General features: G+C 47.5%; 51 protein-coding genes and 1 CRISPR repeat array. Of the genes, 35 read left to right on the forward strand and 16 right to left on the reverse strand.

Features of this window, described 5'->3' with window-relative positions; translation table 11 throughout:
- Window positions 1-76: 76 nt before the first annotated feature.
- From GZ78_RS21490 to GZ78_RS21500, 3 genes are all read right to left on the reverse strand, one after another.
- A complete protein-coding gene (locus GZ78_RS21490) occupies window positions 77-1,660 on the reverse strand; it encodes a WD40 repeat domain-containing protein (protein WP_034840788.1) in 1,584 nt (527 codons plus the stop codon).
- 353 nt (window positions 1,661-2,013) lie between these two features.
- Complete coding sequence (locus GZ78_RS21495; protein ID WP_034840790.1) at window positions 2,014-3,267, reverse strand: NupC/NupG family nucleoside CNT transporter; 1,254 nt, start codon at window positions 3,265-3,267, stop codon at window positions 2,014-2,016.
- A 520-nt stretch (window positions 3,268-3,787) separates the two neighbouring features.
- Window positions 3,788-6,085, reverse strand: coding sequence for a hypothetical protein (locus GZ78_RS21500; RefSeq protein ID WP_034840791.1), 2,298 nt, complete (start codon window positions 6,083-6,085; stop codon window positions 3,788-3,790).
- A 118-nt stretch (window positions 6,086-6,203) separates the two neighbouring features.
- Here GZ78_RS21500 and GZ78_RS21505 point away from each other — a divergent pair, with 118 nt between their 5' ends.
- From GZ78_RS21505 to GZ78_RS28510, 8 genes are all read left to right on the forward strand, one after another.
- The gene (locus GZ78_RS21505; RefSeq protein WP_051786425.1) at window positions 6,204-8,645 is read left to right on the forward strand and encodes an ATP-dependent helicase; all 2,442 of its coding nucleotides are present in this window, start codon (window positions 6,204-6,206) and stop codon (window positions 8,643-8,645) included.
- Between the two features lie 228 nt (window positions 8,646-8,873).
- On the forward strand, window positions 8,874-9,950 hold the full coding sequence (locus tag GZ78_RS21510) for an extracellular solute-binding protein (RefSeq protein ID WP_034841113.1): 1,077 nt from the start codon (window positions 8,874-8,876) through the stop codon (window positions 9,948-9,950).
- Between the two features lie 123 nt (window positions 9,951-10,073).
- A complete protein-coding gene (gene napF, locus GZ78_RS21515) occupies window positions 10,074-10,604 on the forward strand; it encodes a ferredoxin-type protein NapF (RefSeq protein ID WP_034840795.1) in 531 nt (176 codons plus the stop codon).
- Window positions 10,591-10,911 (forward strand): chaperone NapD, encoded by a 321-nt coding sequence (locus GZ78_RS21520; RefSeq protein WP_161787459.1) that lies wholly within the window; start codon window positions 10,591-10,593, stop codon window positions 10,909-10,911. Before napF ends, GZ78_RS21520 begins: the two co-directional genes overlap by 14 nt.
- Before the next feature lie 93 nt (window positions 10,912-11,004).
- The gene (gene napA / locus GZ78_RS21525) at window positions 11,005-13,491 is read left to right on the forward strand and encodes a nitrate reductase catalytic subunit NapA (RefSeq protein ID WP_034840801.1); all 2,487 of its coding nucleotides are present in this window, start codon (window positions 11,005-11,007) and stop codon (window positions 13,489-13,491) included.
- 8 nt (window positions 13,492-13,499) lie between these two features.
- Window positions 13,500-13,982 (forward strand): nitrate reductase cytochrome c-type subunit, encoded by a 483-nt coding sequence (locus GZ78_RS21530; RefSeq protein ID WP_034840804.1) that lies wholly within the window; start codon window positions 13,500-13,502, stop codon window positions 13,980-13,982.
- Window positions 13,979-14,575 (forward strand): NapC/NirT family cytochrome c, encoded by a 597-nt coding sequence (locus GZ78_RS21535; protein ID WP_034840806.1) that lies wholly within the window; start codon window positions 13,979-13,981, stop codon window positions 14,573-14,575. Before GZ78_RS21530 ends, GZ78_RS21535 begins: the two co-directional genes overlap by 4 nt.
- Window positions 14,576-14,736: 161 nt before the next feature.
- Window positions 14,737-14,883, forward strand: coding sequence for a TIGR02808 family protein (locus tag GZ78_RS28510; protein WP_081869983.1), 147 nt, complete (start codon window positions 14,737-14,739; stop codon window positions 14,881-14,883).
- A gap of 16 nt (window positions 14,884-14,899) precedes the next feature.
- On the opposite strand, the gene GZ78_RS21540 is transcribed toward GZ78_RS28510, so the two are convergent.
- A complete protein-coding gene (locus GZ78_RS21540; RefSeq protein ID WP_236631645.1) occupies window positions 14,900-17,323 on the reverse strand; it encodes a DNA polymerase II in 2,424 nt (807 codons plus the stop codon).
- Between the two features lie 313 nt (window positions 17,324-17,636).
- Between GZ78_RS21540 and hmgA the strand changes: the two genes are divergently transcribed.
- The 3 genes from hmgA to maiA all read left to right on the forward strand — a co-directional run bounded on the left by hmgA (window position 17,637) and on the right by maiA (window position 21,084).
- On the forward strand, window positions 17,637-18,950 hold the full coding sequence (gene hmgA, locus GZ78_RS21545) for a homogentisate 1,2-dioxygenase (protein WP_034840811.1): 1,314 nt from the start codon (window positions 17,637-17,639) through the stop codon (window positions 18,948-18,950).
- Between the two features lie 171 nt (window positions 18,951-19,121).
- On the forward strand, window positions 19,122-20,450 hold the full coding sequence (gene fahA, locus GZ78_RS21550) for a fumarylacetoacetase (protein WP_034840814.1): 1,329 nt from the start codon (window positions 19,122-19,124) through the stop codon (window positions 20,448-20,450).
- Window positions 20,451-20,454: 4 nt separating this feature from the next.
- Window positions 20,455-21,084, forward strand: coding sequence for a maleylacetoacetate isomerase (gene maiA / locus GZ78_RS21555; protein ID WP_034840816.1), 630 nt, complete (start codon window positions 20,455-20,457; stop codon window positions 21,082-21,084).
- 27 nt (window positions 21,085-21,111) lie between these two features.
- Here maiA and GZ78_RS21560 read toward each other — a convergent pair whose 3' ends face one another.
- Entirely contained in the window at window positions 21,112-21,489 is a 378-nt protein-coding gene (locus GZ78_RS21560; protein ID WP_034841116.1) for a VOC family protein, read from the reverse strand.
- A 161-nt stretch (window positions 21,490-21,650) separates the two neighbouring features.
- Here GZ78_RS21560 and GZ78_RS21565 point away from each other — a divergent pair, with 161 nt between their 5' ends.
- Window positions 21,651-22,319 carry a nitroreductase family protein gene (locus GZ78_RS21565; RefSeq protein ID WP_034840817.1) on the forward strand — a complete coding sequence of 223 codons (669 nt, stop codon included), beginning with the start codon at window positions 21,651-21,653 and terminating at the stop codon, window positions 22,317-22,319.
- A gap of 65 nt (window positions 22,320-22,384) precedes the next feature.
- Here GZ78_RS21565 and GZ78_RS21570 read toward each other — a convergent pair whose 3' ends face one another.
- The 6 genes from GZ78_RS21570 to pseB all read right to left on the reverse strand — a co-directional run bounded on the left by GZ78_RS21570 (window position 22,385) and on the right by pseB (window position 28,534).
- Window positions 22,385-22,852, reverse strand: coding sequence for an ASCH domain-containing protein (locus GZ78_RS21570; RefSeq protein ID WP_034840819.1), 468 nt, complete (start codon window positions 22,850-22,852; stop codon window positions 22,385-22,387).
- Window positions 22,853-22,887: 35 nt separating this feature from the next.
- Window positions 22,888-23,787 (reverse strand): DapH/DapD/GlmU-related protein, encoded by a 900-nt coding sequence (locus GZ78_RS21575; protein ID WP_034840821.1) that lies wholly within the window; start codon window positions 23,785-23,787, stop codon window positions 22,888-22,890.
- Between the two features lie 315 nt (window positions 23,788-24,102).
- A complete protein-coding gene (locus GZ78_RS21580; RefSeq protein WP_051786426.1) occupies window positions 24,103-25,044 on the reverse strand; it encodes a DUF4124 domain-containing protein in 942 nt (313 codons plus the stop codon).
- A gap of 103 nt (window positions 25,045-25,147) precedes the next feature.
- Window positions 25,148-26,122, reverse strand: coding sequence for an alpha/beta hydrolase (locus GZ78_RS21585; protein WP_034840824.1), 975 nt, complete (start codon window positions 26,120-26,122; stop codon window positions 25,148-25,150).
- A gap of 247 nt (window positions 26,123-26,369) precedes the next feature.
- Window positions 26,370-27,530, reverse strand: coding sequence for a UDP-4-amino-4,6-dideoxy-N-acetyl-beta-L-altrosamine transaminase (gene pseC / locus GZ78_RS21590; RefSeq protein ID WP_034840828.1), 1,161 nt, complete (start codon window positions 27,528-27,530; stop codon window positions 26,370-26,372).
- Window positions 27,527-28,534, reverse strand: a complete 1,008-nt coding sequence (gene pseB / locus GZ78_RS21595; protein WP_034840831.1) for a UDP-N-acetylglucosamine 4,6-dehydratase (inverting) — start codon at window positions 28,532-28,534, stop codon at window positions 27,527-27,529. The genes pseC and pseB overlap by 4 nt, the downstream gene beginning before the upstream one ends.
- A gap of 217 nt (window positions 28,535-28,751) precedes the next feature.
- On the opposite strand from pseB, the gene GZ78_RS21600 reads away from it, so the two are divergent.
- Genes GZ78_RS21600 through GZ78_RS21615 form a run of 4 tightly spaced genes read left to right on the forward strand, consistent with a single transcriptional unit; the run spans window position 28,752 to window position 31,835 of the window.
- Window positions 28,752-29,282 carry a hypothetical protein gene (locus tag GZ78_RS21600; protein ID WP_034840834.1) on the forward strand — a complete coding sequence of 177 codons (531 nt, stop codon included), beginning with the start codon at window positions 28,752-28,754 and terminating at the stop codon, window positions 29,280-29,282.
- Window positions 29,279-29,746, forward strand: a complete 468-nt coding sequence (locus GZ78_RS21605) for a hypothetical protein (protein ID WP_034840836.1) — start codon at window positions 29,279-29,281, stop codon at window positions 29,744-29,746. The genes GZ78_RS21600 and GZ78_RS21605 overlap by 4 nt, the downstream gene beginning before the upstream one ends.
- Complete coding sequence (locus GZ78_RS21610) at window positions 29,743-31,359, forward strand: hypothetical protein (RefSeq protein WP_034840839.1); 1,617 nt, start codon at window positions 29,743-29,745, stop codon at window positions 31,357-31,359. Before GZ78_RS21605 ends, GZ78_RS21610 begins: the two co-directional genes overlap by 4 nt.
- Before the next feature lie 11 nt (window positions 31,360-31,370).
- Complete coding sequence (locus tag GZ78_RS21615; protein ID WP_034840841.1) at window positions 31,371-31,835, forward strand: CesT family type III secretion system chaperone; 465 nt, start codon at window positions 31,371-31,373, stop codon at window positions 31,833-31,835.
- Window positions 31,836-31,839: 4 nt separating this feature from the next.
- Here the strand turns inward: GZ78_RS21615 and GZ78_RS21620 are convergent, their stop codons facing one another.
- Entirely contained in the window at window positions 31,840-32,337 is a 498-nt protein-coding gene (locus GZ78_RS21620) for a peroxiredoxin family protein (protein WP_034840843.1), read from the reverse strand.
- A 325-nt stretch (window positions 32,338-32,662) separates the two neighbouring features.
- Here GZ78_RS21620 and GZ78_RS21625 point away from each other — a divergent pair, with 325 nt between their 5' ends.
- Window positions 32,663-32,890, forward strand: coding sequence for a hypothetical protein (locus tag GZ78_RS21625; RefSeq protein ID WP_034840844.1), 228 nt, complete (start codon window positions 32,663-32,665; stop codon window positions 32,888-32,890).
- A 36-nt stretch (window positions 32,891-32,926) separates the two neighbouring features.
- Window positions 32,927-33,907, forward strand: a complete 981-nt coding sequence (locus tag GZ78_RS21630; protein WP_051786427.1) for a DUF6976 family protein — start codon at window positions 32,927-32,929, stop codon at window positions 33,905-33,907.
- A gap of 33 nt (window positions 33,908-33,940) precedes the next feature.
- On the opposite strand, the gene GZ78_RS21635 is transcribed toward GZ78_RS21630, so the two are convergent.
- From GZ78_RS21635 to GZ78_RS21645, 3 genes are all read right to left on the reverse strand, one after another.
- A complete protein-coding gene (locus GZ78_RS21635; RefSeq protein ID WP_034840851.1) occupies window positions 33,941-34,507 on the reverse strand; it encodes a hypothetical protein in 567 nt (188 codons plus the stop codon).
- A 571-nt stretch (window positions 34,508-35,078) separates the two neighbouring features.
- Window positions 35,079-35,636, reverse strand: coding sequence for a SecY-interacting protein (syd, locus tag GZ78_RS21640; RefSeq protein ID WP_034840854.1), 558 nt, complete (start codon window positions 35,634-35,636; stop codon window positions 35,079-35,081).
- 208 nt (window positions 35,637-35,844) lie between these two features.
- Window positions 35,845-36,165, reverse strand: coding sequence for a YHS domain-containing (seleno)protein (locus GZ78_RS21645; RefSeq protein ID WP_152558877.1), 321 nt, complete (start codon window positions 36,163-36,165; stop codon window positions 35,845-35,847).
- A 185-nt stretch (window positions 36,166-36,350) separates the two neighbouring features.
- On the opposite strand from GZ78_RS21645, the gene GZ78_RS21650 reads away from it, so the two are divergent.
- From GZ78_RS21650 to GZ78_RS21660, 3 genes are read left to right on the forward strand one after another with little or no spacing between them, the layout of a single operon-like run.
- Complete coding sequence (locus GZ78_RS21650) at window positions 36,351-38,519, forward strand: efflux RND transporter permease subunit (protein WP_034840858.1); 2,169 nt, start codon at window positions 36,351-36,353, stop codon at window positions 38,517-38,519.
- A 9-nt stretch (window positions 38,520-38,528) separates the two neighbouring features.
- Window positions 38,529-39,242, forward strand: a complete 714-nt coding sequence (locus GZ78_RS21655) for a hypothetical protein (protein WP_152558878.1) — start codon at window positions 38,529-38,531, stop codon at window positions 39,240-39,242.
- Window positions 39,239-40,309: a 3-oxoacyl-[acyl-carrier-protein] synthase III C-terminal domain-containing protein gene (locus GZ78_RS21660; RefSeq protein WP_034840864.1), complete on the forward strand. Its 1,071-nt coding sequence runs from the start codon at window positions 39,239-39,241 to the stop codon at window positions 40,307-40,309. The genes GZ78_RS21655 and GZ78_RS21660 overlap by 4 nt, the downstream gene beginning before the upstream one ends.
- Before the next feature lies 1 nt (window position 40,310).
- On the opposite strand, the gene pspF is transcribed toward GZ78_RS21660, so the two are convergent.
- Complete coding sequence (pspF, locus tag GZ78_RS21665; RefSeq protein WP_034840867.1) at window positions 40,311-41,387, reverse strand: phage shock protein operon transcriptional activator; 1,077 nt, start codon at window positions 41,385-41,387, stop codon at window positions 40,311-40,313.
- A 237-nt stretch (window positions 41,388-41,624) separates the two neighbouring features.
- Here pspF and GZ78_RS21670 point away from each other — a divergent pair, with 237 nt between their 5' ends.
- The 14 genes from GZ78_RS21670 to GZ78_RS21740 all read left to right on the forward strand — a co-directional run bounded on the left by GZ78_RS21670 (window position 41,625) and on the right by GZ78_RS21740 (window position 50,440).
- Window positions 41,625-41,867 carry a hypothetical protein gene (locus GZ78_RS21670; RefSeq protein WP_034840870.1) on the forward strand — a complete coding sequence of 81 codons (243 nt, stop codon included), beginning with the start codon at window positions 41,625-41,627 and terminating at the stop codon, window positions 41,865-41,867.
- A 28-nt stretch (window positions 41,868-41,895) separates the two neighbouring features.
- The gene (locus GZ78_RS21675; RefSeq protein WP_034841121.1) at window positions 41,896-42,564 is read left to right on the forward strand and encodes a PspA/IM30 family protein; all 669 of its coding nucleotides are present in this window, start codon (window positions 41,896-41,898) and stop codon (window positions 42,562-42,564) included.
- A 139-nt stretch (window positions 42,565-42,703) separates the two neighbouring features.
- On the forward strand, window positions 42,704-42,940 hold the full coding sequence (gene pspB / locus GZ78_RS21680) for an envelope stress response membrane protein PspB (protein ID WP_051786430.1): 237 nt from the start codon (window positions 42,704-42,706) through the stop codon (window positions 42,938-42,940).
- Window positions 42,937-43,437 (forward strand): PspC domain-containing protein, encoded by a 501-nt coding sequence (locus tag GZ78_RS21685; protein ID WP_034840873.1) that lies wholly within the window; start codon window positions 42,937-42,939, stop codon window positions 43,435-43,437. The genes pspB and GZ78_RS21685 overlap by 4 nt, the downstream gene beginning before the upstream one ends.
- A gap of 94 nt (window positions 43,438-43,531) precedes the next feature.
- Window positions 43,532-43,903 carry a DUF3192 domain-containing protein gene (locus GZ78_RS21690; protein WP_034840876.1) on the forward strand — a complete coding sequence of 124 codons (372 nt, stop codon included), beginning with the start codon at window positions 43,532-43,534 and terminating at the stop codon, window positions 43,901-43,903.
- Window positions 43,904-44,129: 226 nt separating this feature from the next.
- A complete protein-coding gene (locus GZ78_RS21695) occupies window positions 44,130-44,522 on the forward strand; it encodes a VOC family protein (RefSeq protein WP_034840878.1) in 393 nt (130 codons plus the stop codon).
- 63 nt (window positions 44,523-44,585) lie between these two features.
- Window positions 44,586-45,245, forward strand: a complete 660-nt coding sequence (locus GZ78_RS21700; protein ID WP_051786431.1) for an HAD family hydrolase — start codon at window positions 44,586-44,588, stop codon at window positions 45,243-45,245.
- A 424-nt stretch (window positions 45,246-45,669) separates the two neighbouring features.
- Window positions 45,670-46,452: a hypothetical protein gene (locus tag GZ78_RS21705; RefSeq protein WP_236631646.1), complete on the forward strand. Its 783-nt coding sequence runs from the start codon at window positions 45,670-45,672 to the stop codon at window positions 46,450-46,452.
- A 117-nt stretch (window positions 46,453-46,569) separates the two neighbouring features.
- Window positions 46,570-47,337: a hypothetical protein gene (locus tag GZ78_RS21710; protein ID WP_034840881.1), complete on the forward strand. Its 768-nt coding sequence runs from the start codon at window positions 46,570-46,572 to the stop codon at window positions 47,335-47,337.
- 106 nt (window positions 47,338-47,443) lie between these two features.
- A complete protein-coding gene (locus tag GZ78_RS21715) occupies window positions 47,444-47,725 on the forward strand; it encodes a MazG nucleotide pyrophosphohydrolase domain-containing protein (protein WP_034840884.1) in 282 nt (93 codons plus the stop codon).
- Between the two features lie 70 nt (window positions 47,726-47,795).
- Window positions 47,796-48,239, forward strand: coding sequence for a hypothetical protein (locus tag GZ78_RS21720; protein ID WP_034840887.1), 444 nt, complete (start codon window positions 47,796-47,798; stop codon window positions 48,237-48,239).
- 53 nt (window positions 48,240-48,292) lie between these two features.
- Window positions 48,293-48,874, forward strand: a complete 582-nt coding sequence (locus tag GZ78_RS21725; RefSeq protein WP_034840890.1) for a pyridoxamine 5'-phosphate oxidase family protein — start codon at window positions 48,293-48,295, stop codon at window positions 48,872-48,874.
- A gap of 187 nt (window positions 48,875-49,061) precedes the next feature.
- On the forward strand, window positions 49,062-49,460 hold the full coding sequence (locus tag GZ78_RS21730) for an MAPEG family protein (protein WP_034840892.1): 399 nt from the start codon (window positions 49,062-49,064) through the stop codon (window positions 49,458-49,460).
- A 533-nt stretch (window positions 49,461-49,993) separates the two neighbouring features.
- Complete coding sequence (locus GZ78_RS21740; RefSeq protein ID WP_152558880.1) at window positions 49,994-50,440, forward strand: hypothetical protein; 447 nt, start codon at window positions 49,994-49,996, stop codon at window positions 50,438-50,440.
- A gap of 559 nt (window positions 50,441-50,999) precedes the next feature.
- Window positions 51,000-53,043: a CRISPR direct-repeat array (repeat unit 29 nt; unit sequence CGGTTCATCCCTGCGGGCGCAGGGAACAC).

The raw sequence follows: 53,043 nt of genomic DNA on the forward strand, positions 1-53,043 counted from the left end.
CAACCGGTCGGTTGGTCAAATGTATAGATGTCCCTTATATTTTGCTAACCGCTGCTGTTAAGCAGTAAAAATAGCTTCAGGCTTTTTCAACAACCCGCTTTGGTTTGATGAGTTTCAGGTAAATAACAATAACTGCTGTGGTCAGGGTGGCAATAATCACCCCACTGGGCAGCACGACACCCAATATCGCCCCGAGGTTGCTTCCGGTTTCCTGATCTTCGTCAGTCGTTATGACGGGCGGCATCATGGTGGCAGACGCCTCCATAAAGCTTGAGGCCGGTACCGTCAGAAAGGTAAGAGAAGGACTTGGTGAAGTAACAGCAGGGCTCGGTGAAGTGGGCTGATTGTCGTCTATAGCTGCAGAAGAGCTGACAACCACCATCGTTACCGTCAAGGTTGGCTGCAAAGTTGACTGTTCGGTAAAAGTGAACTCAGGCCGCATGGTGGCAGACGCCTCCATAAAACTTGAGGCCGGTACCGTCAGAAAGGTAAGAGAAGGGCTTGGTGAGGTGAGCCGATCGTCACCCATAGTCGCGGTTGCCTGTTCGGTTAAAGAAATTTCAGGCAGCCTCCCCAGAGAATAGAATTCAATGTCGTTCTGGTCGTTGCCTACCGCCAGCCAGGTGCCATTGGGGTGAAAGGCGAGAGAATACACCTCACTCATATTGTTTGCCATTGTCAGGGTATCGAGCCGGGTCTGGTTTGCGGCCTCATACAGGTGAACCCTGGGGCCTTCGGCCACCACATAATGTTCACCTCCGGGGTGGTACAAGACAACGTCTACGTCCGCATCAAATGTCATGTTTTGAATCAGGGTAAAATGACCTTCAGCCTCCCTGAGCCAGAGGCGTGCCAGATTATCCCGACCGCCAGAGAGCAGTCGTTCGCCATCGGGGCTGAAGCTAAGGCTAAGTACTTCATCATTGTGCGCTTTCATTTCAACGTAGCTGATGTCACTGAGGTTGGTGAGGTTATGCACTCGAATCTCGCCAGATCGATCACCCGAAGCCAGCCATGCACCCTGACTGCCCAGCGTATTCACTGCCTCGGGGAATTCACCCGGCAGTGGTAAAACGTCATTTTTGTTCTCCGGGTTAATCAGTGACAGTAGTCCTGCATGACCGTATGCCAGCCAAGCATCCTCCAGGATGAAGGTGGTTGCGAAAAGAGATGTTTCCTCTGTAGCTTTGTCGTATAGATAGGTATACCTGACGGGGGACGCCTTATAGGAGAAAATCAAGCCGCCGATAGTATACGCTATAAAGCCTCCCCCCGAAGATGTGCTCACATCGAGTATGGCACCTTGAAAAATATTGTCATGTCCAAGACTATTAATGCTTTTCTGGGTAAGGGAAAGCGCACTGCTATTGAAGCGCTGAACAAACACTTGCGGATCAACAGAATTGGTTGGTTTTGAAACCCCTACCAAAATCAATTCAGAACCGTCCGGTTTAAAATGGAGAGTCAGAACCTTAATTGGCGATAAATAAGTTCTGTTTTCTTCATCAATCTCCATCAACTCAGTGGAATTGAGCCTTATCACTGGGCCGGGAATAAACCCTACTTTTTCAGGGTTGCCACTGCCCTCGGTTGCCCCGTGGCTTATGCTGGCCAGAACGCTCAGCATCAGACCCATCAGGCCGGCTAGTTTTGTAATCATTATTAATGCTCCATGACTGTTCAGTGCTATGTGTAAACCATAGAACTGTTATAGAAAGGAACTCATTCTAGTTCAAACTCATCATGGAACACGTTGCCTGTTGCATAAGCACCAGATAATGAACATAAACCCAGCCTTGTACGTCCGGAAGTGCCATCTCGTGCCGCTTAAACGGCATGGGCAAGCTATCGTTTTATCGTCACAACCGTTTTATCGTCACAACCTTCAATGACAGCTGAATCAGGCTAAACACTCATGCAGCGGTATTGAAGGGGGAATACAGAAGAAAACTGCAGAATCAGATATGAGGAGCTGGATAAATCGGCCATGACCGACTCATCCAGAGACTGGTATCAGAAAACCAGGAATAGACCAGCGATGGTTGCACTCATCAGATTAGAAAGTGTACCTGCGGCGACCGCTTTCAGACCAAAACGAGCAATGTCATGACGACGATTAGGCGCCATGGAACCCAGACCACCCAGCAGGATAGCAATGGACGAAATGTTAGCAAAACCACACAGGGCAAACGTCAGAATTGCCTGAGAGCGGTCAGACAGCATTGCTACACCCGCTTTGGCTGCAGCTTCAGGATCGATATAAGTAGCCAGATTAGAGAAAGCCACAAATTCGTTGACGATGACTTTCTGACCCAGGAAGCTACCTGCAGTCATGGCTTCAGACCAAGGTACACCGATCACGTAAGCCAGTGGAGAGAAGACATAACCAAGAATCAACTCAATGGTCACGTCAGGGTAACCAACCCAGGCACCAGCCCAGCCCAGAATACCATTAGCCATGGCGATCAGGGAGATGAAAGCCAGTAGCATGGCACCAATCATAGCGGCCAGTTTAAGACCACTGGCAGCACCACCAGCAGCCGCATCAAAGACGTTTGCAGGCTTATCTTCAGCAGACTCTTCAATCGCTTCTAAATCATCATTCGGAGTATCGGTTTCAGGCTTGATGATTTTTGCCATCAGCAGTCCACCGGGTGCAGCCATAAAGCTGGCAGCAATGAGGTACTTCAGCTCAACACCCATGCTGGCGTAACCCACCATAACCGCACCAGCCACAGAAGCCAGACCACCCACCATGACGGCAAACAGTTCAGATTGAGTCATACGACCAATAAATGGACGAACCAACAGAGGTGCTTCAGTCTGGCCAACAAAGACATTGGCAGCAGCAGAGAGGGACTCTGTACGGCTGGTGCCCAGTACTTTGTGCAGAGCGCCACCGAACAGCTTGATCACAATCTGCATAATACCCAGGTAGTACAAAACGGCTACCAGAGAAGCAAAGAAGATAATAACGGGCAGAACATGAACGGCGAAGATAAAGCCCAGTTTGAAGTTGGCTATGTCACCAAAAATGAAACCAATACCGTTGGAAGCATATTCCATAATGGCGTTAACGCCATTGGTAATCCCTTCAAGAACATATTGTCCAGCAGGGAAATACAGAACAAATGCACCGATACCGGCTTGAATGGCAAAGGCTCCACCGACCGTTCGTAATTTTATCGCTTTGCGATTATCCGATAATAGAATTGCGATACCGAGTAGGACAGCTATTCCTACCAAGCTTATAAGCACGTGTTGCATGGGAATGATCACCTAAAAACAGATTCGCGGGGCATTATACTTATATCCATTGGCTTTTACAGAAAGTAATTACCGAATAAAAGTATAATAATGACACACCCTATACATGAATCCAGAGCGTCTACTTTATTCCAAAAAACTAAGAACGCAGACTTAAATTGTATGACCCTCTGACACTATGATAACGACTTATTATTAAAGCATGTTTTCCAGAATTTTTTTCTCGTCATTTAAATTTTTATTCGGTATGACCCGTAGAAAAGGAAGCTTTCTTGTTTAAAAAGCTAATTTCAGCCAAGCTTTTTCCTATCCTTTAATTGCAATAACTTATTCTCTCTCGATTACACAAGCCATCCAATAAAAAGAATAAGAAACTACAAATAGTGAATTAATAGTGAATTAATAGTGAATTTTTATTTATTAAGACACTGCTCGTATAGCAGAAAAAAACCAGTCATTCACTAAGGATGACCTTGTCCTGAAAAGCATCCACTCATTTGACATTATTTATGACGGCGGGTTACTGAGATGTTTTATTGTCACTTCTTTCATGCAGCTCTTTTTTAAACTCCGTTGGCTCCCCTGTAATCCCACCGTTGAACCAATGATTCACCAGAACCCACTTGGCATTTGTCAGAGGCTTTTTAATAGCGCCCAGAAACCATTCGTTCGCTGCCGGATATTTTTTGCCAAACAGATCGAGGTTCCGGTCATTGGCAGCAAACCTGAAGTATTCTCCCACATACCCCCATTCATCCTCCGAAAAGGCTTCTCCCCCCTGACCAGCCAACCATTCATTGATCGCTTCCAGTGACTCTAAGTTAAGTACCCAGGCAGGTGCGTCGTCATCCTTGCCAACGGACTTTTTCATCCGTTTCGCTGCCGGAGGAACCCGTGAAAGATCAGCGTCTTGAATGGAATTAGCCATGTAGTCTTTTTTCTCATCAACAACATCAACAACATCAACACCCCGTTTCCTGGCCAGACGCATGCAGCCATGGCTCTCTTCCATCATGCAGCCATGGCTCTCTTCCATGATGTGTTCATACTTGGCGAAATACTCCAGCCTCTTGGCCGTTGTACCCACATTCACGATCGTCGTTCCTCCGCCTGGTTTCTCTACCTCAGGAGCTTCATACTTCCAGAGATATTCTCTGAGTGTCTCCCCACTTTTATTAACCGGGGTATTGAGCTGCTCATCACTCAACACAGGCTCTTTAGGCCCCGTTGGGAATAAACGACCATGAAACATTTTGAGCAGCCCCGCAGGCATGCCCTGAAAGGCTACTGAGCCCCCTGCAGTTTCAGGTTCAGCAAACGTTGCGACACCCTGCTCCATTTTTTCCTCAGAACCCTTTGTATCGCTCTGATGCAGAGCCAATAACCACTGAACCATTTCCTGTGGATGCTTCCTGAAATAGTTCATGGCTTTCATGGCAAACACACCGCAACTGGCAAAGTCTTTTTGAAACACAACGTTCGGGTAATAAATGATCAATGCCTTGTCCGAATGAAGTTTTTGCATCATCGCCGACACCTGAGCCCTGATCCGCTTACTGGTAGTATTGCCTGTACCTTCGGTTTCATGCAGATATAAAAACACTTCCGAGTCGGTCACATGACAAAATACGGCAATGACATGACAGGAATTCCAGCGTTCAAAGAAAAAGTGATAGGTGTAGTCTGTATGAGTGGAAAAAGCAGATTCATCGGAGTCATCATTCCCCATTTCAGCCTGCCCGGCTTGCAACACCGCTCTTGTCTGTGCTTTCTGATCCAGTGCTGAAATTTTTTTTGTTGTGTTGTCAGACAGCACGTAGTCCCAGGGGATCGGTTGAAAAAGGCTGTCGTCAGAATACTGCTGCTGGTGCTCTTTAAACTTCTTTTCATAGAGCGTTTTCATGATGGTTTGATTCAAAAAAAACTCACCATCATCCGGTACCTTAAGCAGTTCGTCATTTTTACTAACCACCAGCGGCCCCGACAACCTGAGCAAAGGATTAGGGTTTATGGACTCTCCACACTTAACCATCTTGTGTCTTACATGCCACTGGCCATTCCTTTTGACATAAACCGCACACTCTTGTGGACTCAAAATCAGATTGTTGAGCGTCTTCGAAGCCCCTCGTTCCCTGGCTATCGGATTCAAAGAAACATTTGGGGCCAATAGCTGTTTCGCCCTGAGCCTGGCTTTCTTGGCCGCAGGCCCTGGAAAGTCATCATTGTCCTCTGGCTCGTCATCATCCAGAACCGGAGCATCCCGATCATAGAAAACCATGATCTCTTTCCCTTCTGGAATGGACCTTAATGAAGGCAACTTGATTTGAATCGTATCAAACGTCTTCTTGGGATCAGGGTCGCAGAGAAAAACATCCATAACCGCAATATCGTCAGTCAACGGCTCCAATTTGAGGCTGCCCCCCTTTTGGCAATAAAAAGCTTTGCCTATTTCCTCATAGGGCATCTTAAGGTCTCGAAATACCCTGATACCCTCAATGATATCCTGACAGTCACGCAGGTCGGTCAAATCATCTTCAAAAGATCGAAATCTGGCAATTTTCCAACTTCTCTGCTCACTTTCTGAATTCAGGGTTTTAGACACATACGGGGTCATAGAGATTTTTCTGACATCGTCCCGGAGTGCAATAGACAAACATTTTCGGCAGGAATTGACTTCATAGCCATGACGCATGACAACTTGCTGACAAACAGGGTCTTTGCGCCTGATTTTAAGGCGATCGGAAATGGTCTCCTCTCCAGACTTGGAGGGATCAGGGGGCTTGACTGGAAAGACTACATTCAGACCGGTGGTGTACATGGTGTCATTCCTTGATAATGGCTGCATACTGCACTATTGCATTGTTAGGACTCCCGATGTCCGAAAAAGTTCCCGCTCCCTTCTGTGAGAGAGCCTCCATCACAGGAAATTCTCTGATATGATGGAAGCTTGTCTGATCGATCTCCATTGGCGCTTTGATTGTATGGAACTCACTGGCCCTCAACAGAGGGTAACCCAGCATGTAAATGGACATGCCCTGTGTATAGCCGTAGCCGGTTCAGGTAAAACGACTACCCTCGCCTTTCTGATCAATGAATTGCTGACTCAGGGGATTGCCCCTCGCCGCATCATGGTCATGATGTTCAACAAATCCGCGCAGCTGGATTTTACCCGACAGCTGAGAAAGCGCTGCCAACAATGGCCTGTTCTGCCTGAAGTCCGAACCTATCACTCCACTGGGTTGAGGTTACTGAAATCGCTTGAAGAGTGGGGCCTCAGGTCTGTATACGACCATAGACCACTGTCAGATAAAGAGATCGAACTGAAAGTTCGGGAACTGTTACTGACGTTAGCTCCCGACCTGCTACAGGACCGTATAAAAGCAGACAGTGCCCGATACATAGAAATCGCTACTGGTTTTATTGATAACGTCAAAGCCAGCCTGGACACACCGTCTTCAGTTCTGGAGCGTTCAGACTACCCTGATCATTTTCGATTTCTGGTTGAACTCTTCGATGCCTTCGAACAGTGGCGTCATCTGCATCGCAGAATCACCTTCACAGATATGCTCTACGATACTGTCTGCCTGATCGATGCACACCCGGAAGTAGTACCACGTATTACCAACAAAATGGATCGAATCATTGTTGATGAATACCAGGACACCTCCACTCTGCAGCACAGACTCACCCGAATCATCGCGGGGGAGAGGTCCAAAGTCATCGCAGTAGGTGACCCCGATCAGACAATATATGAGTTTGCCGGTGCCAATATTCATAACATTCTCCAGCATTTCGAAGTCGATTATGCCGATACCGATGCTGTTCATGAACTGACACTGCCCCATACTTTCCGCTATGGCCATGAAATAGCCATGGCAGCCAGTCACCTGATCAGTCGGAATAAAGACAGAAAGGATGTGATTTGCATTGCTCATCCGGACAACCCGGACTCGAGCATTATTCTTTCTCAGGGTGCAGGAGAAGACACAGAACGGGTGCTTGCCACCATCAAACAACACATATCCGAATCTAACGGCCAGCTGGCGGTTTTATTGCGCGTCTGGGCGCAATCGGTTCCTCTGGAATTGAGGTTGCTGGCCAGTGGCCTGTCTTACCAGTGCGACGGCCCCTCCCTGTTCGACCGCCCTGAAATTTCAGCCTTGATTGCAGCTCTTAGATTAGCCTCGGGTGAACTCCAGCAGCTCAATGTGACAGCCCGAGCCGAAGTATTGACCTCTCTTTTTACTCTTCCTCATCTTGGCGTTAAGTCTGCACTGGTTCAACAACTGGTCACCCACTTACAGGAACACGAACAACATTGGGGAAAAGAGCTTGGCCAGCATGTCAGTCAGTTAGCCGGGATAGGCGACTATCAGCGGCAGAAGCTATACGACAGAGCCGAAACACTGTTCTCACTGGAGAAAACAGCCGGCCAGGAACCTGCAGCCACAATTCTCCAGCGCTACATTCAGCGCACTGAACTCAGGGAGAGCCTGCAATCCATGAGCCTCAATGATCAGAGAACAGAAGAACAACTTCTGGCTATTGATGGTTTTCTCAGTTATCTGAAAAAAATGAACCTGTCTGTCAGTGACAGCTGCCTGCATCTGGATGACTTGAGCTCTAAACAAAGGCTGCAGTCCAGAAGATTCAGACAACAGGCTAACAAACCATCGGAACAGATTATTATCAGCTCTTGCCACAAAGCCAAGGGGCTCGAATGGCCCACCGTACTGATTCCCGGACTCACATCAAAATACTGGCCCTTTAAGCGTGAAGATGACCTGATACAGAGCAACAGTGAAGATCTGGAGGCAGAGCGCAGGCTGCTGTACGTTGCCATGACGCGAGCCAGAGAAAAACTTTACCTGTTCAGCGGCAACGGCTCTCTCGTCCCTAAAAACAGAAACTGGACAGAGAATGACTCTCAGCAAATCAGTCTGTTTCTGAAAGAAATGCAGATACCTCACGTCAAATCAGTTTGCCAGTCACTCAAACAAAATTCTGAGGATGAATTAATCAGTCAGCTGACCAAAACGGGCCTGACCAGGCCGGCGCGTCGTTATCTTCAATCGATTCAACCTGAAACAGCAGCCAGGCTTGAGGGTATCCCTTCAATGACCGAAATCAGTCGATCACGCCCTGCCGCCTCACCGCACAGCCCAGCGTATCTCTCGGCACGGCAGAATATTCTTCGCAGGGACGTGCTGGAAGAGGCTCCCTGGCAGGTCAACAGAAGGCTTAATCACAGCATTTTTGGTCAAGGCAAAGTCATCGAAGTGAATGACACCAACTTTGTCATCCTCTTTGACAAGCAGCATGGTGTAAAGAGGTTTGCCCGGAATGAACAGGTTCTGCACCTGTTTGAACTTCTATGAACTCTTCCCCAACCGGCTAATAGGCAAGAAATGTGACAACCCGATTAAAGCATTGACCTTATTTTCAAAATCGTGCAATCTCAGGCCAATACCCTGCTCGTTTTTTCTGCCTGGGAGGCTGACCGAGAATAGCCTCCTAGACCGAGAATAGCCTCCTACAGGGTAAATAAAGGTGAAATCAGCCTCAGGCTGAATAATAAAAATAAAAAAACACCGATGGGGGTCGCCATGCCTGCACTCACCAGTATTTCCAGTCAGATCATTCTCATGATTTTGCTGAGCTTCATTATGCTTAGTAAAGTCAGAGCCCAGGAACTACGCATCTTGACCTGGACAGGCTATGCGCCAGACAGTGTCATTGAGTTATTCGAGAAAGAAACCGGAATCAAGGTCAAGGTGACACTGACCAACAATGCTGACATTATTGATCAGCTCCGTGAAAACCGGGGCGCAGGCTATGATCTGGTTCAACCCAGCATGGATCAGATTGCCTGGAGCCAGCAACAGTATCAGATATACAAGCCCATCGACATGAACAGAATTGATCTCTCGCGAGTGGATCCTTCGCTGCTCAAGGTCACTAGCAACAATGTCGAGCTGGAAGGTTCTCTCTATGGCTTACCCCATGTCTGGGGAACGAATGGACTGATCGCCCACACCAGTAAGCCCGGAACATCACTGAGTTTCAAAGATCTCTGCTCCAGTGAATATCAGGGTAAAGCCGCCATGCGCCTGGATCGTCCTACCCTGATTGGTTTTGCCTTTGCTCTGGGTGAAGATCCCTTTTCTGCCTATGACAACCAGAGCCAATATCGAAAAATTCTCACCCGGGTGTCAGACAAGTTGATTCGTTGCAAAAATAACCTCAAGGCCTACTGGCAGGGTGGAGAATCTCTGCTCAACCAGTTTCGAAAAGGGGAACTGAGGCTCGCTACAGGATGGGACGCCGGAGGCTGGAAGCTCCATCAGGAGACAGGACATTTCAATTATGTAGCGCCAGAATCAGGGGCGCTGGGATGGATCGATACCTTTGCCCTGCCCGCCCGCAGCAAAAATGACAAAGCCGCTTATCAATGGATTAACTTCGTCATGAAACCGGAAATTGCTGCCCTCATTACTAAAGCCAGTGGCCAGTTCACTGCCTCTGCAGGCTCTGAAGAGTACGTTGATCACAAACTTGCCAAAAGTTACCGGAGCAGCTTCTCTTTAGATGCCCTTAAAAATATCAAGTGGTTTCCTGCCCAGCCAGAAGGCATCAGCGACCTGGAGCAACAGGCACTGAACCAGATCCGAACCGCTTTGTAAGACAGTCCACCTTCATCTGACTTTCCCATCTATACTCACCCCCCAGCTGACTTCAATGTCAGCTGATTTTTTCCTGTCCCAATCACCTATACCAATCTAACGCACGCACTTTGATGGCTGCTTATGACCAAAAATACCTTTGATCATTCCAGACGCAACTTTATTCTGGGCCAGTCTGCTCAAAAATCGCCGCCCCCCATAAGACCACCATGGTCTTATAACGAACAGCTGTTTCTGGAATGTTGCAGCCAGTGCCAGAAATGCCTTGAGGCCTGTCCAGGTAAAATTCTGACCAAGGGAGAAGGCGGCTTTCCTGCGGTGGACTTTCTACAAGGCGAATGCACTTTCTGTGAAGCCTGCCTGAAGGTTTGTGACGATGGCGCTCTGATGCAGCTCAACCACCAACCTCCCTGGTACCTGAAAGCTTCAATCCAGTCAGAATGTCTGACATTTAAAGGCATTAACTGCCAAACCTGTATTGATATGTGTGGCACTCAGGCCTTGACCTCTCTGTTTAATTCGCAGGGAATCTCTTCCCCCCAGATCAACTCCGATCTGTGTACGGGCTGTGGTGCCTGTTTTCAGGTCTGTCCATCAGGCTCCATTGAAATGATTTCACTGCAACCGGATGAAACGATCCATGAGCAAAACTGAACATCACGCTCCTGAGATAAATGCCTATACTGTGTGTGGTCTTGTTGTGCTGTCACGTCCAGAGAACTACCGTCAGGTACTCGACCTTTTGCTTACGATCAAGGGTCTGGATGTCCATAACTCAACAGACACTGGTCGTTTTGCTATCACACTGGAGGAATTTCCGGAAAGCTCTTTGATGACCCATCAAATAGAGCAGGTCAGATGCCTGCCCGGTATCATTGATGTTTCACTGGTCTATACCCATACAGAGCCCCTGACAAACGACGGGGGGTCTGATGGGAGGGGTCTGACAGCCAGCCAATAAACATTCCCTTCCGGCAATTCAAATCGCATCACCCTGCCTCGGGCTGCTCCTGATGAAGTGACCCGAGTGTTCAACAACAGGTGCCCAGGCATCATGAACGAAAGTCGTCGCCAGTTTCTGAAAACTTCTGCCGCTGCGGCTGCAGCCAGTGCCGCTGGATTATCCTTTGCTGCACCCTCCGATACTATTCCCGTCAGTAAGGACAAAAGCATTCGATGGGACAAAGCGCCCTGTCGCTTTTGCGGAACAGGTTGCAGCGTACTGGTCGGCGTTAAGAATGACCGGGTTGTAGCGACCCAGGCAGACCCGGAATCCCCTGTAAACCGTGGACTTAACTGCATAAAAGGATACTTTCTCTCCAAAATCATGTACGGCTCTGATCGCCTGACGACGCCTTTGATGAGGATGAAGAATGGCAAGTACGATAAACAAGGAGAGTTTACCCCGGTCAGTTGGAATATCGCTTTCCAGGAAATGGCCACCCAGTTCAAAAAAGCGCTTAAAAAAGGTCCGGAATACGTCGGTATGTTCGGTTCAGGTCAATGGACTGTCTGGGAAGGTTATGCGGCCTCCAAATTCATGAAAGCAGGTTTGCGGTCTAATAACCTGGAACCCAACGCACGACACTGTATGGCTTCTGCCGTTGTGGGCTTTATGAGAACCTTCGGGATTGATGAGCCCATGGGTTGTTATGACGACTTTGAAAATGCTGATCATTTTGTGCTCTGGGGCTCCAACATGGCAGAAAATCATCCGGTACTGTGGAGCCGGATAGCCGCCAGAGTTCTGTCACACTCCCATGTTAAAGTCTCAGTGCTGTCCACTTATATTCATCGCTCCTGTGAACTGGCAAACTTCCCGATCCTATTCAAGCCCCAAACAGATCTTGCTATAGGCAACTACATCTGTAATCACATTATCTCAACAAACCAGGTCAACAAGGACTTTCTCCAAAAGCATACCCACATTCGCCGGGGTGCAACCGATATCGGTTATGGCCTCAAGCCAACAGACCCTCGGCAGGAGGCTGCAAAGCATCCGGATGATGGCAGCTCTGAGCCCATCAACCTGGAAGAATTTGCCGTCTTTGTCAGCGACTACAGTCTGGACAAGGTTTCGGAAATGTCAGGGGTTCCCAAACAATCCCTGCTTGAGTTAGCCGAAATGTATGCCAATCCTGACATCAAGGTGCTCTCCATGTGGACGATGGGAGTCAACCAGCATACCCGTGGTGTCTGGATGAACAATATCATCTACAACATTCACCTGTTGACCGGCAAGATATCCGAACCGGGCAATAATCCATTTTCTCTGACGGGTCAGCCCTCGGCGTGCGGCACTGCCCGGGAAGTCGGAACCTTTGCCCATCGTCTGCCTGCTGATATGGTGGTCAATAACCCCAAGCACCGGGCTATTGCAGAAAAAATCTGGAAATTGCCTTCCGGCACCATTCCGGAAAAACCCGGTTATCATGCAGTGTTGCAGAATCGCATGCTCAAGGAAGGCAAAATCAATGCTTACTGGGTCATGTGCAACAACAATGTTCAGACTGCCCCTAACCTGAACGATGAGACACTCCCGGGTTACCGGAACCCTGATAACTTTATTGTCTGCTCTGATGCCTACCCCACCGTAACGACTTCGGTTTCGGACTTGATACTGCCCACCGCTATGTGGGTGGAGAAAGAAGGAGCCTATGGAAACGCAGAACGACGGACTCAGATGTGGTATCAACAGGTCGATGCACCTGGCGAGGCCAAGAGTGACCTTTGGCAATTGATGGAATTTTCCAAATATTTCAAAGTCTCAGAAATCTGGCCCAGCGAATTGATTGCCCAAAAACCCGACCTTGCTAAAAAAACGCTTTACGACGTGCTGTTTAAAAATGGCACGGTGGATCGCTTCCCCTTGAAACAAACAAACCCCGAACACAACAACGTGGAATCCAAAGACTTTGGTTTTTACGTCCAGAAAGGCCTGTTTGAAGAGTACGCAACCTTTGGTCGGGGTAAGGCTCATGATCTGGCGCCTTTTGAGGCCTATCATAAGAGTCGTGGATTACGCTGGCCTGTTGTGGACGGCAAGGAAACCCTCTGGCGATTCCGTGAAGGCTATGACCCCTATGTCAAGGAAGGTATGGGCATTGATTTCTATGGAAAACCGGACGGTAAAGCCTGGCTGTTTGCTTTACCCTATGAGCCCCCTCCCGCTGTTCCTGATGAAGAATTTGACCTGTGGCTCTGTACCGGCAGGGTGCTGGAGCAATGGCATTCCGGCACGATGACACAACGGGTTCCCGAGCTCTACAAGGCCTTTCCGGATGCTGTGCTGTTTATGCACCCGGACGATGCCAAAGAGCGAAACCTGCGGCGGGGAGAAGAAGCCCTGATCATTTCCCGCCGCGGTGAAGTTCGTTCGAGAGTGGAAACCCGGGGGCGCAACACCATGCCCAGAGGTTACACATTTATTCCCTTCTTTGATGCCAGCGAGCTGGTGAATAAATTAATTCTGGACGCCACCGATCCGTTATCCAAACAGACGGATTACAAGAAATGTCCTGTCCGGATAGAGAAGGTCTGAGGTGAAGCATGAACCGTCGAACTGTCAGCCTGCTCTGGCTACCTGTCTCTGCCATCATTTTGTACCTGGCCAGTATTACTGTATTACAGGGAGCTGATAATCAGCCTCCACCAGAAGAGGTTGAATCCTTGCGGGGGGCTGCTCCTGTGGGAGAAGTTCCCGCCGCTCCGGATCTGAAAAAATATCCGAAAGAACAAGTCCCCATGGATCTGCAATTTGTGGGACAACCTCCATTGATCCCCCACTCTATTCGTGGCTATCAGATCACGGCCAACAGCAATAAATGCCTGACCTGCCATGCCTGGGAAAATGCAGCCAGTACTGGAGCACCCCGGATTGGTATCTCTCACTTCAGAGACAGGGACGGTAAGGTACTCGCAGATGTTTCGCCATCACGGTATTTCTGCACCCAGTGCCATGTTCCGCAGGCTAATGCCAAACCTCTGGTACCCAATACCTACCAACCCGTTGAGAGTTTGAAAAAGCCATGAAATTGCCCATCCCTGAATTTCTGAAGAGATATTGGCATTTCCTTACCCGCCCTCTCGCACTGGCTCTCTGGATCATTCTGGCATTCGGCTTTTTTGCCGGCATTATTTTCTGGGGCGGGTTCAATACCATGATGGAGATGAGCAACACCGAAGCCTTTTGCACGAGCTGTCATGAGATGAGAGATACGGTTTTCCAGGAAATGAAAACCACCATTCATTTCAGCAATCGATCCGGTGTCCGGGCCAGTTGCCCGGACTGCCATGTTCCCCATGAGTGGACACACAAAATTGTACGAAAGGTTCAGGCCAGCAAGGAACTCTGGGGCAAAATTACCGGCAAGATCGATACCCCTCGAAAGTTTGAGGAACATCGTCTCCAAATGGCTATGCGAGAATGGGATCGTATGAAAAAGAACGATTCAAGAGAATGCCGTAACTGTCACAACTTTGATTCAATGGACTTTTCATTGCAATCCAAACGAGCGGCCCATATGCACAGCACGGCTCTGGCTTCAGGTGAGCTGACCTGCATCGACTGCCATAAAGGCATTGCTCATAAACTGCCTGATATGTCTGGCGTTCCGGGCTGGTAATTTACGACTATAATCTTCTATATACCCGTCACATGAAGAATGTGATGCTGTTAGCTGCATTCCCACTGCTGACGATACAGACATTTTTTATAGCAGATTTTCTATAGTAACTATGCTCGAAACAAAGCCTTAATAGATCTGATCAACAGCGAGGTTCATGTATGAGTGCTCTGGAAACCGCCATCTGGTATACCCTTGGCTATCTGGTAATGCCCATGATTTTTCTGGGCGGTTATGCCGTTACTGCCTTTATTGCCTGTGTGATGATTGACTGGCTCAAGCTGGACCAGAAGAAAACTGAAGCCTGAGGCAGATGGCAGAGCCTCAGAACAGTCCCATCTGTTCATCAATAAGCGTATTAAAATCCAGGTTTATAAAAGGCAGAACGCCGTCTGCTACCGGCTTCAATTGCTTATCAATGTAGTGTTGATAATCGATGGGACTGGTACGGTACTCCAGCGGCTCAGGACCATTGACTGTCATCACGTACTGAACCCAGCCTTTCCTCTGGTACTTCAGCGTTTTTCCCAGTGACTGGTTCATCTCGTCTGCTTTTCTGGCGGCTCTGACCTGGGGAGGAACATTTTTAACATAGTCCTTGAGATTACGCCGGAGTCGCTTACGGTAGACCAGCTTGTCATCCCATTCACCGGCCAGTGTTTTTTCTACTGTTTCCCTCACCAGCGTTTCCGGAGACTGATCAGCGAACACCAGAGAAAAGAGCTCTGTCTGAAAATACTTTGCCAGTGCCGTCCAGTCAGAACGCACAGTCTCCAACCCCTTGAATACCAGTTCCTGCCCTGAAGAGGTTGCTTTAATACCGGCATAACGCTTTTTACTGCCTGTATCTGCTCCGCGAATCGTTGGCATTAAGAAACGTTGATAGCAGGTCTCAAACTCAAGTTCCAAGTCTGACGCCAGCTGAAAATCCTTTTCCAGCTTGGCGGTCCAGCGATCATTAATCATTTGCTCCAGTTTTTTACCGGTGGCTCTTGCCTCGTCATCGGAATAGGTTTCGCTCAGGAGCACAAACGTAGAATCAGTATCGCCATAAATCACCTGATAGCCCTGCTCTTCTATCCAGCGGGCCGTTTGCTGCATGATTTCGTGCCCTCTCATAGTGATGGAACTGGCCAGACGGGTGTCGTAGAAACGACAACCACCAGAACCCAGGACACCATAGAAAGAGTTCATAATGATCTTCAGCGCTTGAGAGCGAGCTGCATCTTTCTGCTTTTTCGCTTCATCTCTCTGAACCCAAAGAGACGAAATAATGTCAGGCAGAAAATGTTGATCTCTGGAAAACAGAGCGCCACGAAACCCGGGAATGGTGCCTTCTGGCGCTTTTAGCCCTTCCACCAGCCCCAGAGGATCTATCTTGAACGTCCGGATAATGGAAGGGTACAAACTCTTGAAGTCCAAAACGATGACATTGCGATACAAACCCGGAATAGAGTCCATCACATAACCGCCGGGGCTGGCCAAGCCACCGTCTTCTGGTAAATTCGGTGCGACATAGCCCGCACGATGTAAACGGGGCATATAGAGATTGGTGAAGGCCTGAACTGAGCCTCCCATGCGATCCAGCTCCAGTCCCGTCAGCTGACTGCGTAGCCTCAAATAGTCAAGAATATTGGTGTGCTCAAAAATCTCTTCAACCAGCCGGCAATCTTCCAGGTTGTAACGAGCCAGTTTCTCTTTGTTGTGACGAAAGTCGTGATTGATAATCGCCATCCGGTTATCAACGTCTTCTGTCGCCTTACCCCGCCCCAGCAGCGTCTGAGCCACAAACTCCAGACTAAAGCTGTCAAACTGATAAGTTGCCGCCTTCAAGGCCTCAATCCCATCAATCACCATACGACCCGGTATCGTAATAAAACCCTGATCCGTTTCACCCCTACGATTTCTCCAGCTGGCGGGCTGTTGCCCTCTGCCGAGTCTTAATCGCATCCCATGCCGTTCTGCTCGCTTGAGCAGCAGACGAAAATCAAAATTAATGACATTCCAGCCAATGACAATATCCGGATCCAGAATTTTCATCGTTTCTTCAAAAGATTCCAACAGTGCTTTTTCATCGGCGACCCACTGTATCCAGTCTACCGGCTCCTGATCTCCCACCATGATCACCTGACCATAGCCCTGACCATAGCCCTGACCTGAAAGACCGATTGAGTAGAGCTCACCACGTTCTGAACATTCAATATCCAGAGAAATCACTTTGAAGTTCGGCTTGAATTCAGTTGGCCGAATTTTGACATTACGACACTCCTGATAGCCTGATTTCTGAACCCGGTCACCGGTAAATGCCAACCCTCCGTATACGAACCGCTCCATCAGGTACCGGTCTGCCAGCCTGACATCGGCTTCCAGCAACTCGACGCCTCTGGAGCGCAGAAAATCATGCATCTGAAAAGACTGACCCACTCCCTTGCAGTAAAGGGCCGTTACAGGTTCATGATGAAAATTCTTCAGGGGAAGTGGCCTGGACTCGACGCCCGGAAAAGCCTTTGTAAACTCTGCCTTCAGAGCCTCAATGTGAGAAGTTACAACAAAACAGACAGGACGTTCGCCTTCAACCACCAGCCTGACTGGGCCAGTGTCAGTAACCACCCATAAAATAATCTCGGCCTGCCCCCCCGTGCGGTCATGCTTTCGGTCATGCTTTCGGTCATGCTTTCGGTCATGAGAGTGTCGGCTTAAAAGAAAGCCATTCTGTACAGGCTCGGTATTTGGCAAGTCAGTTCTCAAAGCAGTCTTCTATTCATCATTTCAGGCTCACAGCGAGTGATTGACCTGATATTAACATTGCTGGAGAACCGCTGGGAGAGTGAAAATCAGGAATCAGTATGGACAAAACTCTCAGGACTGGCTAAAAATGGAAGATCTTCAAAGCCTGAACAACCTGCTTCCACCTTACCCGGGCAGAAGACTTGAATGCGATCCGTCCAGTGTAGAACCACTGAGGCTCTATAATAATCCGTCATAAACGAATGAAATATTTTTTCATCACTGACTGTGGTGAAGAGATTTTCACGATAAGAAAAATGATAGGTTCAGTTTGATGACATTACCTGATGATCTTGAATACCAGACGGGCTTTGGTAACGAGCATGAAACAGAAGCACTGCCTGACGCCCTGCCCAAGGCTTGCTTCAGCCCTCAGAAAGTCCCTTATGGACTCTACGCAGAGCAATTTTCTTCGACGGCTTTCACCGCGCCCAAACACCAGAACCGCCGGACCTGGACCTATCGAATTCGACCTTCTGCTGTTCAGGGAGACTACCAGTCCTGGGACCATAACCCCCTGCTGAAAACAGCGCCGCTGAGAGATCTGCCGCCTACACCGAGTCAGCTTCGCTGGGGTCCGCTGCCTGCTCCGGAACAACCTGCTGATTTTATCAGTGGTCTGACCACAATCGCAGCTAATGGTGATGCCAGTACACAGATTGGTACTGCCATTCATTTGTATGCGGCCAATCAGAGCATGGAAAAGCGTTTCTTTTACAATGCCGATGGCGAGTTACTGATAGTCCCACAGGCAGGCGCTCTGATGATCTGTACTGAATTGGGTCGATTACAGGTCAGTCCGGGAGACATTGCCGTGATTCCCAGAGGGATTAAATTCAGGGTGGACCTGCTAGAAGAAAAAGCCAGCGGTTATCTCTGCGAGAACTATGGAGCCCCGCTCACCTTGCCGGAACGTGGTCCGGTTGGCGCCAATGGCTTTGCCAATGACCGGGATTTCCAATACCCCGTTGCCTGGTATGAGGAGAAAGAAGGTGAGTTCGAACTGATCTGCAAATTCTCGGGCCACCTTTATGCCTGCGAACTCAATCACTCCCCACTGGATGTGGTGGCCTGGGTGGGAACATCAGCGCCTTATAAATACCAACTGTCTCGCTTTAATGTCATCAATACGGTGAGCTACGACCATCCTGACCCCTCTATATTTACGGTTCTGACTTCTCAATCGGATACACCCGGGGTTGCCAATCTGGACTTCGTCATTTTTCCTCCCCGCTGGATGGTGGCAGAAAACACGTTCCGTCCTCCCTGGTATCACCGCAATATCATGAGCGAGTTCATGGGACTGGTTCACGGTGTTTATGACGCCAAAGAAAAAGGCTTTGTCCCTGGCGGGAGCAGTTTGCATAACTGCATGTCACCTCATGGACCCGAAGCAGACGTGTTCAAGAAGGCCAGCGAAGCGGATCTGAAGCCCGTACGTTATGAAAATACCCTGGCCTTTATGTTTGAATCCCGATACGTCTATGTACCATCTAAATTTGCCATGGAAAGCGACATACGACAAAAAGACTATATTAAATGCTGGTCTGGCCTGCAGAAACACTTTGACCCAAACCAGAAGCCATAACCCGGAAAATTCATAAAGTCGCTTTAACCAGAGTAAAGACTGCGAGAAGCTCGACACTTTATGAAATGCCCGGGTTAGTTCGACAGTCACTAACAAGAATAATCACGAGTACCGGCCTATGATTTTTATTATTGCCGGCTCCCTGTTTTCTCAATGCTTTCAGGATAAACAATGATTTCACTGAACGAGACCCATGACGTTAACCATACCAGCTGGGTCAGCTGCGCCAATCAACCGGACTCCGACTTTCCCATTCAGAACCTGCCTTTTGCTGTTTTCAGGGTAGCTGGCGAGTCTTTCCGATGCGGTGTGGCCATTGGCAACCAGATTCTTGACCTCAAGGCAGCCGCCGCCCACAAGCCTTTTGAAGGCAAAGCAGCCGATGCATTGACAGCCTGTGAGCATGAGAATCTTAACCCTATGATGGAACTGGGTTTTGAATATTGGAGTGCCCTTAGACTAAGTCTTTCCAGAGCACTGAGAACAGGCTCAACGCTGGAAAGTCAATTCAAGCCCTGTCTGGTCCCCATGGCAAAAGCCGAATTTGCCCTGCCCTGCCAGATTCGTGATTACACTGACTTTTATTCTTCTATCTATCACGCTACCGCTGTCGGTTCACTGTTCAGACCCGATAACCCTTTGCTGCCTAACTACAAATGGGTGCCTATTGGTTATCACGGCAGAGCCTCTTCCATTGATGTGTCAGGACAGACTTTTCACCGCCCGGCAGGACAAACCAAAGCACCGGATGCCGATCAACCTTCCTATGGTCCCTGTAAACGGCTCGATTATGAGCTTGAAATGGGGGTGTTCATCGGCCAGGGTAATCCAATGGGCAACCGCATCCCACTGGATCAAACCGATCAACATGTATTCGGCATGTGTCTTCTGAATGACTGGTCTGCACGGGACGTTCAAGCCTGGGAATACCAACCTCTCGGACCGTTTCTGGCCAAGAGCTTTGCCTCCACCATCTCTCCCTGGATAGTGACGCTTGAAGCACTGGCCCCCTACCGAACGGGCTATCTGCGTCCCGCAGAAGATCCGCAACCTCTGCCTTATCTGAGCTCAGAACAAAACAGCACTCTGGGAGCTCTGGATATTCAACTGGAAGTTCTGTTGCAGACACCTGGCATGAAAGGCTCACAGACGCCGGTAGCGCAAAAACAGTGTATGGAAAAGCTGTCTCAATCCAGCTTCAAACATTCGTACTGGACTATAGGACAGATGGTGGCTCATCACGCCAGTAACGGCTGTAACCTGCAATCTGGCGATCTGCTGGGCACGGGCACACAGTCAGGTCCAAAACCTGAAGAAGCCGGTTCATTGCTGGAGTTGACCAAGGGTGGAAAGCAACCTCTGACCCTGACTAATGGTGAACAGAGAACCTTCCTGCAAGATGGCGATACTGTTGTCATGAGAGGCTGGTGCGAAAAAGAAGGTGCCGCAAGAATTGGTTTTGGAGACGTGTCGGCCACCATTCTGCCAGCAAAGGGATAACTCTATGAAGCTATATAGCTACTTCAGGTCTTCTGCAGCTTATCGGGTCAGGATCGCCCTGAACCTGAAAAGACTGGATCACGAACTGGTGCCGGTTAACCTGTTGAAGTCAGAACAGACCGGGAATGACTACAAACGTATTCAACCTCAGGGCCTGGTACCGGCACTGGAAGTCGACAATGGCAGACTGATTCAATCCATGGCGATGCTGGAATGGTTGGAAGAAACCTGCCCCGAACCTGCGATTATTCCAGGTGATGCCTGGCAGAAAGCCCAGATTCGCAGTTTGGCGAATATCATCAGCTGCGATATACACCCTCTGAACAATCTGAGAGTTCTGAAATATCTTAAATCAGAGTTTGAGGTGAGTGACGAGCAAAAGACCGAATGGTATCAGCACTGGATCAAAACCGGGTTTGATGCCTTTGAGCAGCAGCTGGGTGATGATCTTTTCTGCATCGGCGACACTCCAACCCTGGCCGACATCTGTCTGATACCCCAGGTCTATAACGCCTTGAGATTCAATGTGCCGTTAACGGAGTACCCAAAAATCCGGAGAATCCACCAGCACTGCAATGAACTCAAGGCCTTTATTGATGCCAGTCCTGAGCAACAACCTGACAGCACCTTGTAAGACTGAGTATTGATTGAGCCAGCTGGCTCAATCAATTTCGTAATCCCGGGTCAGAATTTCCAGAACATGTCCGTCCGGATCGTGGAAATAGACGCCGGAGCCACCATCCCTGTGGTTGATCTGGCCATCATCAAGATGGCCAGGACCACTTCCATAAGCAAGACCTTCCGACTTCACCCTTTCAAAGATTTCTGAAAACTGCCCATCACTGACCTTGAAGGCATAATGGTTATGACTGAACCCGGTGCTTTCATCAAAATCCAGCGTCAGACTAGAGTTGACCCTGACCAGGGCAAAGTGTCCCCAAACTTTCAGAAACTGGAAACCAAAAATGCGCTCATAGAATCGGGCAGAAAAGACCTTATCCGAACAGGGCACAATGGTGTGATTCAGTGTGATTTCCACGTTGTTCTCCTGCCAGATGCTCTTGAAACATAGGACAAATTCAGGCTGTTTTCTAATGTCTTGGATCAATACCTGTCACGGATATATCCATCGTTTCAAACATTGTCAGAAGGGAAAAATCCGTTAAGATGACCCGATAATAAAAGCAAAGGCTGTACACCATGAAAGACCCTGACTTCATTCCTCTCGAAGGTTTTATCGATTATTCAGAACCGGAAATGCGGGAACGTTCGAGTACCTTTCTGAATAACATCAAGCGACGCCGGACAGTCCGCGACTTCAGCTCAGAGCCCATTCCTAATGAAGTCATACAAAACTGTATTCTGGCCGCAGGCAGTGCGCCCAGTGGCGCCAACATGCAGCCCTGGCATTTTGTTGCGGTTAAAAGCTCAGAAATTAAACAGCAGATTCGCGAAGGTGCCGAAATTGAAGAGCGGGAATTTTACACCCGCAGGGCTTCAGAAGAGTGGCTGGATGCCCTTTCTCACCTGGGTACAGATGAGCATAAACCTTTTCTGGAAACCGCTCCCTGGCTAATTGTGGTCTTTGCCCAGAAACACACAGTAGACCCCGATGGCAGCAAACGGAAGCATTATTATATGTCTGAGTCTGTGGGTATCGCCTGTGGCATGCTGATTACTGCCTTGCATAATGCCGGGCTGGCCACCTTGACCCACACACCCAGCCCCATGAAGTTTCTGAACGAAATTCTGGATCGTCCAGTCCACGAAAAACCCTACATGATTATTGTTGCTGGAAAACCGGCGGAAGGGGTTTGTGTACCCAATATCAGCAAAAAGAGTCTGGATGAAATCTCGACCATCCTGTGACTTCACCCCGTAATCAGTCTTAAGATAGAGGCCACAGTGCCTCTATTACTTTAAGTGACAGGCAGTCACTCGCTGTAGACCAACCGAAAGTGTTCCAGAACCAGCTCACACTCTTCTGAGAAAGGAATGCCCAACTCTTCACACTCCCTGGAAAAGAACTCTCGGTGCGCTTCCCGCCACCACTTGAGTGAAAGGTCACCCTCACCCTCTGCTGTAGCAAATGTTTCAGTGACTTCGGAGAAACGGCACTCTGTAATTTCTGTAAACTCAACAATGCAAGAAGGATTACCAAGCCAATCTGTGACTACCAGCAAATCTCCCGACTCAGGCGCCTGCTCCATCCCCTGTTCATACCAGAGCTTCATGCCACATGTCGCTTTTTTCTTTCCCTGTCTAACCAACTCAGCACAAAGATTGGCATTATTTTCATCAGCGCAAAAATAGTCTGCGCTGAATGTTGTGTAGTGAACTCTCTCCTGCTCTGACAAACTATCGAGATAACGATCAAGATAAGCTCTCTGGATCTTGTTCAAAGAAGACTCCTTACCTTCCCCTGAAGAACAGGCTATCAGTCATTGCTGTGCAGAGATTCATTAAGGCCACCCCAACGGGTTGAATCAGTCGTCAGAACTTCTACAACACCTGTCTGGCTATTCCGTCTAAACAGCAGATTGGGCTTTCCAGACAACTCTCGAGCAGAGACAACCTGCCCATCAGGCAACTTCACTTTGGTGCCTGCCGTCACATAAAGTCCAGCTTCAACAATACTGTCATCCCCCAGAGAAATACCAATACCGGCATTAGCTCCAAGCAAGGCATTACGCCCTATTTGATTGATCTGCTTCCCGCCGCCAGACAAGGTACCCATGATGGATGAACCTGCACCAATATCAGAATGTTCTCCCACCACAACGCCGGGCGTAACCCTGCCTTCTACCATGGAAGGACCCAGTGTGCCCGCATTAAAGTTAACAAATCCCTCGTGCATGACAGTGGTACCTGAGGCAAGGTGTGCCCCCAGCCTTACCCTGTCAGCATCAGCAATTCGAACTCCGACAGGCACCACATAGTCACTCATGCGAGGAAACTTATCGATTGAGCTCACCTGAAGATGATGATGTTCCTGACTCACCAGTGACCTGAGACGATTCACCTGTTCAGGAAAGACCGGACCGGCTGATGTCCAGGCAACATTAGGCAGAGCACCAAAAACCCCTTCCAGATTAATCTGATTCGGTTGCACACTCCGTTCAGAAAGCAGATGCAGGCGAAGATAAGCATCCTCAGCTGATGTCGGGCCAGACTCTACCGTATCAACTTCAAGTTCAAAGGACTCACCTTGAACCACACCGTATTTTTCTGCCAGACAAGATCGCGATATTTCCTGACTCTCTAACGGAAACCAGGCATCCAGAGTTTTACCGGACTCAACATCAATATAACGATGACCCTTACGTTTTATGATCATGTTTTCCCTACTGTCTATCGGGATAAGAAAGAAGCCAAATTTAACTCAAGCAGCGGCTCGTCAGCATAGTCCTTTCCGATGACCTTAAAGCCCAGAGTGCAATAATGATGAATAAATCGCCCCCCCGATCCAGGTCAAAAAATGTTGTCGCCTACTCGCAGATAGGAACCCCTCGGTAACAGTCTGGAAATACTTTCCTTCTTTGACCAAGCCCCGTTCGGGCTGAGCCTGTCGAAGCCCAGCCCCCCTTCGACAGGCTCAGGGTGAACGGAGCTAATGGTTAAATTGGGGATTTTTTAGAGAAAATTCTTAATATCACAACGCGATAGAATCAGATTGTTTTCTATTGACCCACAGACTCCACTTGCTTTCCAGCATGCCAGTACCGCCAAAGTATTCATCGTCAACCAGATAGAAGGCGATGGTTTTATCGCCTCTCTTATAGTTGTGCATCAATCGGCTGATAAAGTTGAGTCCGGTATCCGTGGACAGCAGCATTCTTGTTAATTCGCCTGCCTGTGTCTGCATGACATAGCCAGAACGGATATTCTTTTTCCGCCATTCCTTACTGGTTAGCGATAAAAACTCTTTTACCGGTAAAAGTTTTGATTCTCTTTTGTGCTTTTTCATGTGGTTATAGTTGATGAGATGAGGGCCAATAGAAAAGCCACCTTTTTCAAACCCTATGGTTTCCATATTCTCAGCAATGCCCTCATTCAGCCAGGACGGCACGAAAGGGGTCAGAGTATCCGTAATAGCATGGCTCACTTCATGCTTGATCGTAGAAAAAGAACGTTCCCGGTACTTTTGCTGGTAAATAACAATTTCATTGAACTTCGGTAAATAGATTCCCAGAGTGTTATGTGAATTATCCTTGGACTGTCTGGAGATCCCTTTGTGATTTCTGATGTACTCAACGTAAGCCTGCTTGTCTCCAAAAGCTTTTATAGAGACAGGCACTGTTTTGTAGATATCAAAATACAATTTTTTGTCGAAGAACTCATAGACTGCAACAACATCCCTGCGAATTCGTTCTCGTTCACTCTCAGTGAGATCAAAACCTTCATCAATGATCTTTATCTCTGTCTTTTTCCACTGAGAGACTGGTGCTTCCAGTTGTACTTCTTCAGCATCGGTACTTTTGGCATAGCTGCTAAAGTGTTTGACCCCTTTTTCATCCACCCAGCTGTAAATTTTGGCATGGCTAGAGAAGGAAATGATCAATAAATAGACAACAAAAACAAATCTGATAGACATAGCACTTACCCAACAGCGACCCCGAGAACACCAGCGATCAAGGCTACCTTGATTGAAAAGGAGTCACCGAGAATATCAAGCACCAGAGCACGCATTCTTATCATTATTCTTGAGCCAGAACATGGCGCCTGTTAAGCCATTCCAGCAAATGCACACTTTCGTTATCTCCAATCACCATCATACTGGGATGATTTCGGTCTTTGACTTCAATCACTTTGACCCGGCTCGAATCCATATGGTCAAAATGGCTGTACGGAGAGATTTCATCGGATGACGAAACAAAAACAAGAACTGGGATGCTTAACGACTCAATAACAGGCTCCAGATGAGTTTCCTCAAGTGTCACATTAGCCTTTTGCAGGGCCATAATCGCGCCTTCTTTGACCCTCTCTTTTGGCAGCAGCCAGGTTAAACCAGGGTATTTTACCGAGAAAAAACGGATTGCAGCCTGATCCAATGGAAGCATAGGAGCCTGAATAATAACGCCTTCAACATCTTTTCGAAGCTTTGCCGTATAGACGGCTGCAGCAGCCCCCATTGAATTCCCCAGGAGATACAACGGTTTGTCTTGTTTATAGACAGAACTGATCAGTTCATTGATGACCTTGCTGTCACCCACTCCATACTGTTTACCTCCTGTAGACTCTCCATGTCCGGCCAAGTCCGGTACCAGTACATCAAACCCCAGAAACCTGAAATAAAGCGCAGAAGTCAGCATATACTCCTTGGAAACCCGATATCCATGGAGCAAGACCACCTGACCTGAATAGTTTCTATCAAGGGAATGCTTTTCAAGATCCAGTTCAACAGCACTGGTTCTACCGCCCGACTTTAACTCAACGTTGTAGCGTAACTTATTTTTATCGAAGGGCTTGCCATAAAAATAGCTGATACAGAGTTCACTCTGGCGCTCAGAACAGAATCGATGTTTTTCAAACTCAGGAAGATCCTGCTTCGCCTCTGAGGCAAGATCACTGTAGGGAATACTGCCAGCTTCGCCAATGTAGGTTGCAACAATAGACGAGCAGCCGGCCAGCAATGAGCAGACAAGAATCAGCGCAAATTTATAACTATTCATCCATGAATCAATCAGGTTGTCAGTGAATTACCCAGTAAGTGCAGTCAGCCTCAGCGTTTTCAAACATCCTTATCTTCAGCCCGGACTGCCTTTATTGATTTTATTTTTCGGGGCTATTCTGCCACGCCACTGCTGGCAATAAAAGACTATGGATAAGTATTAGTTCACACAACCGAATAGTCCCTGCCCTGTTTTTGGACTTTCAAAGTAGTAGGGAAAGAATAGAGAAAGGAAAACTGACACTTTATCAGCTCAGGATTTTGGCGAGTGTTTTTATGACGGTGTCTTGCTGCAGTTCTGTCATGGCAGGAAAAAGAGGTAGAGTCATTGCTTCCTGATAATAGGCTTCAGCCTCTGGTAAAGCAAAATCCTGAAAACCAGACTGTCGATAATAGGGCTGCTGATAGACAGGGATATAGTGTAGATTCACACCCACCCCCATATCTCTCATTTGTTCAAACACTTCTTTATGGCTGAGAGACAGCTCCTCTAACTTCAAGCGAATCACATAAAGATGCCAGACAGAAGAACATGCGTTTGCAACTTTCGGCACTTTCAAGGGTACATCAGATAACAACTTTGTATAGCGAGCTGCAAGTTGTCGTCGGGTCTCAATAAATGTACCCAGGCGTTTTAGCTGACTCACCCCAAGAGCAGCCTGAAGATCGGTCATGCGATAATTAAATCCAAGATCCAGCTGCTGATAATACCAACCGCCATCCGGTTCTCGATCCATTTTTTCCGGATCTCTCGTGATACCATGGCTTCTTAATAGCTCAATTCTGTCAGCCACTTCTCTGGATTGGGTCAGTACTGCCCCTCCTTCCCCGGTAGTCACGATTTTTACCGGATGAAAACTAAAGACAACAGCATCACTGTATTCACAACATCCGACAGGATGACCTTGATAGCTTGCACCAATGGCATGAGCAGCATCCTCAAGAACTTTAAAACCATATTGTTGCGCCAGCTTATGAATAGACGACATATCACAAGACTGCCCACACATATGGACAGGGATAACCAGCTTAGGTAATGGCAGCCCATTTTTGGAATGATGAGAAAGCTTTTCAGCCAGTCGCTTGGGACAGAGATTAAACGTTTCAGGGTCAATATCGACAAAATCGACCTGAGCACCGCAGTATCGAATGCAATTGGCTGAAGCTACAAACGTAACAGGACTCGTCCAGGCCGTATCACCAGGGCCAAGGCCCAGAGCTTTGCAGGCAAGATGGAGCGCAGAGGTTGCCGAGTTCACCACATTCACATGAGGAACATTACAAACGGTGGCAAGTGCCTTTTCAAAAGCAGGTACTGAATTTCCCTGGGTTATATAATCAGACTGCAACACATCAACGACAGCACTGACATCAGCATCATTGATAGATTGCTGTCCATAGGGAATCAAATTTCTACACCTGCCATCATGTTAAAGTCCGCAACCTCTTGAACACTTAAAAAGTGTTTATTAGTGCCCGAGTTATATTCATAACCCTGTTCAACAGGTACTCCCTTTTCACCCATTGCATTCAGAGTAAAATCATTACTGGCTTTATGGAAAGTAATAGTAGGTGAAATAACAAAATGATCATCAAATTCAATGGTTAAATGAGAATCGTCTGCCGGACACATAATCTCATTGAGTTTTTCTCCGGGACGAATACCCGTTATTTTCAACTCACAGCCAGGTGCCATGGCCGAAGCCAGATCAATAATTCTAATGGAAGGAATTTTGGGTACAAAAATTTCTCCCCCCTGCATCCTTGAAAAATTTCTCAGTACAAAATCTACACCTTGTTGGAGCGTAATCCAGAAGCGGGTCATTCGCTGATCAGTAATGGGCAAAAAATCACTGCCCTCATCAAGTAGCTTTTTGAAGTAAGGAGCAACTGAGCCTCTGGACCCCACTACATTGCCGTAACGAACCACAGAAAAACGGGTTTTCTGAGCACCTGCCATATTGTTGGCAGCGACAAACAGTTTGTCTGAAGCCAGTTTGGTCGCGCCATACAGATTAATCGGGTTGGCCGCTTTATCAGTCGAGAGCGCAATCACTTTCTCAACATTATTAGCCAGTGCCGCTTTGATGACATTCTCTGCCCCATGAATATTGGTCTTGATGCATTCCATAGGGTTGTATTCAGCCGCAGGAACCTGTTTGAGGGCAGCCGCGTGAATCACATAATCAATGCCATTCATAGCCTGCATCAGACGGTCACAATCTCGGATATCACCAATAAAGTAGCGCATGCAACTGCCATTAAAACGCTGCTGCATTTCATACTGCTTTTGCTCATCCCGACAATAAATGACGATTCTGCCGGGCTTGTAACGAGCCAGCAGAGTCTCCACATACTTTTTCCCAAATGAGCCAGAACCACCGGTGATTAAAACGGATTTGTTATCAAACATACTCGTTCCTGGCTGGAAAAAAGCCACCAGCAGTTGTGAATTTCCCTATTCTGCAGGCAAACTGTCGGTTAAATGCAAACCTGCCCTTGTTCATTGATACCAGTGTCCTTACAGGGGTGCAAGCGATCTGACCTGTAAATCTTAACTATGACTTGATGATTGTCTCATTTTATAGAAAAGTAGAGTGACAAGGATGACGCATATGAGCTGACGGTTAATGACTCCACACAGCAAGCTCTTGCAAAAACAGGCCATGCACTTCAGGAAGACATTCAATGATCTGGGCCTGAAGTTTACTGTGATCAGTAAGAATCCGGGTAATATTGTTCTTAAAACCTCACTGTCCACCCCTTACCATCAGAGACGGATCACCTATATTGTCCTGAATGATGGTCTTGCCCGGGACAGTTCCAGTCATATTTCAATGACCACTGTTCTGGAGCGCCCTCTGGTTCAGATCCAGGAACTGGCTCCTCTGGCTTCATTCCTGCACCAGTTGTCCATGACCTTGCCTCAGCTTTCTCTTCAACTTGACCTGCAATCCCGCAATATTCTTATCCGCGAGAGTTTCATCTGCGCCAGGGATATTCTGCCTGATGCTCTTGAATATCTGGATGCCGTGGACTTGGTTTTGCTACAGCTTGATGAACCTCTGCGCCGTCTGGAGCGCGGAGGCATCTCGCTTTCAAACGCCAGGCGTATGGCAGATTATGTTTCCGAAAACTGTTATGAGGAGATGTTGTCATGAACCAGCCCGTTCTCAAAACCATCGCCATGCACTTGCATGTTCAAGGACTCTCTCCCAGCCTGCCTAATGAGCAGGAATCCATACTGACCTTCAACCTGTCTCAAAACCTGTTGTCCGAGCTGGTACTGAATCAGACGGATAAAAAACATTTATCGTTATCAATGCTGACGATCATTGATACTGAGTCCAGTGAAGACCTGGAAATCTTTGCTTTAGCTCTGGCTCCCAGAGTTTCTCCCTTGAAGCTAGCCACGCTCAATCAGCAACTTTGCTTACAGCTGAACTTCCATTGCACACAGAAGACCCTTAGATCCAGTCTCAACGAAGCCATTGTTATGATGCGCCATATGTCAGGTGCCATCTTCACCGGTGCACTGGAGCTACAGCGGAAGGAAAAAGATCTGATGGCTGTATTAGAGCAGACCATTGCACAACTGGCTCAGCCCAGGCTGGCCACCCAATGAATATTAATGGCAGACCAACAACACCAGTCAACAGACACTCTGTTCAAAACGTCGCTGCCGCTCATCGAGAGCTGACTTCTAATGTTCGCCGCTCCAGCCTGATTGGCGGCGTCAGCCCTCAGGGTAGTCAAAACCTGTCACTTTCCGACCCGCCCAGCAGAGTTTTCAACCTCTCGAAAAACATTGTATTTGGCAACAACCAGATTCATTTTGAAAAAGGCAGCAATCTCTCCGACAAAGCGACAGTAGCCGCTGGCCAGGCAAGACATCTGATTGGTAAAGCGTCCTCTCTTACCTTGCTGGGCATGAAGATATCCAAATATCAGAAGACTGCAGAGAGCACCTATAAAATCCCTAACGAAGGATTCAGTCGTTCCTTTACCGCTTTTAGCGCCATCAATATCGCGGCCCAGGGATTAATGTTTATCAAATCGGCCGGTGAAACAGTCTACAACGCGGTGCGTGACATCGGGGCCCACAGCAGCAGAAAAGAGTCCCAGGCGTTACTGGAAGATTACGACCCGGAAAAGCGATCTTTCAAAAGCGGTGCAAACCATCAAGAGCGACATGAACGACTGCAAACACTGGTTGGAAAGAAAGGCTCAGACCTGTCCAGAAGCAAGGGCCAGGTTGTTCTGGACCGTCTGACGCAAGTAGCCGGACTGTCAGAACAGGCAACCGATACCACTCACTCGGCCATGTTACTGGCAGAAAGTTCCAGCAAGATTGCAGCACGAGCGGTGCCGGGACTTGGCATAGCACTGAGCGCTATCAATACCGTTTACTCCGCTATTCGCACAGGCTCTCAGGTCAGCGCCCTGAATAACCTGGCCAAAGCCAAATCTGCCACTCAGGACCCTTTGTTAAAAGCTCTGGCTGACCACATAAAACAGGAACGAACGTTTACGGCAAGAAAACATCTGGTCAACACGACGGTCAATCTGGCCATGACTGGAGTTGGCATTGGTCTGACAGCATCCGGAGTCGGGGCTCCCGCCGCATTTATCGGTGCGGGTGTAGCAGCAGGTGCTGTTTCTATTGGCAGCACAGCTCTGACAGCATGGCATGGCCGCAAGCTGGCAAAGGCCAGAGAAAAATCAGACCTTCTGATGCAGTCAGGCCGTTCTATGGAATCCATGGCCAAAGAAAATATTGGCGTCGCTGAAAAAGCATTTCTGAGCAGACTACGATCCGGAGATGGCGAAGAATTGAAAGAAGCGGTTGTGTTTCTCAGACGTTTTGGACTGACCGAAAACACCATCAAAAAGTTGCAGCTGGCCCCGGAACAGACAGCTCTGAAAACCCTGAAAAAAGTCCTTTATCAGGACAAGGTGAAGTACAAGGGGCTGCAGTTAAAACAGACAGCAAAAACACTGGCTCATGTGGTCGGCCTTACAGCACTGGCCAAGCGCATCAAATCAGGCACGCTGTGGCTGATGGCCAAACTTAAGCCCCAAGGACAGACCTCAGTCGTGCAATCTCCCGGAAGTTCTCTCGCTGATCCTCCTGTGAACCAGCCAGACTCCCGGAGAAAACGGGCATACGCCTTTATGGATAGATCTCAACCTTACCCTAGCCTGTCGGAGTACCAGCGACAGAGAATGACCGTATAAGGATGGATAGGATGACTGGAATAGAATTGTTGCAAAACTGGATGAAGCAAGTCGGCATAGGAAAAGAAGCTCTGGACGACTCCGGACGTGTCTGCGCCTTTGTTTTTGACAACGAGCTGCCCGTTTCCGTTGAAGCCCCGGCTTATTGCGATGATGTCTTTATTATTATTGAACTGACTGAAATTGGCCGGGGTGAAATACGACGCAAACGAATCGAAACCGCCATGAAACTCAATGCCTATGCTTTGGAAACCCGGGGAGGCGTACTGGGATGGGATTCTGTAGGCGAAAGACTGGTTCTGTCCTATCGCGCGACCACAGAGTTGCTGACGGAGCAGCTACTGGACAACATGGTATCCAACCTGCTTGAAGTCGCCGAACAACTGAAACCGGTTCTTGCCATGGAAAAAGAAAAAGCCGTTCAGGAGAAACTGGCCAACGACTTCGATCACATGTTTAAGCCGATCTCTCCCTGAAGACTCAAAGCCGCGCCAAAAGCGTGTCAGCATCGGTGTAACAGAAATGACCCGGATCTTCTCTCAGGAAGTCAGTAATCACGCCATTATCTACGACCATGGCAAATCGGTCTGAACGCACCCCCATCCCTCGGCCAGACAAATCCAGGGTGACATCCATCAAGGAGACCAGTTCAGCCGAACCGTCACTGAGCATACGCATCTTGTCACGGCACCGCATCTCCTCAGACCAGGCCCACATCACAAAAGGATCGTTGACCGAAATACACCACAATTCATCAATACCCTGCTTGACGAATTCATCATAAGCCCGGATATAGCCGGGAACATGATTACTTGAGCAGATCGGAGTAAAAGCACCAATAATACCAATGGCCAGCACCTTTTTTTTATGTGCCAGATCGGGCAAGCGCCATATTTTCGGCCCCTCTGGGTGGGAGCCGTCATCAATGTACTCGTAGATATCTATATCTGGAAGATGGTCACCAACCTGAATACTCATGAGTCCCTTCTCATAAATGATCCTGTTACTTAAAACCTAATTTAAAAATACCGAAGAATAAAGTTCAGCGTCGTTTCAGAGCAATAACAGCCCGACGATCATTAATCGCCAAGTAGGCCAATTGTTCAGATTCAGGGTATTTCTTGGCCTGATAAAGATTTTTCTTCATAATGCATTGTATTCAACCAATAGTGGCATGAGTTCAGGCCGTTCACATTGAAATAGTTCAGCCATCCATCAGAATGCATTGCTCGCGTGTAAAGTCGCCTCTGCACTCGTCGAAACCCTGAATAACATTTCAAGTGTATTTCACGGATGGGAAGCTATGTCAGACGCCATACCACCAAGAGACCGCCCGGAGTGGGCCGCCATGGCTCAGGGACAAATCAAAATGGACAAGTATGTTCTTCAGCTGCAGGTTGACCGGGTCACCCGCAATATGGAATCGGGCTCCATGACACTGGATGAAGCCACCGAATATCTCTACCAGTACTTTCTCAAATACCCCAAGGGCTTTCGCAGCGATCTGACCACCATTTTCAAACAGTGGTAACCCGGACGGAACCGAATTACGGATAAAGGAATGACCATGAAAAAAATTCAATCTGTTGAAGCCGTCTCAAAACTGATCAAAGAGGGGAAAGTGCTTTCCCTGGCCGGAGACGAACGAGTACTGTCCCAGCTGCCCGAAGGCCACTGGATTGCAGGAACCACGCCCTATTTTATGAGTGAAGATGAGGGCCTTTTCCAGCAGGAGGCTATCTATGTTGATGTGCTTTCTGATTATGTAAAAGGCCATACCATTAAACAGTATGACGCCAGCAACCTGCACCAGATCACTAAAGATCGCTATGAGAACGGGTTTACTATCCTGGTGATCCCGGCCTTCTCTCAGGTACATTCAGATTACGCACTGAAAGCACCAGACTTTGAAGGCCTCTACGATGCTCCGGTACTGGGCTGGGTCAGTGGTAAAGACCTGAACTCTGAAGATCAGCCAAAGATCTACAACGGAACCAATGGCAGCTCATCTTCAGACCAGGCTGTCGCTCTGCACCTTGAACTACCCGAAGGACAGATGGCTGATCTGGAAATCTTCAACATACATAAGCCCAACCCTGACAGTCCATTGATTGAATTCGATGACAACAGCTTTGAGGTAACAGACTGTAAGGTGGACGGCCAACCCATGAACTTCACCCAGTTCATTCAAGACCGTAAGTTGGATATCCAGTCTCCCATTATTTGTGACTATGCAGGCGCCAGTATCAATGTCTGCATTCAAAATATTGATGAAGACTCAGGAAAGGTTCAGTTCTATGCGCCGGTTTTCAAGGGCAGAAAGTATCGACTGGCTATTCCGCTGGATGACTACGCCCAGGAGTTTACATCGAACCTGCCCGTGGCCAAAAGTGACGTGGTGTTTTCCTGCAACTGTGTGCTGAACTTTTTATACGGTGAGCTGGAAGGCAAAAAAGCCGGTTTTCCCGGCCCTATCACTTTTGGAGAAATTGGTTATCTATTGCTGAACCAGACCATGACCTACCTGAATATCACGGATATGGAATAACAATAAAGGGCTGAATATCAGCCCTTTATTCATTTACCAGGTCCAGGACAGATCCATCTGATACACCAGATCCTTTTCAAAAGAGTGGACGGGCTCAATTTCTTTAAAACTGAAGCGCGCCGAAGGCAAGGAAGACTCTTCCGGCTTCTGGCTCCAAAGCATTTCCAGAGGCCCTGGTTGCTTACTGGCTTCTTCTGCAGAGCTCAGTCGCTTTTGTACAGCCGATAAACCAGAAAAAGTGGTCAGATAATCAAAGACATTGCGAGCCTGCCCTACGAGGTTTCTTGCGGCAGGCGCCAAAAAGCCAAAACTGTATTCAAAAGATGAATTGTCAGAAGACAGGCCATTCACGTCCGGAGTCTGGCTGCCTGCCTGTCTGAGAGAGAACGTGACATTTTCCAGTTGAGTCCACCCCATCAAAGGCTGAACATCTAACCGGTATTCAAAGGCTTGACCGTAGACACCCGGGGGGGAGTCAGCCTGTGTCGGGTCATAATCGGAGTACCGGTTCTCAAAAGCCAGAGCCAGTCCCGGCAACATACAAAGTGTGAGCAATAGTGCAAATGGGTTAAACATAGTTTCAGTATTACTGGCTTTCATGCCAGCTATCAATCAGCCTGTTGATTTTGTTATTCCCATGAACCTGCTCTCCCTGATCTCAGCTGGAAACATTCCCGTTTCACTCATGGTGGCTACCGTAAACGACCATCAAATAAATTAACTGCCAGAATCCATCTTGAGTATTCTGAGCACAATAAACTTTATTATACGACCAGATACAATTATTAACAGTAGTTTACGGTTATTTTACAGGACTGGACCCACCCTGTTGCAAGACCTGATTCTGATCAAATAATGAATCCTAGGAGGCTGACCGAGAATAGACAGCCCGGCCTAAAATCCAGAAAGAACGGCCATCTTTTCCACTGAATTTGCTTAAATAGGTCAACTATTCGCACAAATTCAGTGAAAAAGCTGACTCGTTCTACTGAATTTTATGCTCGGACGCTATTCTCGGTCAGCCTCCTAGAAGTTCATCACACACTCTTCGAACACACTTCAAATTCAGCCACACTGCCAGTGAAATATCGTGATTCACAGTGGTCTATGCAGGCTCTATGGATATCTTAAAAAGCGAATGCAAGGACAGATGTGAACCAGTCCCGACTGATTACACGACAGGCTCAAGTGTGTTAAGAAACTCAGCCATATTGCTCGCCACTTTGCGATGAGGTTTCTTGCCGACTTTTTCAGCCCAGATTTCTCCGGTTTCATTATTCAGAGTGAGATTGATGTCCTCCATATCTGTAACGGCAAAAAACAAAGTGACAGGCTGACGCAGTTTCCGCTTCATCCAGATATGCCCCAACAGGTTTTCCTGTAACCGTTCAAAATCCTTTGAACTCCAGGCAAACAACAACTCCAACTCCCCTTCTCCGGTTCTGGCAGGCAAGTTCGCAGAGTAAAAACTTCCGTAATAGGCTTTGATATCCGGATGAAGCTCCAACTCCAGCGCAGACTCAATGTTGTCAAAGTCTAACCGGGGCTCACAAACCACGGGTTGCCAGCTCACCTCTGCCAAATCAGCCACTTCCTGCTGTTCACAGGGAGACGGCCAGTCACTGTCATGCTCAATAACAGGCAGTGACTGATGCTTAATCTCATAACAACGCCTGAATTTTTCATGAAAATCATTCAAGGCATCTTTGACTGCCTGATGGTTGGGCATGCGGGGGTCCTGAGTGAACAATCAAAACGGAAGAGTGAGTATAACGCCCTCGGCCAGCCTACTGTTGTACTTTTACCTTTCCTTGCTTTTCTTGCCAGTTCTGGTCGCCATCCTGAATATACTTCTCAACCTGATCGAGCCATCGTTCCCTGACGCTAAATCAGATACAGACGATTATCTTTGACAGTGAACGCTTTGGGATCACTCTTTACCACCAGATTATTGGCCATCGCATAAGCGCAACCCCCCCATAACGGGGAATGTACTGTTGCGGATTCTCAAGAAACTGATCGAGATTTTCCTGACGGCTGAAATACCAGGTTACGCCCTGATATTCTGCAGCCATCCCTGAAACTCCGGGCACTGCTCTGGATTCGTTGAAATAGGCCACAGCATCATACCCCTCCAGAGCCACCCCCTTTTTCTGGTAAACCGGCTGGCCATTCAATGACACACACCCCGCCAATAGAAGAACAAGACCGAGTATTGTGAAAAGTCCGATTCGTTTCTTCACTGAACGCTTCCCCATTTCCCTGAACTCCTTAAATTTCATTGAAACGAAGATTGATTGAATCCAGAACCTTTCATTCGTCGTAGAGTCATGTAATAAACAATGAAAAGCATTTCGTTGAATAATAATGATTCGGGACATGAAATACTGGACGCACTGCTCATTCAGTATCAAACCGTCCCCACAAAAGGATTGATGGTGAGGTGAGAGTTAATGATCAACCTATTATTGTCAGAGCAATCGTATTACTGATTGTTATGAGCCTTTTCCTGTTTGCCATAGCCGGCATAACGGACTTGAAAGGTAATGCCAGCTACAGGGCCTATTTTTCCGAACAGGACGACAGGGTTAAGCAGCTGGATGACATTAGTAAAACCTTCAACCTGTATGAACCGCTGGTTATCATCATCACCGCTCCGGAAGGTAATACACTGGATGACAGCCCGGGTATACTGCCAGCCGCGCGCTCACTGCAGGAGGCTCTGGAGTCTCTTCCTTCTGTAAAGTACAGCACCAGTTTTGAAGCTTATATCGTTGACCCCGAAGATGAGTTTGCTTCCCCGATTGAAAGCCAGACGCCTTTTCAAGCAACCGTTGCATCGTTATTAGTCAGCCAAGACCGACGGTCGGGCCTAATCGTTCTGGACGTTTCTCTGGATTCACCGGGAGACGCCAAAGAAATCCTGTTATTCAATCAACAGGTAAACGATCTGGTTGATCAACACCTGAACCGCCCCCTGGGAACCCACAGTCTTTTAAGTGGTGCCTTGGCACTGAACACCGCTTATATCGATGTGGTAAAGCATGACGTCAAACTGTTTGCCCCCGGATTAATTGCATTAATGATGATGGTACTGATTGCCATCTTCCGTCGTATCTCCATTGCTCTGCTATTGATTGCCACCGGTACCCTCTCCGTACTGACAGCCTTTGGCATACTGGGTTATTTTCAGGTCAGCCTGACGGCTATTAATGCCTTTGTTCCCATTATCATTATTGCTCTGGCCATTGTTACCGCCATGCACAACGTCCTGGGTATGTACCAGCACATTGCCTCAGGAGAGCCTGTTACAAGAGCCGTTGAGAAAAGCTATCAGGAAAACCTGACACCCCTGTCTTTAAGTTGTTTGACCACCGCAGCCGGTTTTTTATTCCTGCTAACCAGCCCTTCCCCACCCATTCAAATTGTGGGCATCAGCGTTGCCCTTGGCATCGTACTTTCTTACCTGCTCACCCTGACATGGATGAGATTTATCCTGCCCCTGTTAACCATAAGCAAAGAGGAAGCAAGCAGGGTTCTGGACAGAATTTCACCGGTTCGACTGAAAACAATTTGCTCAAGGCATTATCGCAAGCTCATCACCTCAAGCCTTCTTTTACTGATTCTTTCCAGTGCAGCACTGACTCAGTTAAGAATTGACGACAATGTCTTTCATTATTTCCCCGAACAGCATCCTTTTCGCTCCAGCCTCGGCCTGCTGGATCAACAATTTTCCGGCGCCACCACCCTCAATTATGTGATCACACTGTCTGAACAGGACACAAAAAGGTTCGATCAAATCAAAGCGCTGCAACGGTTCACCCAATGGTTAAGAGAAAGAACCGATGTTCATCAGATTCTGATGCCGCCAGAACATTTACTGGAACCAGGCGCCCTGAAAAAAGCCCAACCATTCGTCAACTTCAGCTCTACCGGGCTGGAACGATTAATCACAGCAGATGGCAGAAAAATCAGACTCGAGCTTCATCTCAATTCATTGAGCGCCAGAGAACTAATGACATTCGACTGGCAGACTCGACAGTGGCTTGAGCTCCACGCTCCGTCACTGCCCATTAAGGGCGGTACCAGTGCAGAGATGATGTTCGCCCAACTCAGTCATCAGAACGCCCTGAACATGTTCTCTTCGCTTCTGATCGCCTTGTTACTTATCACGCTATTGATTGGAGCCCTGCTTCGCTCATGGACAGCCATGGCCCTGGCTCTGTTCAGCAATTTCTTTCCGGTATTACTGGTTTACGGCTTCTGGTCAGCCACAGGCGGCCCCATTTCCCTGGGCTGCGCTGTAGTTATAGGCATGATCATGGGTGTTATCGTCGACGACACATTACATGTATTGATCAAGTATCAACGCCGAAGAAAAGTCGCAGGTGCAGACAACGCTTTGAACATTGTCTGGCAAAGCGTGATGCCGGCAGTCTGGGTCAGCAGTTTGATATTAATGGTAGCCCTGACGGTTGGACTGCTATCGGACTTCAGACCCATTGCTGAATTAAGTTTTCTGAGCATTGCCACTCTGCTGGCAGCATTACTGACAGACCTGATTGTGTTACCTGCCCTGTTGGGCAGAGACATAATCAAAAGCCGAGTCTAGGAGTACAGCATGAAAAAGGAATTAAGCTGCTTTGCCATCCCCTCATCAGCCCATAAACCGCACCAGTTGCATCCGCTACAGGAATGGATGACCCATGAAGATGAAGTTAAGGCAGAGCTGAATGAAGAACAAAAATCAGCACTGGCGCGATTGACCCCTTTACTCTTGTGCGGTGAACAGTCCGCCATGCTGGTTTTCCATAACGAATGCCAGAGACTGAATTTCAATCAAACTTCCAGCTTACAGGCATTACAGCAGATAGAGGCCGACGAGTTTATTCATGAACAGGCCTTGCAGCGCCTCCAGCAATGGCTGCCAACCCCGAAAGACATCCGCCATATTAAACGCCAGAGCCAGATCTTTTATGCCCGTTTGCATAAGCACAGCAAAACCATCAAAGAACACTTCATGCTGATCAGTCAGCTGGATGCCTGCGTGTGCGTAATTATGTCGGCTATGGCACAGGCCATGCGTCATCAACCTGAGATGCAAAGCCTGTTTAAGTTGATACTTGAGGATGAAGCCCGCCATGTTTATATCTCAAGGGTTCACGCCAGGTCACTCAATAGCCATGAGTCTGACAACAATCGTCATTCCGACCTTCACAATCAACTGATTGAACTATTGAGTACAGAAAAACAAGCCTTCAACGCTTTGAATGTTAATACCAGCCTTCTGTTTAAACGTATTGAAGAGCTAGCCCTGAAGAGGAAAAGAGCATGACAGCCTGTTTTGCCAAAGGCCGACTAAAATTACTGGGCAGTGGCTCAAGTCTTCCTGGAAAGTCCATAGACAATTCAACGCTGATATCACATTTATCCCGAGCATGTGGCGAAAGAACGGCTCGTAAAGCACATGCTCTGGCCAGACAACTGGGCATAAAATCCCGACATTTAAGCAGACGACTGGATCAGGCTATTTCGCAACCACAAGTCTCGGCCACCGACCTGGCAGTACAATCCATTCAACAGGCCATTCAACAGGCAAAAAGAGAAGCCGACCTGAATGAGGCAGGGTTTCTCGTCACTCATACTGCAACCCCTCACAGCTTACTCCCCTCCGGTGCAGCCTGGATAGCCGACGAACTCAGACTGCCCTGCCCTTACATGGAACTGCGCCAGGCCTGCACCGGGTTTGCCAATGCCCTGCAAATAGCCCAATCCATGCTGGGACAGAACCATGAACTGAAACCAATGATCCTGACCGGCACCGAAGTTGGTTCGGTTTTTTTCGACATCGACTCTGAATTTGTTGATATCAATCAGCTGGTCAATTTTGTACAGATGGGGGATGGCTCAGGCAGTGTGATTGTGAGTCAGGATGACAGCAGTTCGGAACAGATTATCAGTCATTGCTTTACCGGACATATTGGATTGGGTCAGGAGCCTGGCTTTCAATTAGAAGGTGCCAGCTCATCCAATCCGACATGCCCTCATGGTCTACCGGCATTTCTGCATAACCCTCAGGCGGTCAGACAGTTGGGCCCGCAGCTGTTCATTAAAGGGATTGAAGCGGTCGTCAGTCAGGGATTTGAACTTGAGCACTTTGCCTACATTCTGCCCCATCAGGCAAATGGCCATATTGACCGACAACTGTCTGATTATCTGGGTATCGAAAAAGGGCGTATTGTAAATGACGCAAAACAATTAGGTAATCTGGGGTCGGCCGCCATCTGGACCAGTTTTGACCGTCTGAGAAAAAGTGGCAAACTTAAAAGAGGCGACCAGGTTCTGATACTGGGAGCAGAATCCACCAAGTACATGTACGGCGGGTTTGTTTATACCCACTGAATCAATCGCTCAACACTTCAGGGTACTTGCGCACCAGGGTTCTCAGCTGATCATAGCTGAGGCCCAGTTTTTCGGCTGCTTTACGTTGATGAAACTGACTGCTACTCAGTGCACGCGACAGTAAAAGCTGCTCAACATCTGTCTGCAAAGATTTCAGGCTGACAACTTCTCCCTGTTCCAGCTGATTGAGATGCGCCTCTACCAAACCACTCTTTATTCGTTGGATAGCCACTTCCGAGGTGGGAAGCTCTCTGTTTTCTGCCTTTACCGCCCTGCTCGAAAGACTGGTCAGCCAGGGAGACTGAAAAGGGTCAAGAATAATACGTGTAACAGGCTCTCCGGGCTCGGTATGACAGACACTCCGTTCCACTGCATTTTTCAACTCACGAATGTTACCGGGCCAGTCATAATCCATGAGCGTTTCCAGGGACTGTTCTGTGAAGCCGGCAAACCGGCTCTCTTCCAGTTCATCACCCAATTCCTGAACCATACGAAAAGCAAAATAATGAGCCAATTCTATAATATCGTCTCTTCTGACTCGAAGCGGCGGTACCGCTATGACATCAAAAGCCAATCGATCCAACAAATCTTTCCGGAACTCCCCTTTCTCAGCCAACTCTGGCAGATTCTCATTGGTGGCTGCCACCACTCGGACATCCACCTTGACACTCTGGGAACTGCCCAGACGATAGAACTCACCGTATTCAATCACTCGCAGCAGTTTATCCTGAAGTCTTGAACCCATTGTCGCTAACTCATCAAGAAACAGAGTTCCACCATCAGCCGCTTCGAAAAGGCCCGTACGTCTTTGTCGGGCACCGGTAAAAGCACCCGCTTCATGGCCAAACAACTCGGAATCCAGTAAATCATCACTAAAAGCTGCACAGTTCAACTTGATCAGATTTTGCTGCCAACGGGGGGACAAATAATGCAGTCGGCTGGCGATTTCTTCCTTACCGGTTCCCCGCTCGCCAATCACCAGAATAGGCCTCTGGTGTCGTGCATAGCGAGAGACAGATTCCATCATTTCCAGAAAGGCTGCTGAGGCGCCAATCATTCCTTTCCTATGGCTGGGCATGATTTTTATTATTCCTTGAAAGCCTGTTTGCAGCAGCGATACAACCACCACTTTTTGGTTTATAAAACCATACTCTGGCCATCACAACCAGACAGCTTTTAAGACCAAAGTCAGAGAAAAATTTTTTTATCTTTTAAATCAATCAGTTAAAAGACTTTTAAAAGTTGGCACGTTCTATGAGTTCTATATCAATCAATGCATCAGCCAATACATCGAACTCATACAGGGAAGACAACCATGAAAGCTTATATCCAATCTGTTATTGTCGCACTGACTCTGGCCATTTCCCCCGCTTACGGAGAATGCGCCCAGTTACCAGAACTCAATATCGAAGAGCTGGTGCAGGAAGCCATGAATCAAATTGCCGAGGAAATAAAAAGTGAAATTCCCGGAGAAGTCGCCAAACTCCAGCAACAGCTGATAGAAACACTGAAACTGGACAGCAAGGCGAACGAGCAGTCAACGGATACCGCTGAATAACAACAAACAAAAAATGAAGGAAGCACCTATGAGCATCTTTTCACGCTTAAGCGATATTTTAAACGCCAACATCACCTCGCTTCTGGACCGGGCCGAAGATCCGGAAAAAATGGCCAGACTGATGCTTCAGGAAATGGAAGAAACCCTGGTAGAAGTTCGCACAGATGCTGCACGCCTCATAGCCCAGAAGAAAGACGCAGAAAGGCAGGTCGCTCGCTACCAGGAATCTCTGACCGACTGGACAGATAAAGCAACTCTGGCCATTCAGCATGAGAGAGAAGACCTGGCCCGCCAGGCACTGGGCGAAAAACAGAAAATCATGGGGTATGTTCAAGAGAAAAAGACTGTACTGGATGAGCTGGAAGAACAGCTGAACAAACATGACGCGGACATCACCCGACTGCAAACAGCCATGAAGGATGCTCGCAAGCGTCTGGAATCCATCAGAGTTCGCCAACAAGTGGCCTCTAACAGGGTAAAAATGCGGGGACAGACCCGCGAAGAAACCCGCCTCCGCCAGGAAGCTCGTTTCGAACAAATGGAAAGAGGGATAGACGAACTCGACAGCCAGCTTGATGCTCAGGGACTGGGCAAAGCCAGCCTTCAAGATGAGTTTGCGGCTCTGGAAGCGAACAGTGCTATTGAAAAAGAACTGGAAGCATTAAAAAGCCAGATGAAAACAGAAAAGTCAGAATAAATTATGGCAATGTCAGGGCGTTTTTCATTACCCTGTACAGATCAAGATAATAAACAGCCACGGCTTACTAATTATGACAGTCGCACCAGGTCCGGCACAGTAACCCCTCTGGCATACAATAAGGAAAAAAGGACACATTATGGAGGCCATGCTGGAAGGGCTGATCCCACTGAGCGCTATTCTGACAATTTTCCTGTTTTTGCCCTGGCTGCTATTTCACTATGTTTCAAGAATCAGACAGTCGAAGCAGCTTGATGAAGAGTCACAGGAATTATTTGAGTCAGCCATCCACCGAGTAGAAAGTATGGAAGAGCGCATTCACACTCTGGAGCGCATTCTGGATGCGGAAGTCCCTGACTGGAGATCACGGGCATGAGAGCACTGAAAAAACTGTTCAAGCCTGCAGACTGTGGGCAGGCCGAACCTGCCATCATGGGAGTGTGCAGCTATATCGCCAACCGGTTTGGGCTCGATGTACTCCCGGTAAGAATCGCAGTAGTTGCTCTGGCTTACTTGACGTCCGTATCCAAAATAATGGTGCCTTATATCATAATGGGGGTTGTCCTCAGTCTCACCCAGGACGACAGGGGTAAACCCGGTAGAAAAAAATCTAAAAAGAAGAAAGCAGGCATTGATACACCTGAGGACACAGCAAAAGCAAATAACCGTTCAAATCGTTATCAACATCATGCAGAGCCGGAAGATAGCAGACCCCACCCTGCCCGGTTGTCACGGCCATCGGTCAAACAACTGGATAGAAGTCTGAAACGACTGGATACAAGACTGTCCAGACTGGAAGAGTGTGTGACCTCAAACCAATTCAGAATGGCCAAAGAGTTTCGCGACCTGGGCAAAAAAACGACTTCGGCTTAACCCGCACAAGGCATCCTGATTGATCACGGTTGTTAAAGTGACTGGATTCCTTTATCTGAAAAAGCTTAAACAACGAAACAAAAAAGGAATAACAATGAAAAAGCACTTGTTTCTGATCGCTCTGACTTTACCTGTAACCATCGCACTGAGTGGCTGCTCTATTAATATTGGTGGCAGCAAGTCCAAAGGGCCTGAATACAACCAACAGCATGAAACAGACAAACTTCAACGAGAGAAAGTTTCACGTTTAAACGAAGGTGAAAGCATTGAAGCCGTCCGCAACAATATGGGCATACCGGACTTTACTGAGTCCTACAGTAAAAAAGATAAAAAAATCAAAGTTCTGTTCTATCGGACTCAGCGAATAAAAGCCGACGGCATGACCACAAAAGATGAGTGCACACCGCTGATTTTTGTTAACAACCAACTGGATAGCTGGGGCAGTCATGCCCTGTCAGAGATTTAATGCCCCCGCCCTGAACAAATCGAGGGTTTCATGATCTTGAAGCAAGGATCACTGCCTGTACTTTTTTCAGATAGACGTTGTCGCAGCCTGGCGTCAATCTGAAAAAGTGCAGAAAACACCTAACCTTTCCTACCTTCTCTCATAAAAGACTGGCAGAATGCCGTGGTGAGCTCAGAAATACAAATCAACTGTTGTCTATACTGCCATTAACTTCATAAGGAATAAAATGAAACAGATAACCAGAATTAATCATGTTGGCTTAAGAGTCAGAGATATGGATGTTTCTCGAGCCTTCTACGAAAAACTGGGATTCGAATTCATTGCTGGCCCAGTAGGCCCTGAGCCTGTTGCAATCGTTGAGCACCCATCTGGCATCAATATCAACCTTATTCTCAATGCTTCCTCTGAAGCTCCCGAGACGAATATCTTGATGGAGGAAACCGTTAAGTATCCAGGCTACACCCATATCGCTTTAGAGATAACAGATTACCCTTCTGCTATCAGTGACATCAATAATCTGGGGATCAAGATAACCGGTCAGGTTGAATATGAAGGTGCCCGTTTTTTCTTCATCAGAGACCCGGATGGCAATGTCATAGAGTTCCACCAGCCGGCATAAGATGCTCACCCCATTCAGCACCTGACAGCGTTCTTACCAGCAAAGCTATATAGAGCCTATTGAGTGAACATTATTTTTGATCTTGACGATACATTACACGATAAGAAAGCAACGCTGAACAACTATGCCGATTACCTTCTCAATGACAGACTTAGCAGATTCGAACTTTGCCAACACACATTCAAGCATGAATTTGTGACTCAAAATACGATTATTCAGCCTAAATCTCAGGTATTTAGTACTATGGCATCGAGGTTTGGTTTTTCAGCACAATTGAGAGACGATTTGCTTAAAGAGTTTGACAGTTCGCTTCACGAGTTCTCTGTTGCTTTCGATGGTGCACTGGATTCACTGGAGCGTTTAAAAAATAATGGATCCTCAATAGGTTGCATCACTAATGGTCGAGATTTTTTCCAGCGTAACAAGATTAGGGCTTTAGGCCTTGAACATTTTTTCGACTTTGTTCTGACCTCAGGGGGCGTTGGGATCAAAAAGCCTGATCTCAAAATATTTAGAATGGGACTGGAAAAATTCACACAATGTAGTCATTCAGTTTACTTTTGTGGAGACAGTCTATTGGCGGATATCAGACCAGCAAAAGAGCTGGGAATGGTAACAATCTGGAAAGCAAACACATCCGAGAAATCTAATTTTGTCGACTACCTGTTTGATAACTTCAACGAGTTTGATGCAATCTCGCAAAAAATATTCAGTACCAAATAATTTTTCCCATACAGTTTGAACAGATAACAAGAATCGAACCCATGAAAGCTTATAATGACCTGACAGCCATCCATTCAAACCAGGATAGCAATCAAGCAGGTCAAAGCCTCAATATAAGACTAAATCTTTTCTTTGAAAAAATAGAACTGCCATGACACTTCTACATTAATCAACGATCTGTTTGTGAGTTTTTATTTAATGGTCTAGTGTTGGAGCGTACTTTTATCATCGTTTTAATTACCAAAAAAATATGACACCTCACAGAATTTCATGTTTCTTCTTTTGTCGAAAATCAATAATAAATACTTGTTCATTTTTACTTATCCAATGTCTGCAGATAGACACAGCGGCCTCTGCGACTGTTGAAACGGTATTAGGACAGCAAAAAGCAGAACTTCTGACTCTGGCACACCAGGGGGACTTTTTGGTTCGGGTTTTATCTGGCAAGGTCGATGGTAGCACCCGGCATATCATTTTAATGGGAGAGGTGCATGTCAAGGATGAGTATGCTGACTGGCTTGGGAGAAAAATTCTAGACCACTTCTCTTTCAGAGGACTGGAAAATTTATCCGTGAATAGTTCTCTGGCGAAAGCAATGCTATTACCCGCGCGAATAGTTCGCGAGACATCAGTAGCACTTTACAGTCAATTACATAACAGACCAAAAATATCAACGATATCGATTGCATGGGAAGATGGGCACCCAATCCCTCCTGAAGAAGATCTGGATGCACCCATCATTAATATTCATCTTGAAAGTGGAGCCAGCGATATTGTGACTACCGCTGCCTGGAACTATTCGTTAATGGTTAAAGTAAATTTAATAACGCTGCCATTACTCTTGCATTCCAAATTTATGAGAAGTAGCAAGTTCTGCTCACTGATCAAAATAGCCTTGTTAGAATCGTATTTACTGATGGAGCCACTCTGCTATGGATTATTGAGCCTGCATAGAGGATCACGTAAAGCTTACTTGGATAGCGGTGTAGATCTTGAGACCGACCACCCCATATTATTTCCAAATCAATACTATTTACTAAATTATCGAAATCGCCTGATGTCCGACAATATTATAAGGGCCCTAAAATTTCACAGAGAAAGAAAAACAATGCTGGTTATTGTAGGCATGGCGCATGTTACCAGTCTGGAAAAAAGACTTAAGAGAGATTACAATTTCAGAAGCACTCCATTTAGTAACAGTCAGTGAAGAGATTTTTCCACAAGCTGGACCTGTTATTTAAGGCTTCAGTGACTTTTAAGAAAGTGATCAATAATTTATTCGCTTGTTTGTTCTTTTAATTATGATTAAGCATCCAGGCAACCTATGAAAAAGCACACCCTTTACATCATACTCCTTTTATTAGCCGGCTGTTCAGGTCAGGAAGAGGGAACAGTTATTCTGACACAACAAGTGTACTTACCAGAAGATGACCATGACGCTATCAACAAAAATTACTCGCAGTTAGTTGATATACAAGATGATGTGGCTCGTCGTTACGAAATAGGTTCACGCACTCAAAAGTATGTTTTAAAGAAAACAGAACGCCTGGGTAGCACCCTACCCAGATTCAATATGGGCTTAGATGTGACTGGGGCACAGATAAATTTAAATTACTCTTTATTTCTCGCCAATATTAAAGAAAACAACAGTAAAGAGGCCATATTAGGCCTGGTTGCCCACGAGCTGGCCCACGCCCAGCACTATCATTATTTTTCGTTATACGAGTTACTTCAGTTAGCCATTCGATACCATTCTTACGAGAAAAAAATGGCCAACAGTCAATGGGCAAACTGGGTAAGAGCCTATGAGAGATTCACAGACCTGCAGGCCATTGCCTATGGCTACGCTAACCCACTCGTTGAGCAAAAACGTAAAACACTATATTACCTGATTTCAGAGTCTGCCAATGAAGCACAGTTTTACGCATTTGGCGCCTATCTGACCGAACAGGAAATCATTGATATGCGCACTAACCCTGTTCTGTTTCATCAAGCTCTGCAAGAAACACTGACTGTTCTTGAATGGCCTATTTTCAGTGAAATTGCCAGCCACTTCCCTAATATGACCCGACATAAACTTTCTATTGAATAAAACCTCACGTTACTCCCTCCACATAACCCTTGCCATATATTTCAAAAACCCGAAGAATTACTGCACTTATTGATGCGGAAGTGTCAGGTTTTCAAGGCAGAAATATATGCGACTGATGGATTTACAACAAAAAATAAAAGACTCTGATTTCAATCCGGAGCAGGCTCACGGTTACTTCCTGAAACTGATCGAAGAAACCGGTGAACTGTCTGAAGCCCTTCGAAAAGGCAAGACCGGTCAGCCAGACCAGGAGCATCTGAAAGGCTCCATAGCTGAAGAGTTGTACGACGTACTTTATTATGTCTGCGCTCTGGCTAACCTGCACGACATCGATCTTGAAAAAACACACGAAATGAAGGAAGCCCTGAACAAAATTAAGTACGGTTGAGGATTATCCACCTTCCGGACTTCTATACTTCTGTTCCTGACATCCGTGGCTATGTGCAGGTATTACTTTTATGAAAGCCCCACTTACAGGTTTATTAACCCTCTTCCTTTTGACGGGTTGCGCTCAACTTCCCAAAAGTTATCTTGGTATCTGGGAGGGAGATGACACTCCCACTCTCGGGATCATGAACCGACTGAATATTACGGACAGCACCATCAGCTTTGGCAACGGAGAAAACATCAACAAGCCTGTCGTCTGCAAAGCTTCTTATAAAGCCGAAGAGAAAAAGAATGGCCAGTACCTTCTTAAGCTCAAGGATAAGGCTTGTGATTATGCCAAAGCCATGAACCCTGAGTATCTTAGGGAGATGGCTTCATTTACGATCTATCTCAGCAAGAACCCCTTTGGCACCAAAAGTCCCTTTTCTGACAAAGCAGACACCCATAAAACCCCCTATCTTTTTATTCGCAGTGAAGCTGGAAGTACCGATTATCGATTCTCAAGGGTAGAATAGAGCGGCCTCTGCAAAATAAAGCCTTTTTAAACAAAAAGAAGCAGGTCAACCCAATGGGAAAGCTCTACGACGAAATCACTGAAGAACATATCCACTTTATAGAACAACAGAATATGTTTTTTGTAGGAACCGCTGCAGAAGAAGGCACGGTCAATATTTCACCCAAAGGTATGGATTCTTTTCGTGTCATCTCCAACCGCCAGATTGCCTGGCTGAATCTAACAGGCAGTGGCAATGAAAGCTCTGCTCATGTCCAGATAAATCCCCGAATGACTATTATGTTCTGTGCCTTTGAAGGTGCGCCACTCATTCTGCGACTTTACGGCCAAGCCAGAGTTCTTCATCGAAACGATGATGACTGGGAACCTTTAGTGTCTCTTTTTCCTGAAACGGCAGGAACCCGGCAAGTGTTTGTTCTTGATATTGATCAGACCCAGAGTTCCTGTGGTAAAGCAGTGCCTCTCTATGAGTTCAATGAACAACGGGATGCTTTAAAAAAATCATCTGAACGCAGGGGTCAGAAAGGTATTGAACAGTACTGGTTGCACGCAAACCAGAAAAGTCTGGATGGCTTCCCTACTCGCATAAAAGAGCTGACAGGCCTTGAGGACAACCCAGAGGATAACTTAAGATAGCAGTCTTAATCAGGAAGACTATCCACTTTAAAATAAACAACCATGCTCGTCTGAGGACGATTTGCGATGATCCAATAGCAGGTCATACCTATATTCTGAAGGCTTCATGGACTCAGAAAGTCTTTTCATTTTCCAGATGAAAGGGCTTTCACGATAAAATAAAGACAGCTAAAAACGGAGATTTCGCATGTCTATCCCCCTACTTTGTATAGCACTGCTGGCCATCCTGTGCCTTGCTCTAGGTTTTAATGTATCGATAGCCAGAGCTAAGGCTATTGTTGCTTACGGCAGTAAGGATGATCCAACCTGCCCACTCTATAAAGCTCAGCGAGCCCATGGCAACACAATAGAATACGCGCCAATCCTTGCCATTCTATTTTACGTACTGGGACAATCTCAATCCGCAGACTGGGTCAGCTGGACAATGATTCTGGTCACCTTCTGCCGTTACCTGCTGGCACTTGGATTGCTCCTGCCCGCCACAATGGCCAAACCCAACCCCATGCGTTTTATAGGCGCACTGGGCACTTATATGGGTGGCCTTGTTTTGACTGTAGTCCTGTTACTGACGGCTCTGAATATATAAAACAATAATCTTTGATTTCAGTAGGATCACTGCCTCATTCGTTACGAGCAGTCAGTGATTCTTTCCATGGGGATGATGTTGGAAAAATTATCGAATAGCAGATCGTCTTTCTGTATCGTCCCGATCAGCGTGAACAGCCAGACTGGATACTTCTCTGGTCTGAGATCGAGTTCCAGAAAACGTGTAAGTAAAAATATCCTCAACCCGAGATGACTTTTATTCAGAATTGCTTCAGTTACTTCGTTTGCCAAGGTGTATTTAATAACGACTGTTGACGGCTGAACCCACTTAACCTTTTAATCAGTTTTAACCCCGTACACCCAGTTTGATTTCATGACAATTAAAGATACTCAATCATTCTATCTAACATGAATATCGAATTCAGAAAATACAGCTAATATTGGCTATGAACACTTTTGGGAGTAGCTGTATGTCCTCTCTCTACATCTCCCTTGTCCAACGCTCGACGTACACCACCCTGATTCTATTCAGCCTCTTACAAATCAACCTAGGATGAAGCCACGGCTGAAAAGTTGGCTTATTACAACGCTGTGTTGTTGAACACAGGCGATGCTATCAGGATTGAATCCCCCTATGAGCTCCCCGTGAATATTGTGCGTTTTGATAAAAATTATGAAAAAGGCTACCTGACTCTACCAACCCATGGTGGTGGTTATTACCTTGAGGTTCACGACACTCCTCATTTATGGAGCCATCTGAGTAATCATGGGGGAGGCTATGTTCTTCTGGGTAAAAACGTGGGAGAAAAGACCTATCACATAACCGCTTTTAATATTCCTTTTGGTAAAGCCATTTATGCACCAGGAGGCGTAATACACTGCGATGGACTATTAATTGGCAACGTACTTGCCATCTACACCGTCACAGAGCACTATTCTTCTGCCATCATTATTTCCCCCAATGGTTTGACACCCTCTTTGACTATTCCCGAATACACCCGCTCCATCTCAAGACAATAACCCACTGGTATGTTTTCGTCCGACTGACTTTCATGCCTTCAACGCTTTTCCCTTCTGGGCACCCTGCTTGTTATGGCTCTTTTCTGTGGCGAAAGAGCTCACTGCTTTCCAGATCCTGTGCCATTTTTTACACCATAACAGGCTTAAACCACGAATATGTCCAGATGCTAATGGGGCACTCCACTGGAAAAATAACGACAGAGTACCAGGAAGGGCACGAGATCCGATACGAGTCTGTAAAGGCTGGACTGAGCCTGAAACGTTTAGAAATTTTATCGTTATTTTTCGAGTTTTTTACGATGATGTTACGACGGGCATAAAAAAAACCACTATAAAGGTGGGCTTTTCTTCAGTGACATCAATCACTTATTTGGTAGGTGGTACTTCTGTCGAAAGTTGTTATGCCTCCTTACTGTACCAATGATCACACAAGCTCAAGTATATTAGATACCTCCAAAAATACCCCGTTCTTGAATAGACTCAGCTATATCTATTAACAACTGACATTGTATTTTAAGTGCAACTTACCTCCTATTTTAAATAACAACAATCTAATTACCGGTTCATCCCTGCGGGCGCAGGGAACACACGCATCCACGCTCTGCATTGTGCCTGGTGAACGGTTCATCCCTGCGGGCGCAGGGAACACGCCTGAGGGTGTAGCCGATATGTTCCTCACTCACGGTTCATCCCTGCGGGCGCAGGGAACACAGCTGCTGATGTTCCTTTTAATTTAGAGGATGCGGTTCATCCCTGCGGGCGCAGGGAACACTTATTAGCGACTCCATTGGAGATAGACCAGCCCGGTTCATCCCTGCGGGCGCAGGGAACACAGCTGCTGATGTTCCTTTTAATTTAGAGGATGCGGTTCATCCCTGCGGGCGCAGGGAACACTGCATCTAATGGTTTTGTGAATGGGCAAAAAGCGGTTCATCCCTGCGGGCGCAGGGAACACCACTGAAGTTCCTTCCTCTGGGATTAATGAAACGGTTCATCCCTGCGGGCGCAGGGAACACGTCAGACAGCCTGTTTAACATGTTTGTAGGATCGGTTCATCCCTGCGGGCGCAGGGAACACTTTATCGTGTTTTTTAACGCTACCCCTCTACCCGGTTCATCCCTGCGGGCGCAGGGAACACCCGCTTCTGGCTATTACTCTTCAGCGTCATACCGGTTCATCCCTGCGGGCGCAGGGAACACATCTGGTGGGTTTAGTTATTTCACTGAAGTTCCGGTTCATCCCTGCGGGCGCAGGGAACACTGTTTTTTAGACATTGTGGAATAACTCAATCGCGGTTCATCCCTGCGGGCGCAGGGAACACGTGCGAGGTTTACTCGCCAACCAGTCAGCATACGGTTCATCCCTGCGGGCGCAGGGAACACCAACTCTCTGACCAGCCTGTTTCGCTCGAAAACGGTTCATCCCTGCGGACGCAGGGAACACTCATACGGTCTCGAATCACTAGCCAAAACCAACGGTTCATCCCTGCGGGCGCAGGGAACACTTTCTGCAGCAATCATTTTATCGGTCGCTACCCGGTTCATCCCTGCGGGCGCAGGGAACACCGCAACGTGCAGCTGTAACTGATGTCAAAGCCCGGTTCATCCCTGCGGGCGCAGGGAACACATCCCGTAAACACGATTTGCTCCTTGTGGGTGCGGTTCATCCCTGCGGGCGCAGGGAACACATCTTGTTTACCCGATACCCGGCAGACACTTCCGGTTCATCCCTGCGGGCGCAGGGAACACGATGGGATGACTCTCAAGGAAAAGTCGTGAAACGGTTCATCCCTGCGGGCGCAGGGAACACTTTCAAACTGTGAGGTTAGCTTATCAGCCGCTCGGTTCATCCCTGCGGGCGCAGGGAACACTTATGTAGTAATAGTTGGGCTGTATCAGAAAGCGGTTCATCCCTGCGGGCGCAGGGAACACGCATACGAGCTGGCTCCGAATACTTTCAGTGTCCGGTTCATCCCTGCGGGCGCAGGGAACACACCATAGAACCGGACGTACAACATGCCAGTATCGGTTCATCCCTGCGGGCGCAGGGAACACTTCTATATCCCTGGGTTTTTCGTCACCGTCTTCGGTTCATCCCTGCGGGCGCAGGGAACACTCTGCATACTGGTGAGTAATTTTCAATTCTGGCGGTTCATCCCTGCGGGCGCAGGGAACACTGATTGCTGTTGCTGATAACCAGAGCGGATACCGGTTCATCCCTGCGGGCGCAGGGAACACGGATTCACGGCCAAGTGTCACGATGGTCAGTACGGTTCATCCCTGCGGGCGCAGGGAACACCAGCCTCCGGATTTCGTCGGCCAGCTCAATATCGGTTCATCCCTGCGGGCGCAGGGAACACTTCCCTTTTCAACTGCCCAAGTGACCCGGAGGCGGTTCATCCCTGCGGGCGCAGGGAACACTGATTTTATATGGGATGATTCTAGGGCGTTGCCGGTTCATCCCTGCGGGCGCAGGGAACACCGCTTCTATTTCCAGCTGTTTATCTAATGAGACGGTTCATCCCTGCGGGCGCAGGGAACACCGACACAAAAAAAGGCCAGTGCTGCCACTAACCGGTTCATCCCTGCGGGCGCAGGGAACAC

Source organism: Endozoicomonas numazuensis, from assembly GCF_000722635.1.
GTDB classification, from domain to species: Bacteria; Pseudomonadota; Gammaproteobacteria; order Pseudomonadales; family Endozoicomonadaceae; genus Endozoicomonas_A; species Endozoicomonas_A numazuensis.

Excerpts from the sequence above, each read along its gene's own strand:
- GZ78_RS21635 (WP_034840851.1), bottom strand. The coding sequence starts at position 34,507 with ATGAAAGCCAGTAATACTGAAACTATGTTTAACCCATTTGCACTATTG.
- pspF (WP_034840867.1), bottom strand. The coding sequence starts at position 41,387 with ATGCCCAGCCATAGGAAAGGAATGATTGGCGCCTCAGCAGCCTTTCTG.
- hmgA (WP_034840811.1), top strand. The coding sequence starts at position 17,637 with ATGACATTACCTGATGATCTTGAATACCAGACGGGCTTTGGTAACGAG.
- GZ78_RS21690 (WP_034840876.1), top strand. The coding sequence starts at position 43,532 with ATGAAAAAGCACTTGTTTCTGATCGCTCTGACTTTACCTGTAACCATC.
- GZ78_RS21520 (WP_161787459.1), top strand. The coding sequence starts at position 10,591 with ATGAGCAAAACTGAACATCACGCTCCTGAGATAAATGCCTATACTGTG.
- GZ78_RS21720 (WP_034840887.1), top strand. The coding sequence starts at position 47,796 with ATGAAAGCCCCACTTACAGGTTTATTAACCCTCTTCCTTTTGACGGGT.
- GZ78_RS21490 (WP_034840788.1), bottom strand. The coding sequence starts at position 1,660 with ATGATTACAAAACTAGCCGGCCTGATGGGTCTGATGCTGAGCGTTCTG.
- pspB (WP_051786430.1), top strand. The coding sequence starts at position 42,704 with ATGGAGGCCATGCTGGAAGGGCTGATCCCACTGAGCGCTATTCTGACA.
- GZ78_RS21495 (WP_034840790.1), bottom strand. The coding sequence starts at position 3,267 with ATGCAACACGTGCTTATAAGCTTGGTAGGAATAGCTGTCCTACTCGGT.
- GZ78_RS21605 (WP_034840836.1), top strand. The coding sequence starts at position 29,279 with ATGAACCAGCCCGTTCTCAAAACCATCGCCATGCACTTGCATGTTCAA.
- GZ78_RS21660 (WP_034840864.1), top strand. The coding sequence starts at position 39,239 with ATGACAGCCTGTTTTGCCAAAGGCCGACTAAAATTACTGGGCAGTGGC.
- GZ78_RS21530 (WP_034840804.1), top strand. The coding sequence starts at position 13,500 with ATGAACCGTCGAACTGTCAGCCTGCTCTGGCTACCTGTCTCTGCCATC.
- GZ78_RS21645 (WP_152558877.1), bottom strand. The coding sequence starts at position 36,165 with ATGGGGAAGCGTTCAGTGAAGAAACGAATCGGACTTTTCACAATACTC.
- napF (WP_034840795.1), top strand. The coding sequence starts at position 10,074 with ATGACCAAAAATACCTTTGATCATTCCAGACGCAACTTTATTCTGGGC.
- GZ78_RS21670 (WP_034840870.1), top strand. The coding sequence starts at position 41,625 with ATGAAAGCTTATATCCAATCTGTTATTGTCGCACTGACTCTGGCCATT.
- GZ78_RS21580 (WP_051786426.1), bottom strand. The coding sequence starts at position 25,044 with ATGTCTATCAGATTTGTTTTTGTTGTCTATTTATTGATCATTTCCTTC.
- GZ78_RS21685 (WP_034840873.1), top strand. The coding sequence starts at position 42,937 with ATGAGAGCACTGAAAAAACTGTTCAAGCCTGCAGACTGTGGGCAGGCC.
- GZ78_RS21630 (WP_051786427.1), top strand. The coding sequence starts at position 32,927 with ATGAAAAAAATTCAATCTGTTGAAGCCGTCTCAAAACTGATCAAAGAG.
- GZ78_RS21620 (WP_034840843.1), bottom strand. The coding sequence starts at position 32,337 with ATGAGTATTCAGGTTGGTGACCATCTTCCAGATATAGATATCTACGAG.
- GZ78_RS21510 (WP_034841113.1), top strand. The coding sequence starts at position 8,874 with ATGCCTGCACTCACCAGTATTTCCAGTCAGATCATTCTCATGATTTTG.
- fahA (WP_034840814.1), top strand. The coding sequence starts at position 19,122 with ATGATTTCACTGAACGAGACCCATGACGTTAACCATACCAGCTGGGTC.
- GZ78_RS21610 (WP_034840839.1), top strand. The coding sequence starts at position 29,743 with ATGAATATTAATGGCAGACCAACAACACCAGTCAACAGACACTCTGTT.
- GZ78_RS21615 (WP_034840841.1), top strand. The coding sequence starts at position 31,371 with ATGACTGGAATAGAATTGTTGCAAAACTGGATGAAGCAAGTCGGCATA.
- GZ78_RS21505 (WP_051786425.1), top strand. The coding sequence starts at position 6,204 with ATGATGGAAGCTTGTCTGATCGATCTCCATTGGCGCTTTGATTGTATG.
- GZ78_RS21655 (WP_152558878.1), top strand. The coding sequence starts at position 38,529 with ATGAAAAAGGAATTAAGCTGCTTTGCCATCCCCTCATCAGCCCATAAA.
- pseB (WP_034840831.1), bottom strand. The coding sequence starts at position 28,534 with ATGTTTGATAACAAATCCGTTTTAATCACCGGTGGTTCTGGCTCATTT.
- GZ78_RS21715 (WP_034840884.1), top strand. The coding sequence starts at position 47,444 with ATGCGACTGATGGATTTACAACAAAAAATAAAAGACTCTGATTTCAAT.
- GZ78_RS21695 (WP_034840878.1), top strand. The coding sequence starts at position 44,130 with ATGAAACAGATAACCAGAATTAATCATGTTGGCTTAAGAGTCAGAGAT.
- GZ78_RS21575 (WP_034840821.1), bottom strand. The coding sequence starts at position 23,787 with ATGATCATAAAACGTAAGGGTCATCGTTATATTGATGTTGAGTCCGGT.
- GZ78_RS21710 (WP_034840881.1), top strand. The coding sequence starts at position 46,570 with ATGAAAAAGCACACCCTTTACATCATACTCCTTTTATTAGCCGGCTGT.
- GZ78_RS28510 (WP_081869983.1), top strand. The coding sequence starts at position 14,737 with ATGAGTGCTCTGGAAACCGCCATCTGGTATACCCTTGGCTATCTGGTA.
- GZ78_RS21600 (WP_034840834.1), top strand. The coding sequence starts at position 28,752 with ATGACTCCACACAGCAAGCTCTTGCAAAAACAGGCCATGCACTTCAGG.
- GZ78_RS21585 (WP_034840824.1), bottom strand. The coding sequence starts at position 26,122 with ATGAATAGTTATAAATTTGCGCTGATTCTTGTCTGCTCATTGCTGGCC.
- GZ78_RS21625 (WP_034840844.1), top strand. The coding sequence starts at position 32,663 with ATGTCAGACGCCATACCACCAAGAGACCGCCCGGAGTGGGCCGCCATG.
- GZ78_RS21500 (WP_034840791.1), bottom strand. The coding sequence starts at position 6,085 with ATGTACACCACCGGTCTGAATGTAGTCTTTCCAGTCAAGCCCCCTGAT.
- GZ78_RS21675 (WP_034841121.1), top strand. The coding sequence starts at position 41,896 with ATGAGCATCTTTTCACGCTTAAGCGATATTTTAAACGCCAACATCACC.
- GZ78_RS21730 (WP_034840892.1), top strand. The coding sequence starts at position 49,062 with ATGTCTATCCCCCTACTTTGTATAGCACTGCTGGCCATCCTGTGCCTT.
- syd (WP_034840854.1), bottom strand. The coding sequence starts at position 35,636 with ATGCCCAACCATCAGGCAGTCAAAGATGCCTTGAATGATTTTCATGAA.
- maiA (WP_034840816.1), top strand. The coding sequence starts at position 20,455 with ATGAAGCTATATAGCTACTTCAGGTCTTCTGCAGCTTATCGGGTCAGG.
- GZ78_RS21535 (WP_034840806.1), top strand. The coding sequence starts at position 13,979 with ATGAAATTGCCCATCCCTGAATTTCTGAAGAGATATTGGCATTTCCTT.
- GZ78_RS21565 (WP_034840817.1), top strand. The coding sequence starts at position 21,651 with ATGAAAGACCCTGACTTCATTCCTCTCGAAGGTTTTATCGATTATTCA.
- GZ78_RS21725 (WP_034840890.1), top strand. The coding sequence starts at position 48,293 with ATGGGAAAGCTCTACGACGAAATCACTGAAGAACATATCCACTTTATA.
- napA (WP_034840801.1), top strand. The coding sequence starts at position 11,005 with ATGAACGAAAGTCGTCGCCAGTTTCTGAAAACTTCTGCCGCTGCGGCT.